At 74.6% G+C, this 41,026-nt stretch carries 37 protein-coding genes; 22 read left to right on the top strand and 15 right to left on the bottom strand.

Translation table 11 applies throughout. The annotated features are described in order from the left end of the window. Nucleotides 1-284: helix-turn-helix domain-containing protein (locus ACWGJO_RS26580; protein ID WP_452187472.1), on the bottom strand; the 284-nt coding region annotated here is incomplete at its 3' end. A gap of 194 nt (nucleotides 285-478) precedes the next feature. On the opposite strand from ACWGJO_RS26580, the gene ACWGJO_RS26575 reads away from it, so the two are divergent. Next, entirely contained in the window at nucleotides 479-892 is a 414-nt protein-coding gene (locus ACWGJO_RS26575) for a CBS domain-containing protein (RefSeq protein ID WP_380549250.1), read from the top strand. 188 nt (nucleotides 893-1,080) lie between these two features. Here ACWGJO_RS26575 and ACWGJO_RS26570 read toward each other — a convergent pair whose 3' ends face one another. After that, nucleotides 1,081-2,031: a hypothetical protein gene (locus ACWGJO_RS26570; protein ID WP_452187470.1), complete on the bottom strand. Its 951-nt coding sequence runs from the start codon at nucleotides 2,029-2,031 to the stop codon at nucleotides 1,081-1,083. A 183-nt stretch (nucleotides 2,032-2,214) separates the two neighbouring features. Between ACWGJO_RS26570 and ACWGJO_RS26565 the strand changes: the two genes are divergently transcribed. Further along, nucleotides 2,215-2,799 (top strand): pyridoxamine 5'-phosphate oxidase family protein, encoded by a 585-nt coding sequence (locus ACWGJO_RS26565; protein ID WP_380549213.1) that lies wholly within the window; start codon nucleotides 2,215-2,217, stop codon nucleotides 2,797-2,799. Between the two features lie 108 nt (nucleotides 2,800-2,907). On the opposite strand, the gene ACWGJO_RS26560 is transcribed toward ACWGJO_RS26565, so the two are convergent. Then, the gene (locus ACWGJO_RS26560; protein WP_452187468.1) at nucleotides 2,908-3,303 is read right to left on the bottom strand and encodes a transglycosylase family protein; all 396 of its coding nucleotides are present in this window, start codon (nucleotides 3,301-3,303) and stop codon (nucleotides 2,908-2,910) included. A 482-nt stretch (nucleotides 3,304-3,785) separates the two neighbouring features. Here ACWGJO_RS26560 and ACWGJO_RS26555 point away from each other — a divergent pair, with 482 nt between their 5' ends. From ACWGJO_RS26555 to ACWGJO_RS26540, 4 genes are all read left to right on the top strand, one after another. Continuing rightward, on the top strand, nucleotides 3,786-4,379 hold the full coding sequence (locus tag ACWGJO_RS26555) for a universal stress protein (RefSeq protein ID WP_452187466.1): 594 nt from the start codon (nucleotides 3,786-3,788) through the stop codon (nucleotides 4,377-4,379). A 73-nt stretch (nucleotides 4,380-4,452) separates the two neighbouring features. Then, nucleotides 4,453-5,907, top strand: coding sequence for a MocR-like pyridoxine biosynthesis transcription factor PdxR (pdxR, locus tag ACWGJO_RS26550; protein ID WP_452187464.1), 1,455 nt, complete (start codon nucleotides 4,453-4,455; stop codon nucleotides 5,905-5,907). 160 nt (nucleotides 5,908-6,067) lie between these two features. Beyond that, nucleotides 6,068-6,583 (top strand): hypothetical protein, encoded by a 516-nt coding sequence (locus ACWGJO_RS26545; RefSeq protein WP_452187463.1) that lies wholly within the window; start codon nucleotides 6,068-6,070, stop codon nucleotides 6,581-6,583. Nucleotides 6,584-7,162: 579 nt separating this feature from the next. After that, nucleotides 7,163-8,569 (top strand): family 2B encapsulin nanocompartment shell protein, encoded by a 1,407-nt coding sequence (locus ACWGJO_RS26540; protein ID WP_452187461.1) that lies wholly within the window; start codon nucleotides 7,163-7,165, stop codon nucleotides 8,567-8,569. A gap of 916 nt (nucleotides 8,570-9,485) precedes the next feature. Here the strand turns inward: ACWGJO_RS26540 and ACWGJO_RS26535 are convergent. After that, nucleotides 9,486-10,277 carry a hypothetical protein gene (locus ACWGJO_RS26535; protein WP_452187459.1) on the bottom strand — a complete coding sequence of 264 codons (792 nt, stop codon included), beginning with the start codon at nucleotides 10,275-10,277 and terminating at the stop codon, nucleotides 9,486-9,488. A 224-nt stretch (nucleotides 10,278-10,501) separates the two neighbouring features. Between ACWGJO_RS26535 and ACWGJO_RS26530 the strand changes: the two genes are divergently transcribed. Both ACWGJO_RS26530 and yidD read left to right on the top strand, forming a co-directional pair. After that, on the top strand, nucleotides 10,502-11,269 hold the full coding sequence (locus ACWGJO_RS26530) for a bestrophin-like domain (protein WP_452187457.1): 768 nt from the start codon (nucleotides 10,502-10,504) through the stop codon (nucleotides 11,267-11,269). A 134-nt stretch (nucleotides 11,270-11,403) separates the two neighbouring features. Next, on the top strand, nucleotides 11,404-11,961 hold the full coding sequence (gene yidD, locus ACWGJO_RS26525; RefSeq protein WP_452187455.1) for a membrane protein insertion efficiency factor YidD: 558 nt from the start codon (nucleotides 11,404-11,406) through the stop codon (nucleotides 11,959-11,961). A 115-nt stretch (nucleotides 11,962-12,076) separates the two neighbouring features. Here the strand turns inward: yidD and ACWGJO_RS26520 are convergent, their stop codons facing one another. After that, the gene (locus tag ACWGJO_RS26520) at nucleotides 12,077-14,437 is read right to left on the bottom strand and encodes a glycosyl hydrolase family 18 protein (RefSeq protein WP_452187453.1); all 2,361 of its coding nucleotides are present in this window, start codon (nucleotides 14,435-14,437) and stop codon (nucleotides 12,077-12,079) included. Between the two features lie 316 nt (nucleotides 14,438-14,753). Here ACWGJO_RS26520 and ACWGJO_RS26515 point away from each other — a divergent pair, with 316 nt between their 5' ends. Continuing rightward, a complete protein-coding gene (locus ACWGJO_RS26515) occupies nucleotides 14,754-15,401 on the top strand; it encodes a class I SAM-dependent methyltransferase (RefSeq protein WP_452187451.1) in 648 nt (215 codons plus the stop codon). Nucleotides 15,402-15,508: 107 nt separating this feature from the next. Continuing rightward, a complete protein-coding gene (locus ACWGJO_RS26510; RefSeq protein ID WP_452187449.1) occupies nucleotides 15,509-16,609 on the top strand; it encodes a TolB family protein in 1,101 nt (366 codons plus the stop codon). On the opposite strand, the gene ACWGJO_RS26505 is transcribed toward ACWGJO_RS26510, so the two are convergent. Further along, on the bottom strand, nucleotides 16,495-18,861 hold the full coding sequence (locus ACWGJO_RS26505; RefSeq protein ID WP_452187447.1) for a hypothetical protein: 2,367 nt from the start codon (nucleotides 18,859-18,861) through the stop codon (nucleotides 16,495-16,497). The two genes, ACWGJO_RS26510 and ACWGJO_RS26505, sit on opposite strands and share 115 nt — an antisense overlap. Nucleotides 18,862-19,240: 379 nt before the next feature. Between ACWGJO_RS26505 and ACWGJO_RS26500 the strand changes: the two genes are divergently transcribed. Continuing rightward, entirely contained in the window at nucleotides 19,241-19,828 is a 588-nt protein-coding gene (locus ACWGJO_RS26500) for a TerD family protein (protein WP_359902675.1), read from the top strand. A 94-nt stretch (nucleotides 19,829-19,922) separates the two neighbouring features. On the opposite strand, the gene ACWGJO_RS26495 is transcribed toward ACWGJO_RS26500, so the two are convergent. Both ACWGJO_RS26495 and ACWGJO_RS26490 read right to left on the bottom strand, forming a co-directional pair. Further along, nucleotides 19,923-21,581 (bottom strand): ABC transporter permease, encoded by a 1,659-nt coding sequence (locus ACWGJO_RS26495; protein ID WP_452187445.1) that lies wholly within the window; start codon nucleotides 21,579-21,581, stop codon nucleotides 19,923-19,925. Further along, a complete protein-coding gene (locus ACWGJO_RS26490) occupies nucleotides 21,578-22,504 on the bottom strand; it encodes an ABC transporter ATP-binding protein (RefSeq protein ID WP_452187443.1) in 927 nt (308 codons plus the stop codon). Before ACWGJO_RS26490 ends, ACWGJO_RS26495 begins: the two co-directional genes overlap by 4 nt. A 92-nt stretch (nucleotides 22,505-22,596) precedes the next feature. Between ACWGJO_RS26490 and ACWGJO_RS26485 the strand changes: the two genes are divergently transcribed. Further along, on the top strand, nucleotides 22,597-23,106 hold the full coding sequence (locus ACWGJO_RS26485) for a GbsR/MarR family transcriptional regulator (RefSeq protein ID WP_359902667.1): 510 nt from the start codon (nucleotides 22,597-22,599) through the stop codon (nucleotides 23,104-23,106). Nucleotides 23,107-23,377: 271 nt separating this feature from the next. On the opposite strand, the gene ACWGJO_RS26480 is transcribed toward ACWGJO_RS26485, so the two are convergent. Beyond that, entirely contained in the window at nucleotides 23,378-24,760 is a 1,383-nt protein-coding gene (locus ACWGJO_RS26480) for a lytic transglycosylase domain-containing protein (RefSeq protein ID WP_452187440.1), read from the bottom strand. A 573-nt stretch (nucleotides 24,761-25,333) separates the two neighbouring features. On the opposite strand from ACWGJO_RS26480, the gene ACWGJO_RS26475 reads away from it, so the two are divergent. Together ACWGJO_RS26475 and ACWGJO_RS26470 are read left to right on the top strand one after the other, a co-directional pair. After that, a complete protein-coding gene (locus ACWGJO_RS26475) occupies nucleotides 25,334-25,717 on the top strand; it encodes a hypothetical protein (RefSeq protein ID WP_359902661.1) in 384 nt (127 codons plus the stop codon). A 16-nt stretch (nucleotides 25,718-25,733) separates the two neighbouring features. Then, entirely contained in the window at nucleotides 25,734-26,042 is a 309-nt protein-coding gene (locus ACWGJO_RS26470) for a hypothetical protein (protein WP_380548841.1), read from the top strand. A gap of 12 nt (nucleotides 26,043-26,054) precedes the next feature. On the opposite strand, the gene ACWGJO_RS26465 is transcribed toward ACWGJO_RS26470, so the two are convergent. From ACWGJO_RS26465 to ACWGJO_RS26455, 3 genes are all read right to left on the bottom strand, one after another. After that, nucleotides 26,055-27,656 (bottom strand): alpha/beta hydrolase, encoded by a 1,602-nt coding sequence (locus ACWGJO_RS26465; protein ID WP_452187438.1) that lies wholly within the window; start codon nucleotides 27,654-27,656, stop codon nucleotides 26,055-26,057. Between the two features lie 110 nt (nucleotides 27,657-27,766). Next, nucleotides 27,767-28,408 (bottom strand): NAD(P)-dependent oxidoreductase, encoded by a 642-nt coding sequence (locus ACWGJO_RS26460; RefSeq protein WP_452187436.1) that lies wholly within the window; start codon nucleotides 28,406-28,408, stop codon nucleotides 27,767-27,769. An 86-nt stretch (nucleotides 28,409-28,494) separates the two neighbouring features. Further along, the gene (locus tag ACWGJO_RS26455; RefSeq protein ID WP_452187434.1) at nucleotides 28,495-29,418 is read right to left on the bottom strand and encodes an EamA family transporter; all 924 of its coding nucleotides are present in this window, start codon (nucleotides 29,416-29,418) and stop codon (nucleotides 28,495-28,497) included. A gap of 111 nt (nucleotides 29,419-29,529) precedes the next feature. Here ACWGJO_RS26455 and ACWGJO_RS26450 point away from each other — a divergent pair, with 111 nt between their 5' ends. Next, nucleotides 29,530-30,027, top strand: coding sequence for a MarR family winged helix-turn-helix transcriptional regulator (locus ACWGJO_RS26450; protein WP_452187432.1), 498 nt, complete (start codon nucleotides 29,530-29,532; stop codon nucleotides 30,025-30,027). 201 nt (nucleotides 30,028-30,228) lie between these two features. Here the strand turns inward: ACWGJO_RS26450 and ACWGJO_RS26445 are convergent, their stop codons facing one another. Next, nucleotides 30,229-31,104 carry a methyltransferase domain-containing protein gene (locus ACWGJO_RS26445; RefSeq protein ID WP_452187431.1) on the bottom strand — a complete coding sequence of 292 codons (876 nt, stop codon included), beginning with the start codon at nucleotides 31,102-31,104 and terminating at the stop codon, nucleotides 30,229-30,231. Between the two features lie 47 nt (nucleotides 31,105-31,151). On the opposite strand from ACWGJO_RS26445, the gene pdxR (ACWGJO_RS26440) reads away from it, so the two are divergent. Together pdxR (ACWGJO_RS26440) and ACWGJO_RS26435 are read left to right on the top strand one after the other, a co-directional pair. After that, the gene (gene pdxR, locus ACWGJO_RS26440; RefSeq protein WP_452187429.1) at nucleotides 31,152-32,648 is read left to right on the top strand and encodes a MocR-like pyridoxine biosynthesis transcription factor PdxR; all 1,497 of its coding nucleotides are present in this window, start codon (nucleotides 31,152-31,154) and stop codon (nucleotides 32,646-32,648) included. Between the two features lie 116 nt (nucleotides 32,649-32,764). Further along, complete coding sequence (locus ACWGJO_RS26435; RefSeq protein ID WP_452187427.1) at nucleotides 32,765-33,940, top strand: glycoside hydrolase family 3 N-terminal domain-containing protein; 1,176 nt, start codon at nucleotides 32,765-32,767, stop codon at nucleotides 33,938-33,940. Nucleotides 33,941-34,075: 135 nt separating this feature from the next. On the opposite strand, the gene ACWGJO_RS26430 is transcribed toward ACWGJO_RS26435, so the two are convergent. After that, nucleotides 34,076-34,804, bottom strand: a complete 729-nt coding sequence (locus tag ACWGJO_RS26430) for a polysaccharide deacetylase family protein (RefSeq protein ID WP_452187425.1) — start codon at nucleotides 34,802-34,804, stop codon at nucleotides 34,076-34,078. Nucleotides 34,805-35,025: 221 nt separating this feature from the next. Between ACWGJO_RS26430 and ACWGJO_RS26425 the strand changes: the two genes are divergently transcribed. From ACWGJO_RS26425 to ACWGJO_RS26415, 3 genes are all read left to right on the top strand, one after another. After that, entirely contained in the window at nucleotides 35,026-35,487 is a 462-nt protein-coding gene (locus ACWGJO_RS26425) for a hypothetical protein (RefSeq protein ID WP_380548816.1), read from the top strand. A 283-nt stretch (nucleotides 35,488-35,770) separates the two neighbouring features. Continuing rightward, nucleotides 35,771-36,112, top strand: a complete 342-nt coding sequence (locus tag ACWGJO_RS26420; protein WP_359902632.1) for an ArsR/SmtB family transcription factor — start codon at nucleotides 35,771-35,773, stop codon at nucleotides 36,110-36,112. Between the two features lie 43 nt (nucleotides 36,113-36,155). After that, nucleotides 36,156-36,287 (top strand): DUF6126 family protein, encoded by a 132-nt coding sequence (locus ACWGJO_RS26415; protein WP_387694704.1) that lies wholly within the window; start codon nucleotides 36,156-36,158, stop codon nucleotides 36,285-36,287. A gap of 19 nt (nucleotides 36,288-36,306) precedes the next feature. Here ACWGJO_RS26415 and ACWGJO_RS26410 read toward each other — a convergent pair whose 3' ends face one another. Next, nucleotides 36,307-38,895: a cytochrome P450 gene (locus ACWGJO_RS26410; RefSeq protein ID WP_452187423.1), complete on the bottom strand. Its 2,589-nt coding sequence runs from the start codon at nucleotides 38,893-38,895 to the stop codon at nucleotides 36,307-36,309. A gap of 342 nt (nucleotides 38,896-39,237) precedes the next feature. On the opposite strand from ACWGJO_RS26410, the gene ACWGJO_RS26405 reads away from it, so the two are divergent. After that, entirely contained in the window at nucleotides 39,238-40,002 is a 765-nt protein-coding gene (locus tag ACWGJO_RS26405) for a sigma 54 modulation/S30EA ribosomal C-terminal domain-containing protein (protein ID WP_452187421.1), read from the top strand. A 52-nt stretch (nucleotides 40,003-40,054) separates the two neighbouring features. Next, on the top strand, nucleotides 40,055-40,540 hold the full coding sequence (locus ACWGJO_RS26400) for a hypothetical protein (protein ID WP_452187419.1): 486 nt from the start codon (nucleotides 40,055-40,057) through the stop codon (nucleotides 40,538-40,540). Nucleotides 40,541-41,026: the final 486 nt, after the last annotated feature.

The raw sequence follows: 41,026 nt of genomic DNA, 5'->3' as shown, positions 1-41,026 counted from the left end.
CCCGGCGCCCGGAACTCGCGGGCCGGGTGCGCCTGGTCGAAGGACCCGCGGCGCACGGCCGGTTCCGCGAGCCGGGGAGGCGGCTCGGCGGCGGCGAGCAGGCGCCGGGCGCGGTCGAAGCGCGTCACCCGGGCGGCCGCTTTCGGGGTCGGCCCGGTCTCCCGGCGGAACCGCTCCTGGAGGTGCCGGGTGCTCCAGCCGGCCTCCCGGGCCGGCTCCGCCACCGGCAGCGCGCCGTGGCTGAGCCGCGGTGCCTGCCAGGCCCGGCCGACCTCGGGCGGCACCCGGCCGAAGGGCCGGGCGTCGGGCGCTGGGCCGGGGTCGCGGGCGGGGGCGGGGTTGCTTATGGTGAGGGCGCGGTCACACCCCTTCCGCTCCGACGGCGGGAGCCCGGGAGCGCCGCCGGGGGGATGCGGGGGGACCAGCGGGGGGAACCACCGACGAAGGAGTCCCCGTGACCACCACTGCCCGAGACATCATGCACACCGGCGCCCAGTGCGTCGGCGCCCACCAGACGCTGGCCGAGGCCGCGCGGATGATGCGCGACAAGAACGTCGGCGCGCTGCCGATCTGCGGCGACGACCAGAAGCTGAAGGGCATCATCACCGACCGCGACATCGTGCTGCGATGTATCGCGGAGGGCAAGGACCCGGCCACCATGACGGCCATGGAGCTCTCCGGCCACCTGCACTGCGTGCGCGCCGAGGACAGCATGGAGGCGGTGCTGCGCAAGATGGAGCAGCACCAGATCCGGCGCATCCCGGTGATCGACGGGGACCGGCTGGTCGGCATGATCAGCGAGGCCGACCTGGCGATGGGGCACCGCGACGGCCAGCGGCTGACCGATCAGCAGATCATCGAGTTCATGGACAGCGTCTACATGAAGCAGTGACCGGCTGACACCCCGCGTGCCCCGTGCCTGCCCGCCCCGTGACCGGCCGGTCCCCCGTACCGGCCGGGCCCTTCGAGCGTGCCGGGCGGGGCACCGGTTCGTCTTGTACAAATGCGCACCGTCGGCGGCCGCGCACTTTCGGGGACCACGCACTTTCGGGGACCACGCGCCGTGCGCAGGCGTGTGCCTCAGCCTCCGGCGTCCAGGAGGGTGCTGGTCACCCGCCCGGCGACCCGGTCGGTGACCCGGCCGGCGGGCTCGGGCAGGGCGGCGGCGGTGCGCCGGGACGCCAGGAACGCGCTCGGTGAGCGGCCGACCATGGCGCGGAAGGTCCGGTCGAGGTGGGACTGGTCGTAGTAGCCGCAGCGCGTGGCCAGGTCGGCGCCGGTGGTTCGCGCCCCGGCGGGGCGGCGCCCGAAGGGGTGGTCCCCGGCGGTCCGCTCCTCGTGGGCGGTCAGGACGTGGAGGGTGCGCTGGAGCCTGAGGATGCCGGCCGCCTGCTTGGGGGCCAGCCCGAGGTGCTCGCGGAAGCGCAGCTCCAGCCTGCGGCGGCTCCAGCCGGTGCCCTCGACCAGGGCGCCGATCGACACCAGCCCGTGGGTGTGCCGCAGCTGCCGCCAGACCCAGTGCACGGACGGGTCCCAGTCCGGCCCGTACGCGAACAGCGCACCGAAGTAGCCGTCCAGCATGGCGAACCGGGCCGGCCAGCTCGGGGCGTGGGCCAGCCGGTCGGTCAGCGCCCGCAGCCGCGGGCCCAGCACGTCCCCGGCCTCGGCCCAGTGCCCGCCGAGCTCGCCGGCCAGTGGACCGAACGCCCGGAAGGCGCCCTGCGGAGTGAGCGAGACGGCCAAACCGTGCAGCACGCCCGCGTGTTCGGCGATCGTCGCGGTGCGGCGCAGCCCGGCCGCGACCGAGCCGAAGGCGGCGGCGGGCTCGGGGGACACGGCGTCGGTCAGGCTCATCGTGCCTTCGAAGGCGAGGGCCACGGTGACCACGTCCGTCGGCACCTCCAGCCGTCGGAGCGGCTGACGCAGGGCCAGCCGGTAGCCGCGGTAGCCGAGGACGTACGGGCGCAGCGGCGCGGCGGGGGTGCCGAGGACCGTCCCGGGCGCGGTGGCGGGGAGGGTGCTCCGGGTCATCGCAACTCCCGTGCTCGGCCTGGCGGGTGACAGGTACCCGAACCATCGTAGGCGCCGTCGGGCGGCCTTTGGAGGGTGCGGACGGCGGTCGGTCGGCTTCGGGCGGCCCGGGCCGCCCGAGAGGCCGTCTCAGGGGTCGGAACCTCCTTTCCCACCAGTCGGGATGCGGGCACACTTGCGCCCATGGGAAAGCAGTACGAACGCATCGACGGCCGGCTGCGCGGTTTCATCGAGCGCCAGCCGGTCTACTTCGTCGCCACCGCCCCGCTGGCCGCCGACGGGCATGTCAACCTTTCGCCCAAGGGCCGCGCCGGGACGCTCGTGGTGATCGACGAACTCACCCTCGCCTATCTGGACTTCGGCGGCTCACAGGCCGAGACCGTCGCCCACCTGCGGGAGAACGGCCGGATCACCCTGATGTGGTGCGCCTTCGAGGGCCCGCCGACCGTGGTGCGGGTGCACGGGCGCGGCGAGCCGGTCTTCCGGGACGACCCGCGGTTCGCCGGACTGCTGCGCCACTTCGACCCGGCCGCGGACGGCTCCGGTCTGCGGGCGATCGTGCTGGTCGAGGCCGAGCGGGTCAGCGACTCCTGCGGGTACGCGGTGCCGTTCATGGACTACCGCGCCGACCGCGACCTGCACGCCCAGTACTTCGACCGCAAGGACGAGGAGGAGTTCGGCGCCTACTGCGAGCGCAAGCCGCTGGTCGGCACCAGCATCGACGGCCTGCCGGCCGTCCCGCTGCCGCTCCCGCCCCGGCCGTCCTGACCGCCCCGGCCGTCCTGACCGCCCCGGCTGCCCCGATCCCGCGGGCCCCGGGCACGACGAGGCCGCCGCACCCCGGGGTGGGGTGCGGCGGCCTCGTGGCGTGCGGTCCTACTTGGAGAGACCGGCCTTGGCGGAGCAGACCGGCCAGGCGCCGGGGCCCTGGGCGGCGAGCACCTTCTCGCCGACGGCGATCTGCTGCGCCTTGGTGGCCTGGTGGGCCTGCGGGGCGTAGGCGGTGCCACCGAAGGCGGCCCAGGTGCTGGAGGTGAACTGCAGGCCGCCGTAGAAGCCGTTGCCGGAGTTGACGGCCCAGTTGCCGGTCGCCTCACAGGCGGCGACCTTGTCCCAGACCGTGGCCGGCGCGGCGGAGGCGCTGGTGGCCGCGACGAGGCCGGCCGCGGGCAGGGCGGTGAGCGCCCCGGCCATCAGAGCCATCCGGACGCGGTTGCGGCGCTTCGGGGTGGCGGTGGTGGCGGCAGCGGCGGGCTCGTTGCGGAAGGTCATGGAGTTCCTTTCGGAGGGTTCGCGAGCGCGCGGAACCAGACCCTCGGAAGGCCGTCGGTTTCGGGGACGCGTCACTCGCGTGGTTCTGCACCGTCCTGCCCGGGGGCGGTTGGCCCGGCCGGAGCGGATCGCTCGGTGCAACGGGTTCGAAGTTACGGGGGTGGTCGTGGCGGTTTCAAGGATTCGAAGGTTTAGCCATGTCAGAGGGCTGTTACCGGGCGTAAGGATCAAGGAATTATGGTGATTTCGCCCGATTTACCACTATTTCCAAGATCGAATAGCCCGGGGAAGTGGCCCGCACCACTCCGAACCCCCCACGGAACCGCTGTGAGGCCGCCCACACGGTCGACAGCGCGTGACGGTCGGCCAGCCGCCGGTGCCGGACTCGGGGCCCCGGCCGCCGCCCCGGGTGGCCCGGGCCACAGCCCTCACCCGGAGAGCCCGCCGCCGTCACTCCCGGTGGCGGGCATAGCCTCATTTCCATGAGCAACGAGAGCGATGCAGCGGACACGGCGGACGCGGGAGAGGCGGCCGCCGGTACGGGTGGGGCGGCGGACGCCGGCGCGCGAGGGGCCTCCGCGGCCGGGACGCCGACCGGCCCCCCGGGGCACGCGGCCGCGGCCGCACCCGCCGGCTTCGAGCTGGGCACCGACGGCCCCGGCGTGATCCTGGCCGGCCTGGACGGCTCAGACTCCTCCTGGCGTGCCACCGCCTACGCCGCCGGACTGGCCCGCCGGCAGGGCGCCGTCCTCGCGGTGGCGTACATCCAGCCGATCCTCGGCGCCGCGACCGCCCTGGCCGGGGCCGCGGTGGAGGAGACCACCCAGGAGATCGCCGAGGAACTGCTGGCCGCGCTGCGCGAGGCCGAGCACCGGATGCGCGAGGTGTGGAAGGTGGAGTGGCGCTTCCTGACCATGCGCGGCGACCCGTACGGCGGCCTCGCCAAGCTCGCGGACGAACTGCGCGCCGACGCCGTGGTGGTCGGCGTCTCCGAACAGGCGGGGCACAAGGTGATCGGCTCGGTGGCCGTCCGGCTGGTGAAGGCCGGCCGCTGGCCGGTCACCGTCGTGCCGTAGCGCGGATCGCCCCGACCCGGGGTGGGCAGCCGCCCGAGGAGGGCCGGGGCGGCGGCCGGTAGGGTGCGTGACCATGACGGACACGCGGGGCACGCACCCCTCCGAGCCCGCCCACTCGACCGGCAACGACCTGCACCTCGACCTCCCCGCCACCGGGGGTCGGCGCGCCGCGCTGATGGCGGCGCTGCGTGAGGCGATCCGCAGCGGCAGACTGGCCCCCGGCACCCGGCTGCCGCCCTACCGCGCCCTCGCCACCGACCTCGGCCTGGCCCGCAACACCGCCGCCGAGGCCTACGCCGAACTCGTGGCCGAGGGCTGGCTGACCGCCCGCCAGGGATCCGGGACCACCGTGGCCGAACGCGCCGAACCCGTCCCGCGCACCCGGGCCCGCCGGCCCGTCCGCCGCCCCGGCCCCACCCACGACCTGCGGCAGGGGCAGCCCGACGCCGCCTCCTTTCCGCGCACCGCCTGGCTCGCCGCCGCCCGCCGGGCCCTCACCGGCGCCCCCAACGAGGCCTTCGGGCCCGGCGATCCCCAGGGCCGGCGCGAGCTGCGCACCGTCCTCGCCGACTACCTCGCCCGCGCGCGGGGGGTGCGCACCGACCCCGACCGGATCGTGGTCTGCTCCGGCTTCGCCCACGCGCTGCGGCTGCTCTTCGACGGCGCCGCACCCGTCCTGCCGCCCGCCGAGCACGGCCCGCTGGCCGTCGAGGCGTACGGGCTGGGCTTCCATCGCGGGCTGCTGGCCGCCGCGGACGTTGCCACCGTTCCGTTGTCGATCGACGAACTGGGCGCCCGGACGGGTGAGTTGGCCCGGTATCCGGAGGTCCGGACGGCCCTGCTCACCCCCGCCCACCAGTTCCCGACCGGCGGCCCGCTGCATCCGGGCCGCCGCGCGGCCGTGGTCGACTGGGCACGCGGGCGCGGCGGGCTGCTCCTGGAGGACGACTACGACGGGGAGTTCCGGTACGACCGCCAGCCGGTCGGCGCCCTTCAGGGGCTCGACCCCGAACGGGTGGTCTACCTCGGCAGTGCCAGCAAGAGCCTGACCCCCGCGCTGCGGCTCGGCTGGATGGTGCTGCCCGACCACCTGGTGGACCGGGTGCTCGCAGCCAAGGGTGAACGCGAGGGCTGGGCCAGCGCCCTGGACCAGCTCACCCTCGCCGATTTCATCGACTCCGGCGGCTACGACCGGCACGTGCGCCGGATGCGCCGCCGCTACCGGGACCGCCGCGACCAGCTGGTGGCCGCACTGGCTGCCCGCGCTCCGCACATCGAGATCTCCGGCATCGCGGCCGGCCTGCACGCGGTGCTGCGGCTGGAGCCGGGCACCGAGCGCTCGGTGCTCAAGGCCGCCGCCTACCGGGGCCTGGCCGTCGAGGGGCTCGCCGACTACCGCCACCCGGCGATCGGCGAGGAGGCGATGCCCGCCGTCGACGGACTGGTGGTCGGCTACGCCACGCCGCCGGACCACGCCTACCCGGCGGCGCTCGGCGCGCTCTGCGACATCCTGCCGCCCTGCGGGTGACGGGGGCGGGGAGGGGCGGCGAAGCATAGGGCCCCGGGCACGCCCGTGGGGGCGGAACGCGGGCGGCGGGTGCGCGGTGTCCGTCCGCCGCTCCTGCGTCGGTACGGACCGGGGCCGAGGAACGCAACCCGGGCGGAGGCGAGGCCTACGCTCCTTGGTCATGCGCAGAACACATCCGAGTCGCGCCGCGCTCGCCGCGTGTCCGGCCCTCGTCGTCGGTCTGCTCCTCGCCGCCGCCCCCGCCGCCCGGGCCGACACCCAGCTGCCCCTCACGGCCGTCTCCGACAAGCAGACGACCGTCCGGGGCGGCGAGTTCACGCTCTCCCTGACGCTCACCAACCCGTACGACACCCCGATCCAGTTCGTCTACCAGAGTGTCCAGGAGACCTACGCCACCAGTCTGGAGAACGGGCTCAAGTTCACCGCGACCGCCTGCGGCACCCAGACCAACGGGTGCAGCGACAACGTCCACGGCGGCATCGCCCGCTACAGCGTTCCGCTCGCCCCGGGCGCCAGCAGTGCCTTCACGGTGACGTACGCCGTCGCCCCGGATTCGGCCTGCGGCCCGAACACCCGGATCGACTTCTACTCCTACCTGTACTACGAGTACAACGGCGGGGAGACCAACAACTCGGGGATCATCGGCATCCCGGGTACCCAGGTCGCCTGCGCCTGACCCGGCGGGACCGTCGGCGTCATCGGCAGCCCGTCGCGGGCGCCCGGGCCTCCCCGGTGCGGACCCCGCCCTGCGCGACCCCCCGTTCACCCGTCAGGTGCCGGCTTCCCCCGTGCCGGCACCTGACGGGCCCTTCGCGTTCCCGGGACCGTTGCTTTCCCGGGGCGGTTGCGTTGCCGGGGCGGTTCGCGCGCTCCGCGCCGACGCCGGGACGGTGCGCCGGGTTGACGTCCGGCGATGGCCTCAGGGTCGTTCGGCAGGGCCCGGGCCGGGGCTGGAAAGCCTTTGGCAGCACGGGGATCGCAGGGGCGAACGGATGTTCCCGGAGTTTATGTGACTGTGGGGGCGGACCGGGTGAGATTCACCCTATCGGGGGGTAGTGGGCCTCCGCGCGGGCCCGGTCGGGTCCTGGTGATCTAGGGTTCCGGATGGGCCGCCCGGAGACGGTGGCCGCCTTTCGCGTGAAACACCAACGCCCCCACCAGTAAGCGGATCTGATGATCCGTCATGGCATGCGCCAGGACGGGCCGGTATGCCCCTGGACGCGTGACCCGATCACAGGAATGGAGATCCCTGCCGATGACCGTGGACACGAGCCCGGAGGCAGTGCAGGCCAAGCAGCAGAGCCTCGCGACAGCCGCTGCCCGGAACCTTGCCACCACGACCAAGTCCGCACCGCAGATGCAGGAGATCACCTCCCGTTGGCTGCTCAAGGTGCTTCCCTGGGTCCAGGCGGCCGGTGGCGCCTACCGCGTCAACCGCCGGCTCACCTACGCCGTGGGCAACGGGGTGGTGGAGTTCATCAAGACCGGCTCCCAGGTCCGGGTGATCCCGGCGGAGCTGGGCGAGCTGGCGCTGCTGCGCGGCTACGAGGACGAGGACGTACTCACCGCCCTGGCCGACCGCTGCCAGCAGCGGGACTTCGGCCCTGGCGAGGTGCTCGCCACCCAGGGGGACGCCGCCGACAAGATCTTCCTGATCGCGCACGGCAAGGTCAACAAGATCGGCACCGGCAAGTACGGCGACGACACCGTGGTCGGCGTGGCCGGCGACGGCGACCGCTTCGGCGAGGACGGGCTGCTGAACCCGGACGCCACTTGGGAGTTCACCGCCAAGACCGCCACCGCCGGTGTCGCCCTGACGCTGACCCGGGCGGACTTCGCCGCCATCCGGGACAACGCGCCCAGCCTCCAGGAGCACCTCCAGGCCTTCCTGGCCCTGCCGCTCCAGGCGCAGAACGAGCGCGGCGAGGCCGAGATCGCCATGTCGGCCGGCCACCGCGGCGAGTTCGAGCTGCCCGGCGCCTTCGTGGACTACGAACTCAAGCCCCGTGAGTACGAGCTGAGCGTCGCGCAGACCGTCCTGAAGGTCCACACCCGGGTCGCGGACCTGTACAACGAGCCGATGAACCAGACCGAGCACCAGCTGCGGCTGACGATCGAGGCCCTGCGCGAGCGCCAGGAGCACGAGATCGTCAACAACCCGGAGTTCGGCCTGCTCAACAACGCCGACTTCGACCAGCGCATCCAGACCCACTCCGGCCCGCCCACCCCGGACGACCTGGACGAGCTGCTCAACCGTCGCCGTGACCCCGACTACCTGCTCGCCCACCCGCGGACCATCGCCGCGATCGGCCGGGAGTTCAACGCCCGTGGGCTGTACCCCACCCACGTCGACCTCGGCGGGCAGCAGGTGCCTGCCTGGCGCGGGGTGCCGATCCTGCCGTGCAACAAGATCCCGGTCACCAAGGAGAACACCAGCTCGATCCTGGTGATCCGTACCGGTGAGGACAACCAGGGCGTCATCGGCCTGCACCAGACCGGCATCCCGGACGAGTACCAGCCGTCGCTGTCGGTCCGCTTCATGGGCATCGACGAGAAGGCGATCATCTCGTACCTGGTCAGTGCCTACTACTCGACCGCCATCCTGGTGCCGGACGCGGTCGGCGTGCTGGAGAACGTGGAGATCGCGCACCGCCGCAGCTGAGCGCACGGAACAGCGGGCGCGGGCCGTAACCGGCCGGCTCGAAGATCGTTTGACCTGATGACGGACGGCCCACCCCCCGAAGGCGGGCCGTCCGCCTGACCATGTCTGATCACTTCTGGTCGTACCCGATGGAATGTCCGTCAGGAATGCGACCGTGTCTGATCTTTCTCCCCGTTTTGACCGTTCCGCCCCTTTCCCTGAGGTCGGTCGGCACGAGCCGTTCCGTCCTCCCCGGACGACCCGAGAGGTGTGTGGAGCCCATGCTCCAGCGTCGGCAGATCCGCCGGATACCGCCCGGCGGCGGTGGGGGCGCGGCGCCCGGGCGACGGGTGCGGCTGATCGGCGCGGCGGCCTGCGTGGTCGCGGTCTGCGCGCTGGTCGGCGGAGCGACCGCCGCCGGCGCGGGGCAGTCCGGCCGGCCCCCGCGCGGTCCGGCGGTGGAGGTCTGCGTGTGCGACGAAACCGACGTATCGCTGTCGGTACGGCCGGGCGGGCAGGTGGCCGTCGGCGTGGACGTGGACGTGGACGTGGATGTGGACGTCCAGGTCGGTGTCGCGCCGGGCGCCGGTGGTCCGGGGCACCACGGGCCCAGGCCGCCGCACGGGCACCACCCCTGCCACCCGCCCAAACCCAGCCCCAAGCCCACCTCGAAGCCCAGCCCGAAGCCGACTTCGAAGCCCACCACGCCGCCCTTCTCCCTGCCGCCCACGACCGCGCTTCCCACTCCTTCGATGCCCTTCCCGTCGACGCCCTTCTCCTCACCCCCGCGCCCGACGGGGCTGCGCAGCGAGCCCGGGCGGCCGGTCGAGGGGCAGGCCGGGCCGGGGCACGGCGGTGACGACCACGATGACGACTGGTGGGGGAACGACTGGTCCGACGACGACTGGTGGGGGGACCACGGCTGGCACCACCACCATCACCACCCGCATCCCTGCCCCAGCCCGACGCCCACCCCCACGCCGACGCGTACGCCGACCCCGACAGCCACGCTGACGCGTACTCCGACGCCCATCCCCACCCCCACGCCGACGCGTACGCCGACCCCGACTCCCACGCCTACTCCCACGCCGTCACCGACACTCACTCCCACGCCGTCGCCCACTCCCACGCCGTCGCCCACTCCCACGCCGTCGCCCACTCCCACGCCGTCGCCCACTCCCACGCCGTCGCCCACTCCCACGCCGTCGTCGAGCCCCACGCTGACCCCGACCCCGACGCCGACGCCGACGCCGACGCCGAGCCCGAGCCCGTCGCCGAGCCCCAGCCCGACTCCCAGTCCGAGTGCGACTCCGAGCCCGAGCCCGAGCTCGACGCCCAGCCCGAGTCCGGCCCCCACGCCGTCACCGACCGTGCCCACGCCGACCCCGTCGTCGCCCGGTCCGACTCCGGCACCCGCGTCACCCGCGCCCCCGGCGTCACCCGCGCCCCCGGCGTCGCCGTCGGTCCCCGCACCGCCGCCCGCCCCCGCGCCGCCCGCCCCCGCGCCCGCTGTGCCCGTTCCGGCCCCCGTGGTCCCCGTGGCCCCCGTGCCGGCGGACCCGAGCCCGGCCGCGCCCAGCCCCGCGGCCTCGCCGAGTGCGGTGCGTCCGAGCCCGCTGTGGCCGACTCCGTCGGCGCGACCGGTGTTCCACGCCCCGGCGACGAAGCCCGCGCCCATGGCCCGGCACCACCAGGGCATCTCGATGACCACCACGATGCTGATGATCATGGTCCCCGCCGTGATCGCGGCGGCTGCCCTGCGGCCGGGTCACGGTGGCCGCGGACGCGGTGGCCGCTCGGGTCCGTCCTGACCGTCTCCCGGCGGCCCGCCGACCGGTTCCCGGCCGCGGGCGGCCCCGCCCCTGCTGCCTCGCCCCGGGCCCGGTCGGCCCGGGGCCGCCCCCCTGAACTTTTTCCTGTCCGTCACAAGCCAAGCCAGAGAAGGGAGTTCCCATGTCCGAGTGGGTGGCGTTGATCATCGCCATGGCGTCGGCCTGCGCCGTCGTCGTGGCGGTGGTGGTGCTCAGGCGGCGCCGACCGATCGAGGAGAGCACCGACGAGACCCCGGACGTCATCGAGTACATCACGATGATGATCGGGGTGGTCTACGCGATCGTCCTCGGTCTCGCCATCGCGGGTGTCTGGGAGGCGCGCGGCGCCGCGCAGGACGACCTGTTCCGCGAGGCGCAGTCGCTGCGCGAGGTGAGCGACCGCGCGGTGATCTACCCGGTGGAGTTCCGGGACCAGGTCCGGGTCGACGTGGACGCCTACGTCTCGTACGTCGTGAACACCGAGTGGGACTACATGAAGGAGAACGGGGCGATTACCGAGAAGGGCGACCAGCTGCTCCAGAAGCTCCAGAACGACGTCGCCACCCGGGCGCCCGCCTCCGACCTGGAGTCGCAGTCCTACCAGCCGATCATGGACCGGGTCAGCGAGGCCTCGGAGGCCCGCAATTCGCGCGGGCAGAACGCCGGGCCGACGATGCCCGGGGTGGTCTGGCTCGGTCTGATCGGCGGTGCGGTGGTGACCGTCGGCATGCTGTTCGCGCTCCAGATCCGGCGCACGCCGCGGGAGTTGACCCTGGCGCTCTGCTTCAGCGTGCTGATCGCCTTCCTGCTGTTCATGATCTGGGACTTCGACAACCCGTTCTCCCGGAGCGTGTCGGTGACCACCCAGCCGTTCGAGGACCTCTTCCCCTCGCTCAACCTCGGCGGCTGAGCGGGCGGAATCCGCTCGGTGCCGGCTCGGTGTCGGCACGGCCTCCGCCGGGATCCGGCCAGGTGATCTTCGGATAATCTGGCCTGGATCGTCGGGGGCCGGCCCCGGCGGAAGGAACAAGGGGATTCTCAGCAGTGTCCGACCCGACGCCGGATCTCGGTGCCCACTACCCGCCGGCCCGCCCGGAGCGCGCCTGGTTGTGGCTGCCCACCTCGGAACGGCTCCGGCGGAAGAAGCAGCGCCGGATGTGGGAGGAGTACCGGAAGCGCTACCGCCCGGAGGACGAGGCCAAGGCCCGGCGGCGCAAGCACCTCCGGGACGAGGGTACGGACTGCTGCCTCGACGGCTGCTGCGAGTTCGCCGACCCCTGCCTGATCGCCCTGATCCCGGTGATGATGGTCTCCGGCGTCCGGTTCGCCCTCACCGGCGCGCGCGGACGCCGGACGGCCGACCCGTCGGCCCCCGCCCCGAGCGGGTTCGCGGCCGGAGTGCTGTACGGCGCGGTGCGCCACTACCGCACCGAGGTCAGCCCCCGGCGTCCGGCCTGCTGCCCGTACACGCCGTCCTGCTCGACCTACGCGGTGCAGGCACTGCACCGGCACGGCGCGCTGCGCGGGGCCCGGCTGACGGCCGGACGGCTGCTGCGCTGCCGCCCGGGCGCCGGCGGGACGGACCCGGTGCCGCCGCGCTGAGCCGCGCCGACTCCCGGGCGGTCGGGGCGCGGAGGCACGGACGGCCCGCGCGGAGTTTCCGCGCGGGCCGCCGCTCATGCACTCGTGCACTCATGCACTTTTGCCCGACGGAGCGTCAGCGCAGGCTGCTGTCCATCGAGTTGAGCATCGTGCCGGAGGCGTCGTCGTTCTCCAGGGAGAAGGCGAACAGCCCGCCCAGGCCCTTGCTCTTGGCGTAGGCCCCGCGCGCCTGGACGGCCTGCGGAGTGTCGCCGGTCCAGAAGTTGGTGCCGTCGTAGACCCAGCTGCTCTCGGTGACCGGGTCCCAGTGGGTCTGCGCCGCGGTCGGGTTGAGTTCCTTCCAGGCGGCCAGGCCGGCCTCCTGGCTCAGCGGCTTCTTCGCCGTCGGACCGGTCGCGCTCTGGTACAGGCCGTAGTTGGAGCCGGCCGGGACGCCGGTCCAGCCGCGCCAGTAGAACGGGATGCCCAGCACGATCTTGTTCGCCGGGAAGCCGCCGGGGATGCCGTACTCGGGCAGGCCGGTGGTGTACGCGGCGATCGTGGTGTCCACGTTGTACTTGCGGGTGCCCGGGGTGATCGGCGCGGTCGGGTCGGCCGGGCTGTCGTGCAGCGGGTCCTGGTGGTTGGTCGGGCCGGTGGCGTCCCACGCGCCGTGCATGTCGTAGGACATCACGTCGGCGTAGTCCAGGTAGGCGCCGATCCTGTCGGTCTCCAGCTGGGCGACCTTGTCCTGGCCGCTGGGCAGCGCGGCGGTCAGCAGGTACCGCTTGCCCTGGGCGGCGCCGAGGGTGTCCAGCTGGGTGCGGAACTCCTTGAGCAGCAGGGTGTAGTTCTGCTTGTCGGCCGCGGAGTAGTGGTTGCCGGTGTGGCCGCCGGCCGAGCCCGGGTACTCCCAGTCGAGGTCGACGCCGTCGAAGAGGCCCGCCGCCGAGGCCGGGCCGCCGGAGGCGTCACCGGCCACGCCGGTCGGCAGGTTCCCCTTGAGGAACATGTCGACGCAGGAGGAGACGAAGGCCTTGCGGGAGGAATCGGTGGCCGCCGCGTCGGAGAAGTACTTGGAGTACGTCCAGCCGCCGATCGAGATGGTGAAGCGCAGGTTCGGGTACTTGGCCTTCAGCTGCCGGAGCTGGTTGAAGTTGCCCTTGAGCGGCTGCTCCCAGGTGTCGCTGCTGCCGTCCACACTGGTGCCGGCGCCGTAGTCGGCCTGGTAGTCGGCGTAGGCGTCGCCCGCGCCGTCACCGGCGTTCGGGTTGGACTCGTTGGCCGAGTCGGAGGCCTTCACCGCCTGGAAGCAGGTGAACTTCGTGGGGTCGATGTTGGCGAACGCGTAGTGGACGACGTCCAGCTTGGCCGCCGCGCCGCTGGTGTCGACGTTCTTCGCGTTGTACGCGTTCTCGTAGACGCCCCACTGGTCGAAGTAGGCCGAGCGGACCGGCTGCTGGGCCGGGGCGGCCGCGGTCGTGGTGCTCACCGGGGCGGACTGGGCGGAGGCGTGGCTGCCGGAGTAGCCCTGGACGCTGAACGTGTAGCTCTTGCCCGGCAGCAGCGAGCTGACCGCGACGGAGGTGCCCATCGAGGTGGCGACGAGCTGGCCGTTGGACCACACCTTGTAGGCGACGGCGCCGTCACCGCTGGTGAGGGTGGAGGGCTGCCAGGTGAGCACCACCGCGTTGGACGTCGTCCTGGTGACCGCGAAGCCGGTCGGGATGGTGACCTTGCCGTCCCCGGCCGGGCCGCTCGCGGTGGCCGTCGGGGTCGGGGTGGTGGTCGTGGGGGTGCCGGTCGGGCTGTTGGTCGCCGTCGGGCTGCCGGTGGAGGTCGGGCTGCCGGTCGCCGTGGGGCTCGCGGTCGCGGTCGGGCTGGCCGTGGAGGTCGGGCTGCCGGTCGCCGTGGGGCTGGCGGTCGCGGTGGGCCCGGCCGGGCCGGTCAGGGTGAGGTCGTCCGCGTAGTACGTGCCGGTGCCGTACCAGCCGTGGGTGAAGACCGCGACGGAGGTCGTGGTGGCACCGGTGGTGAAGGTGGTGCTCAGCTGGTTCCAGCCGGTCCCGCCCGGCGTCCAGACCGAGGAGTTGACGCCGGTGCCGGTGGCGCCCAGGTAGACGTAGCTGCCCTGGACCCAGCCGGCCAGGGTGTACGTGGTGTTCGGCTGGACGGCGACGGTCTGCTGGCACTGCGCGGTGTCGGCGGCCGAGGCGGCGCCGCTGAGCGCGCGGCTCCCGCCGTGCACCGGGGTGGTGACGACGGACCCGTTGGAGCAGGTCCAGCCGGCCAGGGTGCCGGTCTCGAAGTCGCCGTTGGCCAGCAGGTTGACCGGGGCGGCCGAGGCGGAGCCGAAGGTCAGGGCGATGGCGGCGCCGCTGGTGGTCAGGGTGGCGGCCAGGGCCAGTGCGGTGGCCCGTCTGCGCTGGGCGGCCCGGCGGCCGGCACGCTCCCCGGCGGGGTTGGCGGGCCGTGCGGGCATGACGCGATCGTGCATGCGGTGGGTCCTCCGGATGTGTGGGGGTTCCGGCGGTGCGGTGGCCCGGACGGGCCGAGGGGAGCCGGCCCGGGCGCGGTGGGGGCGCGCGGGCTGGTGACACGTGCTGACGAGCGGTGCGCGGACACGACGGGCTGCCGGCCCGTGCACGTCACGACTGAACAGATTGGACTGGACCAATATTCGCCGTCAAGGGTGTCCGCCCGCTGGACCGCCCCCGGCCCCGGCGGCGGCGGCCCCGGACAGCGGCGGCCGGGGTGGCGCGGGCCCGGTAGGTTGGCCGGTACGAGCAGGCCCGTCGAACGCAGGAGGCGCGATGGACAGCCAGGACTGGGACGACCGCTACGCCGCGAGCGAGCTGGTGTGGGGCGCGGCGCCCAACCAGTGGGTGGTCCGTGAACTGACCGGCCGCACCCCCGGCCACGCCCTCGACCTCGCCGCCGGAGAGGGCCGCAGCGCCATCTGGCTGGCCGCCCAGGGCTGGGAGGTCACCGGACTGGACTTCTCCGCCGTCGCCCTGGAGCGCGCCGAACGGCTCACCGCCGACCTGCCCGACGAGGTCGCCGACCGGCTCACCTGGCGCCACGGCGACGCCACGGCCTTCGAGGCCCCCGCCGCCGGCTACGACCTCGTCCTGGTCGCCTACCTCCAGATCCCGGCCCCGGGCCGCCGGGTCGCGCTGCGCCGCGCCGCCGACGCGCTCGCCCCCGGCGGCACCCTGCTCGTCATCGGGCACGACCTGAGCAACCTCACCGAGGGCGTCGGCGGCCCGCAGGACCCGGCCGTGCTGTTCACCCCCGAGGACGTCCTGGCCGACCTCGCCGACCGCGGGCTGCGCCCCGTCCGGGCCGAGCGGGTGCACCGCACGGTCGGCGGCGAGCCCGGGCACAAGAGCGGTGGGTCCGGCGCGGGCGGACGGGTCGCGGTGGACGCGCTGGTGCGGCTGGAGCGCGGCGCCGGGTGACGCCCGGGCGCGGGCCCGGGGGAGGCCGGCGGCACCTGCCGTCCGGCGGAGCCCGGTCCGCCCGGCGGCGTACGACGACTGACGAAGAGTCAACTAGCGTGTGGGGCATGAGGACTCGCGTGCTTCCGGCGGTCGTGGCCGCCGCCGCGCTGCTGCTGACCGGTTGCGGTGGTGCGGGTCCGGACTCCGGCTCCGCCGACGAGGAGCGGCCGGGGCCCGGGCCGGCCGGCGCGTCGCCGACCGGCCCACCGTCGGCCGCCGCGCCCTCGGACAGTGCGCCTCCGGCCGGTGCCGAGCGCCGCGTCGACGGCGCCGAACTGCTCTACCGCGCCGGGGGCGGCCGCAGCGCGCAGAACCCGGCCTTCGCCCCCGACGGCCGCTCCGTCCTGCTGACCGAGTTCAGCGGGGGCTACAACAAGGGCGCCGCCGCCCTCGGCGTCCTGCCGCTGGACGGCGGCGCCCCGCGTACAGTGCTGGCGGAGCACGACCGGGCGGCCGTCAACCTCCCGGGCGCCAGCTGGAACGCGGCCGCCGACGCCTTCGCCTTCGCGACCGACCGGGAGTCCGGGCACGACGAGATCTGGCTGATGCGGCCGGGCGGCGCCCCCGAGCGGGTGACCGGGCACGCCGACGCCAGTGGCTACAGCGAGCCGAGCTTCTCCCCGGACGGCGAGTGGATCGTCTTCCAGCAGAGCCGGGAGCCGGAGCACGCCGCCGTGCCGGGCGACGCGGCCGAACAACAGGACTCGCTCTGGAAGGTCCGCCGCGGCGGCGGCGCTCCCGTCCTGCTGGTGGACGGCCGGGGCACCGGCACCGACAACCGGCAGCCGAACTGGTCCCCGACGGGCGACCGGATCGTGTTCCAGCGGCGGAGCGCGGGCCACGAGGACTGGTCGCTGTGGACGGTGGACCCGGACGGCGGCGGACTGCGGCGGGTCACCGGGGCGCCGGGCGAGCACACCGACCCGAGCTGGTCCCCGGACGGCCGCTGCCTGGTCTTCTCCTCCACCCTGGGCGACCTGCCGAACGCCCAGGTCTTCGTGATGGAGGCGGTCGGCGGCACTCCCGTCCGGGTGACCCGCGACGACGGCGCCTACGACGGCGCGCCGAGCTGGTCCCCGGACGGGCGGTGGATCGCCTTCGAGTCCGCCCCGGGCGGCGAGGCCGGCCCCGCCGCCCTCTGGCGCATCCCGGCGCCGGTTCGCTGAACGGCCTGGCCGACGGTGATCGTCACCACCGAGTACTGCGCGACGGTCAGCGGCACGCTGACCGTCCCGCCGGTGACGGTGTACGGGACGGCCTTGGGCGCCGGGTCGGTGCCGTCCGGGCTCGCGACGGTGACGGCGGAGACGCTCGCCCCGGCCGGGAGGGCCCAGGAGAGCGTGCAGTTGGCGGGCGCGCTGCGGAACGCCGCCGGGGTGTCGCCGAAGTTGGTGAAGTTCACCAGGTGGACGACGGTGTCGGCGCCGAGCCGTCGGGCGTCCAGGAAGATCCGGCGGTCCCCGGCGAGGGTGACCTCCGGCGGGGCGGACTGGCGGACGGCGGTGAGCAGTTGGTCGGCCGAGGCCTGGTCGGTCCTGGTGAGGTAGCTCAGCCCGGGCAGCGCCTTGACGTACCAGCAGCTGCCGCTGCCGTAGGAGTTCTGCCTGGTGGCGGGCAACGGGTCGGCCCTGCGCAGGCCGAGCACGTCGGAGAGCGCGAACTCGGTTCGCTGGCTGCCCAGTTCGTCGAGCGCGGTGGGCGCCGGGCCGGTGATCACGATCGTCCCGCCGGCCGCGACGAACCCGCGCAGCAGCGCCGCCTCGGCGTCCGAGACCGCCTGGAGGTTGGGCAGCAGCAGGACCTTGAACCGGGCCAGGTCATCGGCGGTCAGGCCGGGGCTGGGCACCGTGTCGAACGGGACGTGGGCGTAGACCAGCGCCTTGACGGTGCCCCGGAACTCGCCGAGCCAGGGCAGCGAGGCGCAGCTCATCTCCGGGTCGTCGCCGCCCCACCAGTCGGCGATCCCGGCCGGGGCCGTGGCGTTGACGTACATCCCGTTGCCCTCGCCGGGGGACACGTAGTCCCGGGACGGCGCGGAGTGGTAGACGCCGACCCGCGCGATCGACACCGGGTCGTAGAGCCTGATCTGGTTGGTGCGCACGAAGCGGTACATCCGGGTGCGCATCGCGGCGTCCACGGTGTCGTTCTTGAACGGGGTCTTCACCTCGTACGGGTTGCAGCCGGCCGCGATCAGCTGGGACATCACCAGCGAGGCGTCGTCGGCCTGCCAGCCGTAGGAGAATGCCCAGGCCGGCTTGGTGCCGCTGGCGGCGCGGGCGTACTTGTACATGGAGATCAGGCAGACCCAGTCGGCGGCGGTGGCGTGCCGCATGCCGTCGTAGTTGCCGAGGATGTCCACCTCCCAGACCTGGCTGACGGCGCCGGGGGCCTGGCGCAGGTAGCCGCCGTCCAGGCCGATCGAGGTGGCGTAGCGGTAGTCCATCGACACGGTCTCGACGAAGGTGACCAGGTCGGGGTTGACCGAGCGGCCGGCGTCGGCGATGTCCAGCTGGAAGCGGAGCAGGTTGCGGTGGCGCCACTCGACGTAGCGGCGGAAGACCGGGTCGGCGAAGTTCGCGGCCTTGGGCAGGGCGAGGCCGGTGTCGGCCTTGAACGCGGCCGCGCCCCAGGTGGAGGCGTCGCACCAGGAGAGCACGCCGTCGAAGTAGATCGGGACGTCCGGCCAGATGCCGTCCACGCCGGTCGCGGCCACGCCCTTGATCCGCTTGAGGTAGTAGTCCCGCCAGGGCGAGTTGGGGCTGAGCCAGACGCTCTCGTCGCCCGGGTCGACCCAGACCACCACGCTGCCGTAGAACACGTTGGGCTTGCCGGCGAGGTCGCGCTGGGCCCAGTTCTTGCCCTGGTCGTTCTTGTAGAAGGAGCGGCCCTTCTCCCCGCCGGGGGAGATCAGCTCCAGCGACGGGTAGTACATGACGACCTTGAGGCCGGCCGCGTGGGCCAGGCCGGTGAACTGCTTCACCTCGGCCATGTGGGCGGCGAACTGGGCGTCGGTGAGCCAGTCGGAGAGCAGGGTGTCCAGCTCGATGACGCTGACCTCCTGCGCCTTGAGGGCGTCCACGGCGCTCTGCATGTCGGCGGGCTCGTTGAAGGTGCCGTCGGCGATGCGGGCGTAGCGGGCCCAGTCCGGCCAGGTCTGCGCGGCGGTTCCGGCGCGCAGCCCGGCGTGGGAGGACGGCCAGAGGCCGTCGTACTGCGCCGTGCCGAAGTCGGTGTCCGGTGCCGGGGCGGCCCAGGCCGTGCCGCCGGGCAAGAGCCGGACGGTGGCCAGCGCGCCGCCGGCGCCGAGGCCGGCCCGGAGCAGCCGGCGCCGGCCGAGGCGGGATCCCTCCGGTGGCCGCGGTGTTGCGTGCTGTTCGGTTCCGTCGTGCCGTTCGGTTCCTTCGTGCTGCTCGGGCATGGTGGTCCCCCCAGCGAGAGCGGGCGGCGCGCTTCGGCACGGCCCGGGAACGGTCGTGAGCACTGCGAGTCGTGGGTACTTCTCCGTCGTGGGCACGGTGGGGCGTGGGCGCCGCGATCGGCGCGCGGACGGCGCGTCGGTGCTGCCGGGCGCTGTCCCGGGGCCGACCCTAGACCGTGTGCCGCCCCGGCCGTCCGGTCGCGGTCCACGGCTACGCCAGACGTCGGACCGCCGGTTCCCTCAGTGTGCGGACCGTTGTCGGGGTGAGGTCTGGGGGAGTACGGGGTACAGGTGCTCGCAGGGCACCGTCGATGATCATAAATTCTCTACAGTGCTGTAGATTCGCGGCACGGACGGTGGCAGAACGGAGGAGGACGCGATGAGCGTTTCGCTGGCCAAGGGGCAGAAGATCAGCCTGGAGAAGCCGGGGGGTGGGCAGCTGAGCCTGGTCCGGATGGGCCTCGGCTGGAAGGCGGCGGAGCGCAAGGGCTTCCTCGCCAAGCTGCTCGCCGCCGGCCGGGAGATCGACCTGGACGCCTCGGCGGTGCTGTTCGCCCAGGGGCGACCGGTGGACGTGGTGTTCTTCCAACACCTCAACAGCAACGACGGTTCGGTCCGGCACAGCGGGGACAACCTGGTCGGCGGCGCGGGCGACGCGACCGACGACGAGTCGATCACGGTCAACCTGACCACCGTCTCCGCCGAGGTCGACCAGATCGTCTTCACCGTCAACTCCTTCACCGGACAGACCTTCCAGGAGGTCGAGGCGGCGTTCTGCCGGCTCGTGGACGAGACCACCGGCGTCGAGCTGGCGCGCTACACGCTCACCGGCGGCGGCCCGTACACCGCGCAGATCATGGCCAAGGTGCAGCGCACGGAGACCGGCTGGCAGATGGCCGCGATCGGCCAGCCGGCCAGTGGGCGGACCTTCCAGGACCTGATGCCGGAGCTGGTCAAGCACCTCTGACAGCCCGTGGCGGGTTCCGGCTCCCCGGCGTCCTGACGCCCTGACGCCCTGACGCCCTGACGCCCTGTCGGGCCGGAGCCCCGGCGCCCCTGCGTCAGTCGACGTCGCGGCGCCGGAATCCGGCCAGGGCCAGGGCGATCAGGGCGGCCGCGACCAGGGTGAGCACGGCGAGCGGCGTCCAGTCCATCGCGGCCGCCGGGAGCCGGGGCACCCGGCCGTACGGGGAGAGCAGCTCCAGGCCCGAGGGGAGGTCGAGCAGCGGGCCCAGGTAGCCGATCACGAAGGCGTACCCGGGCACCAGCCAGGCCAGCGGCGCGGCCCGGGGCAGCCAGCCGTATACCGCGGCGGCGAAACCCACCGTCACCCACTGGGCGGGTGCGAAGGCCAGTGCCGCGCCGGTCAGCCGCAGGAACGCGCCCCCGTCGCCGCTGGACAGCGCCCCGGCCAGGCCGAAGCCCACGCCCGCCGCCAGCAGGACGGCGGTGGAGCCCAGCAGGGCCGCCGCCAGGTGCCCGCCCAGCCAGGCCGACCGTGACACGCCGGTGGCCAGCACTGGCACCGCCCGTCCGGCGTTCTCCTCGGAGCGCGGGCGCAGCGTGGCCAGCACCGCGTTGACGCCGCCGAGCACGGCGACCACCAGCATGGTCAGCGCGGCGTAGGAGTCGGCGAGGGTGTGCCCGCCGAGCCGCTCCAGCACCTCCCGGATCCGGTCGACGTCCCCCAGCATCGAGTCGGCGTCGCCGAGCAGCGAGCCGTACATCGCGCCGACCAGCAGCAGGGCGGCCGCGAAGCCGCCGAGCAGACCGCGGTGCAGGCGCAGCGCCAGGCCGAACGGGGTGCCCAGGGCCGGGCCGCCGGTGGCCGGGCCGGGACGGGCGGCGCGCAGGCCGGCGCCGTGGTCGCGGCGGCTGCTGAGCGCGAACCCGGCGGCGGCGGTCGCGGCGGCCAGGGCCAGCGCGGGCAGCAGTGGCCACCAGCGGTCGTCCACGAAGGGGTAGCTGCGCTGCAGCCAGCCGATCGGGGAGGCCCAGGAGAGCGCGCCCGAGCCGGCGTCCCCGGCGGCGCGCAGCGCGTACGCGCCGCCGAGCACGGCGAGGGCGAGCCCGGACGCGGTCCGGGCGTGCGCGCCGAGCTGGACGGTGACGGCGGCCACCGCAGCGAACAGCAGCCCGGCGAGGGCGGTCGCGGCGCCGTACAGCGCCGATCCGGCGGCGGTGAGGCCGGGGACGCCCAGCGCGGGCAGGCCGGCCGCGAGCAGCAGGCCGAGCGCGAGGTCGGCGACGGCGGCGGTGGCCAGGGCGGCGGCGAGCGGGGCGTGCCGGCCGACGGCGGCCGAGCGGAGCAGTTCGGCGCGGCCGCTCTCCTCCTCGGCCCGGGTGTGCCGGGTGACGGTGAGGACGCTCAGCAGCCCGGCCAGGACGGCCAGCAGGCCGAGCATCCGGTGGCCGAGCATGGCGCCCCAGGTGTAGTCGGCCAGGTAGTGGGCCGGTCCGCTCATCGCGAGCATCGCCGGGTTGTCCGAGCCGTGGGCGATGGAGGCGCGGTCGGCGGCGGTCGGGTAGAGGGTGTGGACGCTGTTGGCGGTGGACAGGGTGACCAGCCAGAGGCCGAGCACCCAGGCGGACAGCCGCAGCCGGTCGCGGCGCAGGGCGAAGCGGAGCAGCGCGGTGGTGCCGGCCAGGGTGGTGCGGGTCGCCGTGCGGCGAGGGGCGGCGGCGCGGTCGGTGGCCGGTTCGGCGGCGGTGGCGGTCATCGCAGGGCCTCGCCGTCGGCGCGGCGCCCGTCGGCGGCCGGCTCGTCGCCGTAGTGGCGCAGCATGAGCTCCTCCAGCGTGGGCGGGTGGCTGAGCAGGCCGCGCAGTCCGGCCGCGCTCAGGAGCCGTACGGCGGCGTCGAGTTGGGGGCCGTCCACGGCGAACCGGACCCGGTCGCCCTCGGTGTGCAGGCCGTGCACGCCGGTCAGCGTCTCCAGTCCGGGGACCGGGCGCAGGGTCCGGGCCTCGACGGTGGTGCGGGTGAGGTGGCGCAGTTCGTCGAGGGTGCCGCTCTGCACGACCCGGCCGTGCCGGACGATGCTGACCCGGTCGCCCAGCTTCTCCACCTCGTCCAGGATGTGGCTGGAGAGCAGGACGGTACGGCCGTCCTCCTTGGCCCGGCGCACGACGTCCTGGAAGACCACCTCCATCAGCGGGTCGAGGCCGGAGGTCGGCTCGTCGAGCAGCAGCAGCTCGGCATCGGAGGCGAGCGCGGCGACGATGGCGACCTTCTGCCGGTTGCCCTTGGAGTAGCTGCGGCCCTTCTTGGTCGGGTCGAGGGCGAAGCGCTCGATCAGCTCGTCGCGGCGGCGGCGGTCGAGCCGGCCGCGCAGCCGGGAGAGCAGGTCGATGGCCTCGCCGCCGGTGAGGTTCGGCCAGAGCTCGACGTCACCGGGAACGTAGGCGAGGCGGCGGTGCAGCTCGACGGCGTCGTGCCACGGGTCCTTGCCGAGCATGCGGGCGCTGCCGCCGTCGGCGCGCAGCAGGCCGAGCAGGACGCGGATGGTCGTGGACTTCCCGGATCCGTTGGGCCCGAGGAAGGCGTGGACCTCGCCGGTCTCGACGGTGAGGTCGAGGCCGTCCAGCGCGGTGGTCCGGCCGAAGGTCTTGCGGAGGCCGGACAGGGTGATGGCCTTGGTCATGATTGTGAAGCTATCGTGGTTTCAGAAAAACGTGAATATTAGGAAGCGTTAAAGTTCGACAGGGACGAGTGATCACCGGAAAGGGGCTCAGGGTGGTGCAGGGAACGAAGGGGCCGGGGGAGCCCGAGGAGGAACGCGAGGACAAGGCGCTGTCGGACTTCGTCGAGCGCTTCGCCGCGGAGCTGGTGGTCGCGGGCATGGGCCGGATGCCGTCCCGGATCTTCTCCTGCCTGATGGCGGAGGAGAGCGGGGTGCTCACCTCCGCCGAACTCTCCGAACGGCTGCGGATCAGCCCGGCGGCCGTGTCCGGCGCGATGCGCTACCTGATCCAGGTCGGCCTGGTCGCCAAGGAGCGCGAGCCCGGCTCCCGGCGGGACCGCTACCGGGTACTCAACGACGTCTGGTTCGAGTCGCTGACCCGGCGCGACGAGATCATGCTGCGCTGGATCCGGGTGCTGCGCGACGGCGAGGCCACCGTCGGCGCCGGCACCGTGGCGGGGGAGCGGCTGGCGGAGAGCGCCGCCTTCTTCGAGTTCATGATCGACGAGCTGCACGGGATGCTCGGCCGCTGGCGCGAGCACCGCGCGGCCGGGACGCGGTAGCGGGTCGGCCCGGACGCGGAGCGACGGGCCGCAGCGTCGGCACGGACGCGTTCCGCGGCGGGAAGACCGCGCTCTCTGGCCCGGTGGAGATCCACCCCCGCGCCGGGGGCGCCGCCGACGGTCGGTCGGCGCTACTCGGTGCTCGACTCCGCGGGCGGGGTCGAGGCCGGGAGGTCGTGACAAGCCGGGGCGGGGCCGTTCGTGACGAGCCGTGGGCCGCCCGTGACGAGCCATGGGGCGCGGTTCCCGGGAAGGAGCCGCGCCCCACGGGTCACTTCGTCGGGGCCGCCGACGGCGAGAACGCGGGGCCGGGCGTGGCGCCGGCGGCCGCCCCCGGGGTCTGGGTCGCGGTCGGGCCGGGGGTGGGGCAGCCCGGGAGGGGCGTTGCCGTCGGGGTGCCGGTGGGCGTGGCGGTCGGCGACGGGGAGCCCGTCGGGGTGGGCGTGCCGGTGGGCGTGGCCGACGGGTCCGGGCAGGTGCTGGGTGTACCGGTGGGGGGGCCCGTGGGCGTGCCGGTCGGGGTCGCCGTCGGGGAGGTGCCGCCGCTCGGGGTGGTCGTCGGCGTCGCGGAGGGCGAGGCCGAACCGCCGGGCGTGGGCGTGGCGGTGGCGCTCGGGGTCGTCGTCGGCTGGGCGCTCGGCGACGGCTCCGGGGCGGGCGTGACCGGCGCGGTCGGCTGCGGGTCCGTACTGGGCGCGGTCGTGGCCGGGCCACCGCCCCCGGGGAGGCTCGGGAGCCCCGGTGGGTTCGGCGTGGGCGGCGAGGTGGGCGGGACCGGGGACCCGGGGCGGTTCGGGACGGTGGTCACCGTGCCGCTGCCGTAGTGCGCCATCCAGTTGCGCACCGTCCGCAGGTACTCGCCCGAGTTGTTGTAGCTGAGCACCGCCCGGTCGAGCTGCGCCGGGTCGGCGAGGTCGCGGCCGCCCGCGCACAGGTAGCGGCCGGCCGTCTCGGCGGCGTCGAAGACGTTGTTCGGGTCGGCCTTGCCGTCGCCGTTGGCGTCCACGCCCCAGGAGGCCCAGGTGGACGGGATGAACTGCATCGGCCCGACGGCGCGGTCCCAGCGGGAGTCGCCGTCGTAGCGGCCGCCGTCGGTGTCGGATATCGCGGCGAAGCCGTTGCCGTCCAGCGCGGGGCCGAGGATCGGTGTCAGGGTCGTGCCGGCGGCGTCCACCCGGCCGCCGTTGGCCTGGCCGGACTCGACCTGGCCGATCGCGGCAAGCAGTTGCCAGGGCAGGTGGCAGCCCGGCGAACGCTGCGCCAGCGAGGCCTCGGCCTGGCGGTAGGCGGCGAGGACGGTGGCGGGCAGTGCGGGGCCGGTGGCCGCGAACGGGCCGGCCGAGGGCGCGCCGGGCAGCGCGCCGGGCGGCTGCGGGAGCTGGACGGTGCCGCCGCCGTCGGCCGGGACACCGGTGCCGAAGGTGCCGGGGGCGTCCGTCGAAGGGCTGCCGTCGGGAAGGGAACGGCCGACGCCCTGGCCGTCGGCGCCGTTCGCCGGACCGGCGTCGGCGACCGCTACCGGGGCGAGCCCGATGCCCGTCACCTGAGAACCGGTCAGCGCGGCCAGCGCGACGAAGGCCGCCGCCGTGCCCGTGAGCCGCTTGCCGATCCGGAGCTTCCGTCCGCCCTCGGCCTTGCCGATCCGCACCGTCATCCGCTACCCCTCCCCGTCGCCGCCCGGACCTTCCCGGAACGGTTGAGCTGTCGTCATGGTGCCCGTCCGGCCGAGGGCCGGGCCCGCCGCCGGGACGATTAGTATCACGACGATCTGACAGGGACAGGGTGACCGGGAGGCGGATCGGGGCCCTCCGAGGGGTTAACTCGGCACTTCAGCGGGGGTGCGGCCGGGTGCCGCGCCGTTCCGGGCCCCGTCGCCGGCCGCCTCCCCTTCCGTCATCCGGTGCCAACTCGCCTTTCGGTGCGGAAAGTTGACCGAGGGGCCACTGCGGTGGGACGGGCGCTCCCGGGCGCCGGAACGGCGGTTCGGAGCACAGGGGTGGTGCGTGCGCGGTGTTTCGGGCTCCCCGGCGGCGCCCACCGCCCGCCCTCCTGACCTGCCGGAACGTCGGGCGCCCGGCCCGGCGCCCCCTACCAGGGCGGGCGCCGGGGCGCCAGGGCGCCGCCCCGACTCGGCCCTGGACGGGTGACGTTCTGGTGAAAGTGGGCATGCCAGGAATCACCGCCCGGCATGCTGTGCCGCGTGATGATGCGGATGGAGGTCCAGACCGTGAGCGCGAACCTGCCGGAGACCCTCGCCGAGGGAGCGGTCGTCCTGCCGGCGCCCCCTCGGGTGGTGGACGACCTGGCCCGTGACCTGACCCAGGCCGCCGCGGCCGTCCGGGCGGTGTCGCGCGCCCGTCGCACCGGTGGGGACGTCGCGGTCGCCGCCTACACCGCCGTGGTGTGCACCGGGCGGTCGGCCGCCACCGTCCTGGAGGAGGCCGCCGCCTGGTGCCGGCAGGCCCCCGAGGCCGAGGTGCACTCGCTGGCCTGGGCGCGGGTGCCGGGCCACCGGGAGGACGTCCACGAGTACCGCGTCACCCTGGCCGTCAGCTTCCCCGACGGCGAGACCGGCGAGCACCTCGGCGACACCCACCACGCCTGCCGCTGACGCGTATGATCACCCCATGACTGTGGGGGACACGAACGAGATGGTGAAGAGCCCGACCGGCGAGGCGGACGACGCGACCGCGGGGGAGCGGGCCGACGGCCCGCGGGAGCTCTCGCGGCCCGCGGCCGTCGCGGTCACCGTGCTCGCGGCGGTGTGCGGTGCGGCGGTGCTGCTGGCCGTGTTCCACTGGCTGGGCTGGTCCGTGCCGTGGATCGGCTGGATCGTCGCCAAGGCCGGGATCAAGCTCGCCGTCGGGGGCTTCGCCGGGCTGGCGGTCGGGCTCTCCTGGCTCCGGGCCAGGCTGCGTTCCCGGCCCGGGAGTTGAGCACCCGGTTGGTCAACCGGCCTGCGGCGAGGGGCAGGTGAGGTCGCGAGCGGGCGCCTCGCCGTCCAGCAGGTACCGCTCGACCACCCCGCTGACGCAGGTGTTGGACGTGGGGTACTGGCCGTGGTCGCCGCTCCCGGTGACGGTGACCAGCCTGGAGCCGCGCAGCGCGCGATGCGCGCCGAGCGCCGCCTCGTAGTACGTCGCCGGATCGTGCACCGAGTTGAGCATCAGCGTGGTCGGCAGGTGGGCGCCCGTCACCTTGACCTCCGGCGCCGGGGCGACCGGCCACGCGGCGCAGACCGCGCTGAAGGCGAGCGTCCGGGCGCCGGCCAGCGGCCAGCGGGCGGTGTTCTCGGCGCCGCGCTCGGTCCAGGTGTCCAGGTCCCTGGTCCACGGGGTGTCGTTGCAGGTCACGGCGAAGTACTCGGCGAGGAACTCCGGGGAGAGGTAGCTGCCGAAGACCTTCGCGGCCGCCGCCCTGGTCGCCGGGTCGAGGCCCTGCCAGTTGTCGACGGCGGCCAGGATCCGGGCCAGCTCCGGGAAGTCGGACGCCCGGTAGATCGCCGACATGGCGAGGCTGTCCAACTGGTTCGGGCCGATCGTCACCGAGCCCTCGACGATGGGGGAATCGTGCAGCGCGGCGCGCCGCTGCTCCCAGTGCGCCCGCACCTGCTCCGGCGTCGAGCCCCAGTGGTAGGTGGTGTCCCGCGCCGCGAGCCAGGGCACGAAGTCCTCGTCGAAGCGGCGCTGGAAGCTCATCGGCTGGCCCAGCTCGTACTTCTCCCAGGTGCCGTCGAAGCCGATGTTGCTGTCCAGCACCATCCGTTCGACCCGGTGCGGGAAGAGCGTCGCGTAGTAGGCGCCGATCATCGAGGCGTAGGAAGGACCGTAGTAGCCGATCTTGCGCTCGCCGAGCAGGCCGCGGAAGAGGTCGATGTCGCGGGCGGTCTGCTCGGTGGTCAGGTAGGGGATCAGGTCGCCGCTGCGCTCCTGGCAACTGGCGGCCAGTTTCCTGGAGTTGGCGATGACTCGGTCGATCGCGGCCGGGGACTGGTCGCGGTAGTCGCCGGCCAGGAACTCCTGCATCTCCGCCTCGGTCTGGCAGACCGCCTTGGTGCTCTCGCCGACCCCGCGCTGGTCGAAGCCGACGATGTCGTACGCGGCGGCGACCGCCGGGGCGCCGGCGGCCAGATTGGCCGGGCGCAGCAGGCCGGTGCCGCCGGGGCCGCCGGCCGCCATCAGCAGGGTGCCCTTGCGCTCGGCCGGGCCGGTGGCGCGGTGCCGGGAGACGGCGATGGTCAGATCGGCGCCGACACCGGGGTGGTGCCAGTCGCGCGGGGCGGCCATGGTGGCGCAGTCCAGGGCGGGCTGCCGGGCGCAGGGCTGCCAGTTCAGGGTCTGGTGGGTGTAGCGGGCGGGCGCCGGGGCGGCGTCGCCCGGGTCGCGGCCGGTGGCGGCGCCCGCGGTGGCGGGCACGGCCAGGCCGGCCAGGACCGCGGCCGCCGCGGCCAGGGCGGCGCGACGGGCGTGCCGGGCGCGGGGCGGGGCGGCTTCGGTGCGCTGGGCTGCGGTCTTGCTCTTGGTCATGGACTTGGTCTCAGGCTCGGTCACGGGAACGATCCTGTCCGGCCCCGGCCTGATGATCGATCATCCCCACTACCGTCTTCGGGGTGGTGCTGGGTGCACCCCCGCCGTGGCGGGGGCTCCAGGCCGTCGAGGGCTCAGTAGGCGGCGGTGAACCGGGCCCGGCGGTGGACGGGCTGTTCGGCCTCGTCGAGGAGTGCGACGGCGAGGTCCTCCATGGAGATCGCCGAGTTGCCCTCGGCGTCGACCAGCAGGTCGTCGTGGCCGGTCCGGAACCGGCCGGTGCGCACACCGGGTTCCAGGAGCGCGGCCGGGCTCAGGTAGGTCCAGTCGACGTCCGGGCCGGCGGCACGGTAGAGGCCGAGCTGCTCGTCGCAGGCTCGGGCGATCGGCCGGATCTCGTCGGGGAAACCGGGGCTGTCGACCAGGGTGGTCCCGCCGCCGCCCGGTACGAGCAGGCTGCCCGCGCCGCCGACGGCCAGCAGCCGTACGCCGGTGCCGGCGATCCCGGCCAGCAGGCCCTTGGTGGCGACGGCCAGTTCGTGCTCGCTGCCGGGCCGTGGACGGGTGGCGGTGATCACCACGTCCTGTCCTGCCGCGATCCGGGCGACGTCCTCGGGGTCGCGGGCGTCGCCGACGACCAGGGCCGCGGCGGACGGCAGGCCGTGCGGCTTCGCCGGGTCCCGTACGACGGCGGTGACCCGGTGGCCGCGGGCCAGGGCCTCGGCCACGACCCGGCTGCCGACGTTGCCGGTGGCGCCGAACACGGTGATGCGCATGGGGTACTCCCTGGAGGTGGTGGGGATCGGTGGTGGTGGGGAACGGTGGGATCGGTGGGTGCGGGAACGGTGTCGGTGGGACGGGGTCAGGCGTTCTCGCGGACGGGCCGCGGGGTGTCCGCCGGCCCGGTTCCGGGCGCCGGCTCGGGCGCGGTGCGGGTCCGTCGGGTCTGGGTGGCGATCAGTGAGCCGAGCACGACCAGCGCGCCGAACGCCTGGAGCGGGCTGAGGTCCTGGCCGAGCGCCAGCCAGCCGAGCAGGGTGGCGACCACCGGGCTGAGCAGCGAGAGGAAGGAGACCGAGGTCGGCGGCAGCGCGCGCAGCCCCCGGAACCAGAGCGCATAGGTGACGGCCGCGCCGATCAGGCACAGGTAGGTGTAGCCGAGCACGTTGGCGAGGGTGTAGTGGGACGGCGGCGCGCCCTCGGAGAGCAGCGTGACCGGCACCAGCAGCAGTCCGCCGGCCGTGAGCTGCCAGCCGGTGGTGGCGAGCATCGGCGCGGGGGAGACCCAGCGCTTGGAGAGGACGATGCCGGCGGCCATCACCACGGCGCCGCCGAGCGCGGCGAGCACCCCGATCGCGTCCAGCTGGGCGTTGGCCCGCAGCACCAGCAGGCTGACGCCCGCGACGCCCGCGATGCCGGACAGCACGGTGCGCAGGGTGAGCCGGTCGCCGAGGACCAGGGCCGAGAGCCCGGCGGTGACCAGTGGCTGGACGGCGCCGACGGTGGCCGCGATGCCGCCCGGCAGACGGTAGGCGGCGATGAAGAGCAGGGCCTGGAACACCCCGATGTTGAGGGCGCCGAGGACCAGCGAACGCCACCACCAACTGCGCTGCGGCAGACGGCGGGTGAGGGCGACGAGGAGCAGCCCCGCGGGCAGGCAGCGGATGACGGCGGCGAGCAGTGGGCGGCCGGGCGGCAGGAGTTCGGTGGTGACCAGGTAGGTCGTGCCCCAGACCGCCGGGGCGAGGGCCGTCAGCAGGACGAGGGCGAGGCGATTTCTTAGCACTAAGGCAATGTATCTCAGCGCTAAGGCATTCTTCACCGCATCGGGTGAGTGATGTGGCTCACAGTTACCTCACCGCTAAGGAATCCGATGGGGATCGCCTACCCTGAACCCGTGGCAGATCATGTGGACCGCGTCGTCGCGCAATGGGGTGCCGAGCGCCCCGACCTGGACGTCTCCCCGATGGAGGTGTTCGGCCGGCTCAAACGCCTCTACCGGCTGGTGGACGCGGCACTCAACCGCACCTTCGCCGAGCACGGACTGGACGCCGCCTCCTTCGACGTGCTCGCCACCCTCAAGCGCAGCGGCCCGCCCTACCGCCTCACCCCCTCCGGACTGATGCAGTCCGCGATGGTCACCTCCGGTGCCATCACCCAGCGGCTGGACCGGCTGGAGGCCCGCGGCCTGGTCACCCGCACCCGCAGCGACCAGGACGGTCGCAGCCGCGAGGTCGCCCTCACCCCCGAGGGGCACGCCCTGATCGACCGCGCGCTGCCCGATCACCTCGCCACCGAGCACCGGATGCTGGCAGGCCTCGACGAGGCGCAGCGGACGGCGCTCGTCGAGGTGATGCGCACCCTGCTGGCGGACTTCGGGGACAGCCCGGAGTAGCCCGGCCGGTGCCCGTGCCGTCCCGGCCCGCCTCCGTATCCGGTGGATCGGTCGGGCGATGGGTCGTCAGGTCGTGAGGTCGTCAGGTTGTCGGGGCGCTGGGACGGTGGCTTCCGCGGGTGCGGTCGAGACCCCCGTCCACGACCCCGCCCGCGGGCTCCGCTCCGGCCCGAGCCCGGCCCGGCCCGTCCTGCGTGGCGACTACGGGTTGACCGCCACCGCCTTGAAGAAGGCGTAGTGGAACGTCCCGCCCGGCCCGGCCGCGCGGCGCAGCTCCGCGATGCCCCGGTCGAAGTCCTCCGGGGTGGTCAGCCCGGCGGCCACCGCGTCCGCGCGGACGGACTCGACCATCGCGACGAAGGTCCGCCGGGTGAACCCCTCCACCAGAGCCGGGTCGGCCTCGTCGGCGTAGACCGTGCGCGGGCGGACCGACACCCGGGTGAAGCCGGCCGCGGTCAGCAGCGGGTGGAGGCGGCGGCCGAGCAGGCCGTCGCCGCCCGCCCGGGCCTGCAGCCGGACCAGGTGGTCGACGGTGCGCCGGGCCGCCGGGCTCTCCGGGTGGAAGAAGGCCGAGCCGTGGTCCCCCTCGATCACCGTGATCGTCCCGCCCGGCCGCAGCACCCGGCGCAGCGCCGCCAGCCCGGCCGTCGGGTCGGGCAGGTGCTCCAGCACGAAGCACAGGAAGACGTGGTCGAACGAGGCGTCCGGGAACGGCAGCCGGTGCAGGTCGCCGTGGTGCCAGGTGACGTCCGCGGCGGGTGCCTGCTCGGCGACCCGGGCGCGGGCCCGGGCCAGCGACTCCTCGGAGAGGTCTGCCGCCGTCAGCCGGATCCCCGGGTTGGCGGCCAGCAGGTGCACGGTCTGCGCGCCCACCCCGCAGCCCGCCTCCAGCACCCGGCTGCCGGCCGGGTAGGCGGTGCCCGCGTGCAGCAGGTCGGCGAGGGTGTCGGCCTGGTCGCCGAGGCGCCGCGCCTCGGTCCGCGAGTAGCCGTGGACGTAGTCGGGGTGGTCGCCGGGGCGGTGGTCAGGGCGCTCCGATGCCGCTGTCCCCGTGGTCGTGGGCGTTTCCGTGAGCATGGGTGATTCCGTGGTCATGGCTCCACCCTCGCCGTCACTATGGTCCGGTGAACAGGTCCAAAGCCGAGGCATCCGACCGGTCCAAAGAGGCCGGCGCCGACTTCCTGCAGCTCGACACGGCCGATGCCCCGCCCGGCGGGCTCACCGACTGGCTGACCCGCCGGCTGCGCGAGGCCGTCGCCGACGGGCGGCTCCCGGTCGGCAGCAGGCTGCCCGCCGGCCGGGTGCTGGCGGCCGAACTCGGCGTCTCCCGCGGTGTGGTGACCGACGCCTACCGGCGCCTCGCCGAGGAGGGGCAGGTCGTCGGCCGCGGGCGGGGCGGCACGGTCGTGGTCGCGGCCCCCGCGGCACCGCACCGGGCGCCGCCCGCGGCGGAGCCACCCCGCCCGGCACCCGCGCTGTTCCGGGCCGATCCCGACCCCGAGGTCTTCGACCTGCTGCGCGGCACCCCCGCCCGGATCGACCTCGCCCCCGGCGTGCCCGACCTCGCGGCCTTCCCCCGCGCCGCCTGGCTGCGCGCCGAACGCGCCGTCCTCGACGACCTCGCCGCCGCCGACCTCGGCTACGGCGACCTGCGCGGCACCCCGGCCCTGCGCCGGGCCGTCGCCCACTGGCTGGCCCGCAACCGGGGCATCCGCGCCGACCCGGACGAGGTGCTGATCGTCGCCGGTACAGCCCAGGCGCTCGCGCTGCTCGGCCGAGCCCTGGGCCGGGCCGGCATCGGTGAGGTCGCGGTCGAGGACCCGGGCTCCCTCGGCGCCCGGCAGCACCTCGCCCACTGGCTCGCCGCCACCCCGCCGGTCCCGGTCGACGCCGAGGGCATCCGGGTCGACGCGCTGCGCGCCACCGGCGCCCCGGCCGTCCTGCTCACCCCCGCCCACCAGTACCCGACCGGCGTCGTGCTGGGCGGTGACCGGCGGCGCGAACTGCTGCGCTGGGCGGGGGAGGGCGGCCTGGTCATCGAGGACGACTACGACGCCGAGCACCGCTACGACCGGCCGCCCGTTCCGGCCCTGCGCGCGGCCCTGCCGGACCGGGTCTGTTACGCGGGCAGCATCTCCAAGCTGCTCGCCCCGGCGCTGCGCACCGGTTGGCTGCTGGTCCCGGCCCGGCTGCGGGACGCCGTCCTGGACGCCAAGCGTTTCGCCGACCTCGGCAACCCGGTGCTGCCCCAGCTGGTGCTCGCCCGGCTGATGGAGTCCGGCGACCTCGACCGCCATCTGCGGCTCCTGCGCCGCCGCCACCGCCGCCGCCGGGACGCGATGATCGCCGCCATCCGCACCCATCTGCCGGGAGCCACCGTGCACGGCGCGGCGGCGGGCCTCCATCTGATGCTGACGCTGCCGGAGGCACCCGGCCGCACCGACACCGAGCTGGCCGCCGCCGCTCTGGCCGAGGGGGTCAAGGTGCAGCCGCTGTCCTGGCACGCCCGGCTTCCGTACCCGCCGGGCCTGGTGCTCGGGTACGCGGCGGGTTCGACGGCGGAGATCGCCGAGGGGATCGCCGTTCTGGGGCGGCTGGTCCGGCGTCCGTCGTCGGTGTGAGGATGGTGAGGATATTTAGCCGGATTTATCGGATGAATCTCGTGCAGGGGGGAGTGCCCCGCCGCACCCCTGGGTACGTTGACATGCCGAAGTCAAATGTCGGCCCGGGAGGCGTGATGGCCCTGTTCCGAAGTGTCGCCCAGTTCGGGGTGGTGCTGGCCGTGATGGGGATCGCGCTCGGTCCGGTGCCGCTCGGCGCGCCCGCCCGGCCGCACAGTGCTCCGGGCGTTGCGGGTGCTCCGGGTGCTCTGAACGAGAGGGGTGCGGCGATGGCCGGCCAGGAGCAGGAGGACGCGCGGGCGCTCGCCGGGCGGCGGATCGTGCTGTCGTACCCCGGCCCGACGCCGCCGGCCGGGGTGCTCCAGGCGATCCGGGAGGGCCGGGCCGCCGGGGTGATCCTGTTCGGTGAGAACGTCACGAGTCCGGAGCAGCTCGCGGAGTCGGTCGCGGAACTGAAACAGGCCGCGGCCGAGGCGCCGCACCCGCGCACCCTGCTGCTGATGACCGACCAGGAGGGCGGCAAGGTCCGCCGGCTGCCCGGTGCGCCCGAACTCTCCGCCCGCCGCACCGGGTTGGCGCCGGACCCGCTCGCCGCGGCCGCGGAATCCGGGGCCGGCGCCGCCCGGACCCTGGCCGACGCCGGGCTGAACCTCAACCTCGCCCCGGTGCTCGACGTCTACGACAAGCCGGACAACTTCATCGACCACCCCGAGCGCTCCTACGGCCAGGACCCGGCCAAGGTGGCGGAGTTGGGCAGCGCCTTCCTCACCGCCCAGCAGGGCCTCGGCGTGGCCGCGACGGCCAAGCACTTCCCCGGCCTCGGCGCCGCGCCCCGGGGGGAGAACACCGACGAGCGCCCCGTCACCCTGAACGTCCCGCTGTCGCAGCTCCGCTCCCGGGGCGAGGCCCCGTACCGGGCGGCCGTCGCGGCGGGCGTGCGGCTGGTGATGGCCTCGTGGGCGGTCTACCCGGCGCTGGACCCGGACCACCCGGCCGGGTTCTCGTCCACGATCATCCAGGGCGAGCTGCGCGGCCGGCTCGGCTTCGACGGCGTGACCGTCACCGATGCCGTGGAGGCGGAGGCGCTCGCCCCGTACGGCGGCACCGGCGACCGGGCGCTGGCCGCCGCCGAGGCCGGGATGGACCTGCTGCTCTGCTCCGCCCGGGACCCCCGGCAGGGCGAGGAGGCCGCCGAGGCGCTGGCCGCCGCCCTGGACGACGGCCGCCTGGACCGGCACGCCTTCGCCGAGGCCGTGGCCCGAGTCGACGCCCTGCGCGGCTCGCTGGGGTGAGCCGACGGGGCCGGTCGGCGCCGTCCGGCACGGCGCCGCGGGGCGGGGTGGCGTCGGTGGGCAGGGGCGGCGGTGGTCCGCACCCCGGGCTCCCGTCCGGGCGGGTGGCGCCGGGGCACGGAAGGCCCCGGCCGGTCACCGGTCGAGCAGGGTGCGCAGGTCGATGACGCGGTAGCCGCGGGCGCGGGCGCCGTCGAGGATGCGGGGCAGTGCCTCGGCGTCGAGGCAGGTGTCGGGTCCGTCCTCCTCCGAGGCGCCGACATGCAGTTGGAGGACGGCGCCCGGGGTGAGCGCGGCGAGCGCGCGCTCGACCGCGCGGTCCGCCGTCATGCCGTGGGCGGGGCCCAGGTAGCCGTTGGTGTCGGCGGTGAATTCGAGGTCGGCGTAGCCGAGCCGGTTGACGATGGCGATGCCCTCCGGCGTGGTCGCGCTGTACGGGAAGCGGAAGAACGGCAGCGGTTCGGTCCCGGCGGCTTGGCGGATCGCGGTGTCGGCGCGGCGCACCTCGGCGCGGGCCCGGTCGGCGTCGAGGGTGGAGAAGTCGGGGTGGCTGTAGGAGTGGTTGCCGAGGCCGTGCCCGGCGGCGGCGATCGCGCGGACGGCGCGGGGATGGCGGTCGGCGAAGTCGCCGGTCGGGAAGAAGGTGGCGGGGGCGTCGCGGTCGCGCAGGACGGCGAGGACGGTGTCCAGCCCGGTCTCGTTCCAGGCGGCGTTGAAGGTGAGGGCGAGGACGCGTTCCGCGGTGGGCAGGCGGCGGATCTCGGTGCCCATGAGCGTGGCCGGCGGCGAGGCGGCGGCCAGCAGCGCGAGGAGGACGAGGACGGCCGCGGCGGCTGTCCCGGTGGCGGTTCGGATGCGGTTCATCCGGGCTCAACGTGGGCGTTGCCTGGGAGGGTACGGAAGTTCGGCCGTTCGAGGGTGATTGCGCCATCGAAGGTCTGCTTTCGGACGAGGCCTGGCATCCAAGGGTAAATCGGCGTCACCGCATAGGAATCGCATGGCAAAGTTCCTGTCGTGGGCCTATGAAATGTCATATGTGCCACGCCACCTGTCCCAGTCCGCCCGTCCCCTCCAAGGAGGAACCCATGAACCGGATCGCCCGGATCGCCGCCGGCGCCGTCGGTGCCGCCGCCCTGCTCTCGGCCCCCGTCCCCGCGTTCGCCGCGGCCCCGGCCGTCGCCACCACCACCGTCACCACCTGCGGCTCCTACAGCCTCCAGGCGGGCCTGGCCACGTACGCCTGCGCCGACGTGACCGGTGACGGCGTCGCGATCTACGGGAAGATCGGCCTGGCCGGTCCGCCGTCCCCGGGCACTCCGTGGCCGCCGGCGCCGAAGGAGCTGGTGACCCACCTGTCGGCCAACGTGGCCGGCGGTGCCTCGCTCGGCACGGTGAACGGCCGCACGGTGTTCCAGGTGTCCACGGTGCGGGTCGACGGCATCTCGACCACCGTGCCGTGCGGGTCCACCGTGCACGTGTCCTTTGACGTCGAGGGGTTCTGGAGCGGCCAGGTGCCGGCCACGGTGGATGTGCCTGTAGTCTGCTGACGGCGCGTCACCGTGACTGCCGAGCCCGGGAGTTGGCAGCGTCCCGGGCTCGGCTTCTGCATGTCGCGGTGCGGTCCGCGGGCGGTCGGGGGAGCGCCGGGCGGCGGCCCGCCGACCGCGGACCGGAGGTCTGTCGAGGGTCCGCCGGGGGTCTTGCCGGCGCTCGACGCGCTGTGACGACTTGAAGAAATCTTCATCTGCCGCGATGATGCCTACCGGCCGCGGCATCGATCCCCGCCCGGCCGGACGACCACCGAGCCGGAACCGAGGGAGAGCGCGGACGATGCCGGTGCCGCTGTACCAGGCCAAGGCGGAGTTCTTCCGCACCCTCGGCCACCCCGTGCGGATCCGGGTCCTGGAGCTGCTCCAGGACGGCCCCCGGCCGGTGCGCGAGCTGCTGGCCGAGATCGAGGTCGAGCCGTCCAACCTCTCCCAGCAGCTCGCGGTGCTGCGCCGCACCCAGCTGGTCACGGCGACCCGTGAGGGCAACACCGTGGTGTACGCGCTCAGCACCCCGGACGTCGCCGAGCTGCTGCGCGCGGCCCGCCGGATCCTGACCGAGCTGATCACCGACCAGGGCGCGCTGCTCACCGAGCTGCGCGCCTCCGGTGGCCGGCTCCGCTGAGCCGCGCCCGGCCAGTCCGCCCGATCCGAGGAGAAGCACCACCATGAGCGACAGTACGAGCGACGAGAAGAGGCGCCGCAGGGCGATGCTGATCCGCGCGGGCATCTACATCTTCGCCACGCACCTGTTCGCCGGTTTCGTGCTGCTGCTGTTCGCGCTCGGCGGCCGGAAGTAACGCACCGGGAACCGGTGGCTCACCGGCGCCGCCCGTGGTCCGGCACCAGGTACCGGTCGCTGGTGCTGGTCCAGGCCAGAACGCCGGCGACCAGCTCCCGGGTGCCGTCCAGGTACCAGCGCCCGGCCGGGTGGCGGCGCAGCAGGTCGCGGCGCAGCTCCTCGCTCTCCTGCTGCAGCCGTGCCACCCGGGTGCGCACCGCGTGGACCGCCCGGCCGCGGGTCCAGCCGTGGGCCCGCTGGAGGGTGAGCACCGTGTTGAACGCGGGCCCGGCCTGCCGCTCCTCGCGCCGCAGTGAGTAGAGGTCGTTGATCAGTGTGGCGGCGTCGGCGGTATTGGCGCGCAGCCGGTGCAGCGCGGGCTCCGCGTGCAGTGCGGCCGGAGCGTCGGCGCCGTGGACCCGTTCCAGTATGTTCATGAACGGGTAGAGGCAACTGCCGTGGCGGCGCAGCTTCATGGTGTCGGTGAGGTCGAGGCCGAGGGCGGGCACGGTGCCGCGGGCGCGGTGGTCGGCCTCGGCGGGGAAGGTGGCCAGGCAGGCCCGCCACTCCCGGGCCGCCCGGGCCCGCCACTCGGGGGACGTCGAAGCGGTCTGCCGCTTCCACAACTCCCGCCAGGAGAGCAGCATGTGGCTCTCGGGCGGGCTCTCGGACGGGCTCCCGCCGCGGGTGCCGCCGAGGACCGCGATCAGCGGGTCGACCACGGCGTGGGCTGCGGCGGGGTGGCGGCCGGGCGGGCCGTCGAAACGGTCGTCCAGGATGGTGAACCAGCCCAGCATGTCCACCAGGAGGTCGAGTTCGGCGCCCCGGGCGCGGGGGTAGGCGTGGCCGATCAGCTTCTGCAGCCCGTAGGCCCGGTAGCGGGGCAGCTCCGACGGGGTGAGCAGGCCGCGGCGGACCACCCAGTCGGCGTGCCGGTCGGCGGCGAGGCGCAGGTCGTCGGACGGCCGGGGGCCCGCCGAAGCGGCCGGACCCGCGGCGGAGGCCGGACCGGCCGGGGTGGCCGGACCGGTCGGGGTGGCCGGACGCGAGGGGGCGGTCGTGGAGGTGGTCGTGGGGCCGGTCGTGGAGGCGGTGCCGCTGAAGGGGCACCGGACCGGCGGCGGCTCACCGTGCGAGGAGGGCACTGCGGCCCCCGGTGAGGACGCGGCATCGCCCTCTCGGGAGGCTGCCGCGGTGCGCCCGCGTGGGGAGCGCGCGCCGCGCGGCGCGAGCCGCACCCGAAGGCCGTGCGCCTGGACCGTCGTCCACACCACCTCGCGGGCCCGCGCGCCCGGCACCGCCGTCGGCCGCCAGCGGCGCAGGATCGTCGCGGCCGCGACGGTCAGTTCCGCCCAGGCGAAGGCCTCGCCGATGCACTTGTGCTTGCCCGCCCCGAACGGCAGGAAGGACGGCCGCCCGGAGCCGCCGCCGTCCTGCCAGCGCTCGGGCCGGAAGCTCATCGGCTCCGGGTAGCGCACCGGGTCGCGGTGCAGCGCGGTGAGGCTGTACAGCAGCTCGGTGCCGGCCGGGACGCGGTACGGGCCGAGCTCGACCGGCACCTGGGCAGTGCGCATCAGGAAGGCGTTCGGCGCGTGCAGCCGCACCACCTCCTGGGCGACGCTGCGGGTGTAGGTGAGCCGGGCCAGTGCCTCCGGGGTGGGGACGGTGCCCGCGGGCAGGTGCTCGTCGAGCTCGGCGAGGATCCGGGCCTCCGCCTCGGGGTGGCGCAGCAGCTCGTCCAGCAGCCAGGTGAGCGTGGTGGAGACCGTCTCGGTGCCCGCGCCGAACATGGTGATCGCCTCGGACCGCACGTCGGCCTCGGTGAGCGGGCGCCCGGTGGCCGGGTCGGTCGCGGCGCGCAGCAGGGCGGGCAGGGTGCGCCGGCCCGCTCCGGGGCCCGTGGTCGCGGCGCGGCGGTTGACGGCCTGGTCGACCACCCGGTTGAGCACCCGCACGGCGTCGTCGAAGCGTCGGTTGACGGGCAGCGGCAGCCGGGCGAGCGCCGGGTTCGGGTAGAGGGACTGGACGATCTGGCCCTTCACCAGGTCCGGCAGCGCCCGGTGGAACGCGACGGTGGCGTCCTCGCTGAGCCGGGCGTCGAACAGCGTGCGGGTGACGATCTCCAGCGCCAGGTGGTTCATCTCCTTGGCCACGTCGAGGACCTGCCCGGGGCGCCAGCGTTCGGCCCGCTCCTCGGTGACCTGCTGCATCACGGCCAGGTACTCGCCCATCCGGTCCGGTCCGAAGGCCGGCTGGATGATCCGGCGGCGGTCGCGGTGGGCCTGGCCCTCGGACATCAGCAGGCCGTCGCCGAAGGCCGTCTTGAGGGTGTCCTGGACGGCCCCGCGCGGGCAGTCGTGGGCCAGTGCCACGAGCAGGGTGTGGACCAGCCGGGCGTCGGTGACCACGCAGACGGCGCGTGGTCCGAGCCGGATGCGGACCACCCCGCCGTGGCGGGCGAGCGAACCGAGGAAGCCGAGCGGGTCGCGCAGCAGGGCGCCTGCGTGCCCGAGGCCGGGCAGGGCGCCGGGGGCCAGCGGCGGGACGGCGGAGCGGGCCAGCGGGGACGGGCCGGGAACGGTTCTCGGGGGGACGATCAGCTTCCGCGTTTCGGTCAGCAGGGACATGACACTACCTCTCAACCAGAGTGGCCGGTGCGGGCGATGCCGGGCGGCAACGGCGGGCCGGCCGGGAGCCGGGGGACCGCCCAGCGCGGGCCCCGCGCGCGCCCCCGGCGGGAGGGCGCACGTTGAGCAAACGCGCCGGTTTCCCGAGCGTTGCGCCGAATGTGCGGGGATCACTCCAACGGCCGAGTGGATCGACCCTTTCGTGCGTGCTCGAAACTCCGTGTTGACCTGCGCGGATGCGTCCGTCCGGGTGGTCCGCGGCTTGCCTGCGAGGCAGGGTCTTTGGACCCTCGCCGCACGGGCGTACGAGGGACAGCATGGATGCGGAGAAGGAGGAACCTGATGACCCGTCTGCGCCACCGGCCGGCCCTCGACGTCCGGGTCGAGATCCGTGGCGAGCTGCCCCGCGAGGACGCCGAGTACGCCCGGGCCCGGGCGCTGGCCACCGCCACAACGCTCGGCCCCGACACCCGCGCGCTGCGACTGCGGCTGACCCGCTCGCGCCACCGGTCGGTGACCCGGCCCTCACTGGCCCAGGCGGACGTCGAACTGGCGGGCGTCGGACCGGTCCGGGTACAGCTGGCCACCGGCACCGCACGGGATTCCGTCGACCTGGTGCTCGGCACGCTGGCCGGCCGGGCCGTCCGACTGCGCGAGCAGGGTGACATCGGCTTCGCCGCCGCGTACGAGAGCGCCTACCGCCCGCAGTTCGCCGACCGCCCGCTCGCCCAGCGGCGGATCGCCCGGCACAAGGCGGTCGTGCCCGCCCGCCGCAGCCCCGAGCAGGCCGTGCTCGAACTGCTCGCCCTCGACCGGCGGTTCCACCTCTTCGCGGACGCCGCCACCGGCCGGGACGGCCTGGTCCACCGCTGCTCGCCGGGCGGCACGCTGGAGTTGTGCGCCGCGGGCACCAGCGCGATGCCCCCGCTCGACCTCGCCGAGGCGGCCCGCCGGCTCTGGCTCACCGGTCGCCCGTTCGTCGGCTGGACCGACCCCGGCGACCACCGGGCGCGGGTGCTCTACCGCCGCTTCGACGGCCACTACGGCCTGATAGCGCCGGTATCGGACGGCCGGATCGGGGCAGGAACCCTGTTGGCACAGGACTGACACCACGACGCAACGACCACACCACGAACTCTCCACGACAGGGGCCGGGACCATGGACTGCGACGAGGTCATGCTGACCGTCCGGATCACCGCCGCCGAGCGGGCACTGCTGCGCGACCTCGCACGCGGACACGGCGGCGACGTCTCCGAGGTGGCGGTGGACGGGCTGCTGGAGGTCATCCCCGCACTGCACGACGACGCCTGCGGCCTGCCGCTGCTGCGCGTTCTGGCCAGGCCGGCACCCTTCGCGCTCACCCTGTGGCTGCCCGCGCCGGTCGCGGACCTGCTGCCGCTGCTCGGTGAGCGGCTCGTACGGACCGGCGGTCCCGCGGCCGGGCCGGCCAGCGCCGCGCTCTCCGCGGCCCTGCGGCTCTGGCTCGCCGGGGACCGGGTCGTCCTGGCGGCCGGGCTGGCCCGGCTGCACGGGGGGTGCGGCGCCGGCGCGGTGGCGGCGGTGCGACCGGGGGTGGGTGCGGCGGTGCGCTCCGGGGTGGGCGTGGCGGCCTTCGGGGCCGAGCCGGCGAAGGCCGCGGCCTGACCCTCCAATCGTCCTGACGATTCGTCATATTCCGCTCGGTGCGGGCAAGTCCGGGTTCCGGCGCCGCGCCCCGGCCACCGTCCGGGGCGGGTCCGGTGAGCCCGGCCGCGGTCCGGCCGAACCGGGCGATCGAACCGGGCCGTCGAACCTCCGGGGAATTCTGCAAGAGGTTTCTGTTATTCCCGGTCGCCCCTCCCGCTCTCCGGAGTGTCGGAAGACCCGGGCCCCCTCCACCGCGGGGACGCGCGGGTCGTCGTCGCACGAGGAGGGAACGCGATGGGGCACCCGGGCGGCGGGCTCCGCCGGCGCAGGAGCGCAGGCTCACCCCATGAGGTGTCCATCAGTCAGATCGCGCCGAATTCCGCCGACCTGATCCGACGGGCCGCGCCCGCCCGGCCCTCCCGGTCCGGCGCCCCGGCCGGCAGCCGCGCGCCGACGCGGCCGCCCGGACGCGACGACCCGCCGAAGCCGGCGGCGGGTCCGCCC

This window comes from Kitasatospora sp. NPDC054795 (assembly GCF_053611565.1).
The sequence above is the reverse complement of the archived record's forward strand: the minus strand, read 5'-3'. Positions and strand labels throughout refer to the sequence as shown.

What these genes read in the sequence shown, in the direction of transcription:
- ACWGJO_RS26575 (WP_380549250.1), top strand. Translation starts at nt 479, where the DNA reads ATGCACACCGGCGCCCAGTGCGTCGGCGCCCACCAGACGCTGGCCGAG.
- ACWGJO_RS26570 (WP_452187470.1), bottom strand. Translation starts at nt 2,031, where the DNA reads ATGACCCGGAGCACCCTCCCCGCCACCGCGCCCGGGACGGTCCTCGGC.
- ACWGJO_RS26565 (WP_380549213.1), top strand. Translation starts at nt 2,215, where the DNA reads ATGGGAAAGCAGTACGAACGCATCGACGGCCGGCTGCGCGGTTTCATC.
- ACWGJO_RS26560 (WP_452187468.1), bottom strand. Translation starts at nt 3,303, where the DNA reads ATGACCTTCCGCAACGAGCCCGCCGCTGCCGCCACCACCGCCACCCCG.
- ACWGJO_RS26555 (WP_452187466.1), top strand. Translation starts at nt 3,786, where the DNA reads ATGAGCAACGAGAGCGATGCAGCGGACACGGCGGACGCGGGAGAGGCG.
- pdxR (WP_452187464.1), top strand. Translation starts at nt 4,453, where the DNA reads ATGACGGACACGCGGGGCACGCACCCCTCCGAGCCCGCCCACTCGACC.
- ACWGJO_RS26545 (WP_452187463.1), top strand. Translation starts at nt 6,068, where the DNA reads ATGCGCAGAACACATCCGAGTCGCGCCGCGCTCGCCGCGTGTCCGGCC.
- ACWGJO_RS26540 (WP_452187461.1), top strand. Translation starts at nt 7,163, where the DNA reads ATGACCGTGGACACGAGCCCGGAGGCAGTGCAGGCCAAGCAGCAGAGC.
- ACWGJO_RS26535 (WP_452187459.1), bottom strand. Translation starts at nt 10,277, where the DNA reads ATGATCATCAGCATCGTGGTGGTCATCGAGATGCCCTGGTGGTGCCGG.
- ACWGJO_RS26530 (WP_452187457.1), top strand. Translation starts at nt 10,502, where the DNA reads ATGTCCGAGTGGGTGGCGTTGATCATCGCCATGGCGTCGGCCTGCGCC.
- ACWGJO_RS26520 (WP_452187453.1), bottom strand. Translation starts at nt 14,437, where the DNA reads ATGCACGATCGCGTCATGCCCGCACGGCCCGCCAACCCCGCCGGGGAG.
- ACWGJO_RS26515 (WP_452187451.1), top strand. Translation starts at nt 14,754, where the DNA reads ATGGACAGCCAGGACTGGGACGACCGCTACGCCGCGAGCGAGCTGGTG.
- ACWGJO_RS26510 (WP_452187449.1), top strand. Translation starts at nt 15,509, where the DNA reads ATGAGGACTCGCGTGCTTCCGGCGGTCGTGGCCGCCGCCGCGCTGCTG.
- ACWGJO_RS26505 (WP_452187447.1), bottom strand. Translation starts at nt 18,861, where the DNA reads ATGCCCGAGCAGCACGAAGGAACCGAACGGCACGACGGAACCGAACAG.
- ACWGJO_RS26500 (WP_359902675.1), top strand. Translation starts at nt 19,241, where the DNA reads ATGAGCGTTTCGCTGGCCAAGGGGCAGAAGATCAGCCTGGAGAAGCCG.
- ACWGJO_RS26495 (WP_452187445.1), bottom strand. Translation starts at nt 21,581, where the DNA reads ATGACCGCCACCGCCGCCGAACCGGCCACCGACCGCGCCGCCGCCCCT.
- ACWGJO_RS26490 (WP_452187443.1), bottom strand. Translation starts at nt 22,504, where the DNA reads ATGACCAAGGCCATCACCCTGTCCGGCCTCCGCAAGACCTTCGGCCGG.
- ACWGJO_RS26480 (WP_452187440.1), bottom strand. Translation starts at nt 24,760, where the DNA reads ATGACGGTGCGGATCGGCAAGGCCGAGGGCGGACGGAAGCTCCGGATC.
- ACWGJO_RS26470 (WP_380548841.1), top strand. Translation starts at nt 25,734, where the DNA reads ATGACTGTGGGGGACACGAACGAGATGGTGAAGAGCCCGACCGGCGAG.
- ACWGJO_RS26460 (WP_452187436.1), bottom strand. Translation starts at nt 28,408, where the DNA reads ATGCGCATCACCGTGTTCGGCGCCACCGGCAACGTCGGCAGCCGGGTC.
- ACWGJO_RS26445 (WP_452187431.1), bottom strand. Translation starts at nt 31,104, where the DNA reads ATGCTCACGGAAACGCCCACGACCACGGGGACAGCGGCATCGGAGCGC.
- ACWGJO_RS26435 (WP_452187427.1), top strand. Translation starts at nt 32,765, where the DNA reads ATGGCCCTGTTCCGAAGTGTCGCCCAGTTCGGGGTGGTGCTGGCCGTG.
- ACWGJO_RS26430 (WP_452187425.1), bottom strand. Translation starts at nt 34,804, where the DNA reads ATGAACCGCATCCGAACCGCCACCGGGACAGCCGCCGCGGCCGTCCTC.
- ACWGJO_RS26425 (WP_380548816.1), top strand. Translation starts at nt 35,026, where the DNA reads ATGAACCGGATCGCCCGGATCGCCGCCGGCGCCGTCGGTGCCGCCGCC.
- ACWGJO_RS26420 (WP_359902632.1), top strand. Translation starts at nt 35,771, where the DNA reads ATGCCGGTGCCGCTGTACCAGGCCAAGGCGGAGTTCTTCCGCACCCTC.
- ACWGJO_RS26415 (WP_387694704.1), top strand. Translation starts at nt 36,156, where the DNA reads ATGAGCGACAGTACGAGCGACGAGAAGAGGCGCCGCAGGGCGATGCTG.
- ACWGJO_RS26410 (WP_452187423.1), bottom strand. Translation starts at nt 38,895, where the DNA reads ATGTCCCTGCTGACCGAAACGCGGAAGCTGATCGTCCCCCCGAGAACC.
- ACWGJO_RS26405 (WP_452187421.1), top strand. Translation starts at nt 39,238, where the DNA reads ATGACCCGTCTGCGCCACCGGCCGGCCCTCGACGTCCGGGTCGAGATC.
- ACWGJO_RS26400 (WP_452187419.1), top strand. Translation starts at nt 40,055, where the DNA reads ATGGACTGCGACGAGGTCATGCTGACCGTCCGGATCACCGCCGCCGAG.